At 65.7% G+C, this 55,287-nt stretch carries 54 protein-coding genes (1 of these 54 only partly in view); 29 read left to right on the forward strand and 25 right to left on the reverse strand.

Annotated features, from left to right (window positions below; genetic code table 11):
- Positions 1–195: 195 nt before the first annotated feature.
- The 7 genes from WBR68_RS27590 to WBR68_RS27620 form a co-directional block, all read right to left on the reverse strand.
- Positions 196–1,374, reverse strand: a complete 1,179-nt coding sequence (locus WBR68_RS27590) for an alpha/beta hydrolase family protein (RefSeq protein WP_230695818.1) — start codon at positions 1,372–1,374, stop codon at positions 196–198.
- A 252-nt stretch (positions 1,375–1,626) separates the two neighbouring features.
- Complete coding sequence (locus tag WBR68_RS27595) at positions 1,627–3,357, reverse strand: ABC transporter substrate-binding protein (RefSeq protein WP_230695819.1); 1,731 nt, start codon at positions 3,355–3,357, stop codon at positions 1,627–1,629.
- A 132-nt stretch (positions 3,358–3,489) separates the two neighbouring features.
- A complete protein-coding gene (locus WBR68_RS27600) occupies positions 3,490–3,798 on the reverse strand; it encodes a DUF2160 domain-containing protein (protein WP_050446973.1) in 309 nt (102 codons plus the stop codon).
- Positions 3,799–3,810: 12 nt separating this feature from the next.
- The gene (locus tag WBR68_RS27605) at positions 3,811–4,623 is read right to left on the reverse strand and encodes a carbohydrate ABC transporter permease (protein ID WP_100855963.1); all 813 of its coding nucleotides are present in this window, start codon (positions 4,621–4,623) and stop codon (positions 3,811–3,813) included.
- Entirely contained in the window at positions 4,616–5,506 is an 891-nt protein-coding gene (locus WBR68_RS27610) for a carbohydrate ABC transporter permease (RefSeq protein ID WP_050446975.1), read from the reverse strand. The genes WBR68_RS27605 and WBR68_RS27610 overlap by 8 nt, the downstream gene beginning before the upstream one ends.
- A complete protein-coding gene (locus WBR68_RS27615; RefSeq protein WP_230695820.1) occupies positions 5,503–6,591 on the reverse strand; it encodes an ABC transporter ATP-binding protein in 1,089 nt (362 codons plus the stop codon). The genes WBR68_RS27610 and WBR68_RS27615 overlap by 4 nt, the downstream gene beginning before the upstream one ends.
- Positions 6,591–7,688, reverse strand: coding sequence for an ABC transporter ATP-binding protein (locus WBR68_RS27620; protein WP_230695821.1), 1,098 nt, complete (start codon positions 7,686–7,688; stop codon positions 6,591–6,593). Before WBR68_RS27620 ends, WBR68_RS27615 begins: the two co-directional genes overlap by 1 nt.
- A gap of 210 nt (positions 7,689–7,898) precedes the next feature.
- Here WBR68_RS27620 and WBR68_RS27625 point away from each other — a divergent pair, with 210 nt between their 5' ends.
- Complete coding sequence (locus WBR68_RS27625) at positions 7,899–8,717, forward strand: DeoR/GlpR family DNA-binding transcription regulator (RefSeq protein ID WP_050446978.1); 819 nt, start codon at positions 7,899–7,901, stop codon at positions 8,715–8,717.
- Complete coding sequence (locus WBR68_RS27630) at positions 8,714–10,309, forward strand: glycerol-3-phosphate dehydrogenase/oxidase (RefSeq protein WP_050446979.1); 1,596 nt, start codon at positions 8,714–8,716, stop codon at positions 10,307–10,309. The genes WBR68_RS27625 and WBR68_RS27630 overlap by 4 nt, the downstream gene beginning before the upstream one ends.
- Positions 10,310–10,520: 211 nt before the next feature.
- Here the strand turns inward: WBR68_RS27630 and WBR68_RS27635 are convergent, their stop codons facing one another.
- The 3 genes from WBR68_RS27635 to WBR68_RS27645 form a co-directional block, all read right to left on the reverse strand.
- Complete coding sequence (locus WBR68_RS27635) at positions 10,521–11,120, reverse strand: HD-GYP domain-containing protein (RefSeq protein WP_127184709.1); 600 nt, start codon at positions 11,118–11,120, stop codon at positions 10,521–10,523.
- A 165-nt stretch (positions 11,121–11,285) separates the two neighbouring features.
- Entirely contained in the window at positions 11,286–11,966 is a 681-nt protein-coding gene (locus tag WBR68_RS27640) for a type 1 glutamine amidotransferase domain-containing protein (RefSeq protein ID WP_230695822.1), read from the reverse strand.
- 25 nt (positions 11,967–11,991) lie between these two features.
- Entirely contained in the window at positions 11,992–13,029 is a 1,038-nt protein-coding gene (locus WBR68_RS27645) for an NADP-dependent oxidoreductase (RefSeq protein WP_230695823.1), read from the reverse strand.
- A 162-nt stretch (positions 13,030–13,191) separates the two neighbouring features.
- Here WBR68_RS27645 and WBR68_RS27650 point away from each other — a divergent pair, with 162 nt between their 5' ends.
- From WBR68_RS27650 to WBR68_RS27695, 10 genes are all read left to right on the forward strand, one after another.
- Complete coding sequence (locus WBR68_RS27650; protein WP_230695824.1) at positions 13,192–13,959, forward strand: TetR/AcrR family transcriptional regulator; 768 nt, start codon at positions 13,192–13,194, stop codon at positions 13,957–13,959.
- Between the two features lie 11 nt (positions 13,960–13,970).
- Positions 13,971–14,939, forward strand: coding sequence for an HlyD family secretion protein (locus WBR68_RS27655; protein WP_230695825.1), 969 nt, complete (start codon positions 13,971–13,973; stop codon positions 14,937–14,939).
- Positions 14,936–15,913: an ABC transporter ATP-binding protein gene (locus WBR68_RS27660; protein WP_230695826.1), complete on the forward strand. Its 978-nt coding sequence runs from the start codon at positions 14,936–14,938 to the stop codon at positions 15,911–15,913. The genes WBR68_RS27655 and WBR68_RS27660 overlap by 4 nt, the downstream gene beginning before the upstream one ends.
- Positions 15,910–17,055 carry an ABC transporter permease gene (locus tag WBR68_RS27665; protein WP_127184713.1) on the forward strand — a complete coding sequence of 382 codons (1,146 nt, stop codon included), beginning with the start codon at positions 15,910–15,912 and terminating at the stop codon, positions 17,053–17,055. The genes WBR68_RS27660 and WBR68_RS27665 overlap by 4 nt, the downstream gene beginning before the upstream one ends.
- A 114-nt stretch (positions 17,056–17,169) precedes the next feature.
- A complete protein-coding gene (locus WBR68_RS27670; RefSeq protein WP_230695855.1) occupies positions 17,170–18,645 on the forward strand; it encodes an efflux transporter outer membrane subunit in 1,476 nt (491 codons plus the stop codon).
- 210 nt (positions 18,646–18,855) lie between these two features.
- Positions 18,856–19,584 carry a response regulator transcription factor gene (locus WBR68_RS27675; protein WP_050446985.1) on the forward strand — a complete coding sequence of 243 codons (729 nt, stop codon included), beginning with the start codon at positions 18,856–18,858 and terminating at the stop codon, positions 19,582–19,584.
- A gap of 106 nt (positions 19,585–19,690) precedes the next feature.
- Positions 19,691–20,173, forward strand: coding sequence for a YbaK/prolyl-tRNA synthetase associated domain-containing protein (locus WBR68_RS27680; RefSeq protein ID WP_050446986.1), 483 nt, complete (start codon positions 19,691–19,693; stop codon positions 20,171–20,173).
- Positions 20,174–20,195: 22 nt separating this feature from the next.
- Positions 20,196–22,202 carry an FUSC family protein gene (locus WBR68_RS27685; protein WP_230695827.1) on the forward strand — a complete coding sequence of 669 codons (2,007 nt, stop codon included), beginning with the start codon at positions 20,196–20,198 and terminating at the stop codon, positions 22,200–22,202.
- A 3-nt stretch (positions 22,203–22,205) separates the two neighbouring features.
- Entirely contained in the window at positions 22,206–22,976 is a 771-nt protein-coding gene (locus WBR68_RS27690; RefSeq protein WP_230695828.1) for an NRDE family protein, read from the forward strand.
- Between the two features lie 152 nt (positions 22,977–23,128).
- The gene (locus WBR68_RS27695; RefSeq protein ID WP_050446988.1) at positions 23,129–23,563 is read left to right on the forward strand and encodes a carboxypeptidase-like regulatory domain-containing protein; all 435 of its coding nucleotides are present in this window, start codon (positions 23,129–23,131) and stop codon (positions 23,561–23,563) included.
- A 4-nt stretch (positions 23,564–23,567) separates the two neighbouring features.
- Here WBR68_RS27695 and WBR68_RS27700 read toward each other — a convergent pair whose 3' ends face one another.
- Positions 23,568–23,942, reverse strand: coding sequence for an MAPEG family protein (locus tag WBR68_RS27700; RefSeq protein WP_050446989.1), 375 nt, complete (start codon positions 23,940–23,942; stop codon positions 23,568–23,570).
- Positions 23,943–24,109: 167 nt separating this feature from the next.
- Here WBR68_RS27700 and WBR68_RS27705 point away from each other — a divergent pair, with 167 nt between their 5' ends.
- Positions 24,110–24,958, forward strand: coding sequence for a CPBP family intramembrane glutamic endopeptidase (locus WBR68_RS27705; RefSeq protein ID WP_230695829.1), 849 nt, complete (start codon positions 24,110–24,112; stop codon positions 24,956–24,958).
- 49 nt (positions 24,959–25,007) lie between these two features.
- Here the strand turns inward: WBR68_RS27705 and WBR68_RS27710 are convergent, their stop codons facing one another.
- The 3 genes from WBR68_RS27710 to arfB all read right to left on the reverse strand — a co-directional run bounded on the left by WBR68_RS27710 (position 25,008) and on the right by arfB (position 27,000).
- Positions 25,008–26,060 (reverse strand): alkene reductase, encoded by a 1,053-nt coding sequence (locus WBR68_RS27710; protein ID WP_230695830.1) that lies wholly within the window; start codon positions 26,058–26,060, stop codon positions 25,008–25,010.
- 94 nt (positions 26,061–26,154) lie between these two features.
- Positions 26,155–26,502: an ArsR/SmtB family transcription factor gene (locus WBR68_RS27715; protein WP_230695831.1), complete on the reverse strand. Its 348-nt coding sequence runs from the start codon at positions 26,500–26,502 to the stop codon at positions 26,155–26,157.
- Between the two features lie 81 nt (positions 26,503–26,583).
- Entirely contained in the window at positions 26,584–27,000 is a 417-nt protein-coding gene (arfB, locus tag WBR68_RS27720; RefSeq protein WP_050446993.1) for an alternative ribosome rescue aminoacyl-tRNA hydrolase ArfB, read from the reverse strand.
- Positions 27,001–27,076: 76 nt separating this feature from the next.
- Between arfB and queE the strand changes: the two genes are divergently transcribed.
- The 11 genes from queE (at position 27,077) to WBR68_RS27775 (ending at position 38,341) form a co-directional block, all read left to right on the forward strand.
- Positions 27,077–27,709, forward strand: a complete 633-nt coding sequence (gene queE / locus WBR68_RS27725) for a 7-carboxy-7-deazaguanine synthase (protein WP_050446994.1) — start codon at positions 27,077–27,079, stop codon at positions 27,707–27,709.
- Between the two features lie 28 nt (positions 27,710–27,737).
- Complete coding sequence (gene queD, locus WBR68_RS27730; protein WP_050446995.1) at positions 27,738–28,181, forward strand: 6-carboxytetrahydropterin synthase QueD; 444 nt, start codon at positions 27,738–27,740, stop codon at positions 28,179–28,181.
- 362 nt (positions 28,182–28,543) lie between these two features.
- A complete protein-coding gene (locus WBR68_RS27735) occupies positions 28,544–29,029 on the forward strand; it encodes a MarR family winged helix-turn-helix transcriptional regulator (RefSeq protein ID WP_050446996.1) in 486 nt (161 codons plus the stop codon).
- Positions 29,026–31,089, forward strand: a complete 2,064-nt coding sequence (locus tag WBR68_RS27740) for an FUSC family protein (RefSeq protein WP_230695832.1) — start codon at positions 29,026–29,028, stop codon at positions 31,087–31,089. Before WBR68_RS27735 ends, WBR68_RS27740 begins: the two co-directional genes overlap by 4 nt.
- Complete coding sequence (locus WBR68_RS27745) at positions 31,086–31,298, forward strand: DUF1656 domain-containing protein (RefSeq protein ID WP_050446998.1); 213 nt, start codon at positions 31,086–31,088, stop codon at positions 31,296–31,298. The genes WBR68_RS27740 and WBR68_RS27745 overlap by 4 nt, the downstream gene beginning before the upstream one ends.
- Before the next feature lie 2 nt (positions 31,299–31,300).
- On the forward strand, positions 31,301–32,179 hold the full coding sequence (locus WBR68_RS27750) for an efflux RND transporter periplasmic adaptor subunit (protein ID WP_127184721.1): 879 nt from the start codon (positions 31,301–31,303) through the stop codon (positions 32,177–32,179).
- A complete protein-coding gene (locus WBR68_RS27755) occupies positions 32,176–33,603 on the forward strand; it encodes an efflux transporter outer membrane subunit (RefSeq protein WP_230695833.1) in 1,428 nt (475 codons plus the stop codon). Before WBR68_RS27750 ends, WBR68_RS27755 begins: the two co-directional genes overlap by 4 nt.
- 248 nt (positions 33,604–33,851) lie before the next feature.
- Positions 33,852–34,733 carry a hypothetical protein gene (locus WBR68_RS27760; protein WP_230695834.1) on the forward strand — a complete coding sequence of 294 codons (882 nt, stop codon included), beginning with the start codon at positions 33,852–33,854 and terminating at the stop codon, positions 34,731–34,733.
- 44 nt (positions 34,734–34,777) lie between these two features.
- A complete protein-coding gene (locus WBR68_RS27765; RefSeq protein WP_230695835.1) occupies positions 34,778–36,505 on the forward strand; it encodes a thiamine pyrophosphate-binding protein in 1,728 nt (575 codons plus the stop codon).
- A gap of 62 nt (positions 36,506–36,567) precedes the next feature.
- On the forward strand, positions 36,568–37,545 hold the full coding sequence (locus tag WBR68_RS27770) for a Bug family tripartite tricarboxylate transporter substrate binding protein (RefSeq protein WP_127184725.1): 978 nt from the start codon (positions 36,568–36,570) through the stop codon (positions 37,543–37,545).
- 1 nt (position 37,546) lies between these two features.
- A complete protein-coding gene (locus WBR68_RS27775) occupies positions 37,547–38,341 on the forward strand; it encodes an SDR family NAD(P)-dependent oxidoreductase (RefSeq protein WP_230695836.1) in 795 nt (264 codons plus the stop codon).
- Between the two features lie 16 nt (positions 38,342–38,357).
- Here the strand turns inward: WBR68_RS27775 and WBR68_RS27780 are convergent, their stop codons facing one another.
- Together WBR68_RS27780 and ypfH are read right to left on the reverse strand one after the other, a co-directional pair.
- On the reverse strand, positions 38,358–39,167 hold the full coding sequence (locus WBR68_RS27780; RefSeq protein ID WP_230695837.1) for an IclR family transcriptional regulator: 810 nt from the start codon (positions 39,165–39,167) through the stop codon (positions 38,358–38,360).
- A 77-nt stretch (positions 39,168–39,244) separates the two neighbouring features.
- The gene (ypfH, locus tag WBR68_RS27785; protein ID WP_127184727.1) at positions 39,245–39,949 is read right to left on the reverse strand and encodes an esterase; all 705 of its coding nucleotides are present in this window, start codon (positions 39,947–39,949) and stop codon (positions 39,245–39,247) included.
- A 176-nt stretch (positions 39,950–40,125) separates the two neighbouring features.
- Here ypfH and WBR68_RS27790 point away from each other — a divergent pair, with 176 nt between their 5' ends.
- From WBR68_RS27790 to WBR68_RS27810, 5 genes are all read left to right on the forward strand, one after another.
- Positions 40,126–41,616, forward strand: a complete 1,491-nt coding sequence (locus WBR68_RS27790; RefSeq protein ID WP_230695838.1) for an amino acid permease — start codon at positions 40,126–40,128, stop codon at positions 41,614–41,616.
- An 84-nt stretch (positions 41,617–41,700) separates the two neighbouring features.
- Positions 41,701–42,405, forward strand: coding sequence for a translesion DNA synthesis-associated protein ImuA (gene imuA / locus WBR68_RS27795; RefSeq protein WP_230695839.1), 705 nt, complete (start codon positions 41,701–41,703; stop codon positions 42,403–42,405).
- Complete coding sequence (locus WBR68_RS27800; RefSeq protein ID WP_230695840.1) at positions 42,335–43,804, forward strand: Y-family DNA polymerase; 1,470 nt, start codon at positions 42,335–42,337, stop codon at positions 43,802–43,804. The genes imuA and WBR68_RS27800 overlap by 71 nt, the downstream gene beginning before the upstream one ends.
- A 10-nt stretch (positions 43,805–43,814) precedes the next feature.
- The gene (locus tag WBR68_RS27805) at positions 43,815–47,057 is read left to right on the forward strand and encodes an error-prone DNA polymerase (protein ID WP_230695841.1); all 3,243 of its coding nucleotides are present in this window, start codon (positions 43,815–43,817) and stop codon (positions 47,055–47,057) included.
- A 181-nt stretch (positions 47,058–47,238) separates the two neighbouring features.
- Positions 47,239–47,628: an I78 family peptidase inhibitor gene (locus WBR68_RS27810; protein WP_050446590.1), complete on the forward strand. Its 390-nt coding sequence runs from the start codon at positions 47,239–47,241 to the stop codon at positions 47,626–47,628.
- A 69-nt stretch (positions 47,629–47,697) separates the two neighbouring features.
- On the opposite strand, the gene WBR68_RS27815 is transcribed toward WBR68_RS27810, so the two are convergent.
- The 9 genes from WBR68_RS27815 to WBR68_RS27855 all read right to left on the reverse strand — a co-directional run.
- Positions 47,698–48,672 (reverse strand): LysR family transcriptional regulator, encoded by a 975-nt coding sequence (locus WBR68_RS27815; RefSeq protein ID WP_157055395.1) that lies wholly within the window; start codon positions 48,670–48,672, stop codon positions 47,698–47,700.
- 33 nt (positions 48,673–48,705) lie between these two features.
- Positions 48,706–49,440 carry an amino acid ABC transporter ATP-binding protein gene (locus WBR68_RS27820; RefSeq protein ID WP_050446591.1) on the reverse strand — a complete coding sequence of 245 codons (735 nt, stop codon included), beginning with the start codon at positions 49,438–49,440 and terminating at the stop codon, positions 48,706–48,708.
- Positions 49,441–49,451: 11 nt separating this feature from the next.
- On the reverse strand, positions 49,452–50,141 hold the full coding sequence (locus WBR68_RS27825) for an amino acid ABC transporter permease (protein WP_050446592.1): 690 nt from the start codon (positions 50,139–50,141) through the stop codon (positions 49,452–49,454).
- Positions 50,134–50,823, reverse strand: a complete 690-nt coding sequence (locus WBR68_RS27830; RefSeq protein ID WP_050446593.1) for an amino acid ABC transporter permease — start codon at positions 50,821–50,823, stop codon at positions 50,134–50,136. The genes WBR68_RS27825 and WBR68_RS27830 overlap by 8 nt, the downstream gene beginning before the upstream one ends.
- Positions 50,824–50,854: 31 nt before the next feature.
- Positions 50,855–51,676 carry an ABC transporter substrate-binding protein gene (locus WBR68_RS27835; protein WP_127184733.1) on the reverse strand — a complete coding sequence of 274 codons (822 nt, stop codon included), beginning with the start codon at positions 51,674–51,676 and terminating at the stop codon, positions 50,855–50,857.
- 73 nt (positions 51,677–51,749) lie between these two features.
- Positions 51,750–52,952: an aminotransferase class I/II-fold pyridoxal phosphate-dependent enzyme gene (locus WBR68_RS27840; RefSeq protein ID WP_230695842.1), complete on the reverse strand. Its 1,203-nt coding sequence runs from the start codon at positions 52,950–52,952 to the stop codon at positions 51,750–51,752.
- A complete protein-coding gene (locus WBR68_RS27845) occupies positions 52,949–53,629 on the reverse strand; it encodes an RraA family protein (RefSeq protein WP_230695843.1) in 681 nt (226 codons plus the stop codon). The genes WBR68_RS27840 and WBR68_RS27845 overlap by 4 nt, the downstream gene beginning before the upstream one ends.
- Positions 53,630–53,788: 159 nt before the next feature.
- Entirely contained in the window at positions 53,789–54,676 is an 888-nt protein-coding gene (locus tag WBR68_RS27850) for a hypothetical protein (RefSeq protein WP_230695844.1), read from the reverse strand.
- Between the two features lie 33 nt (positions 54,677–54,709).
- A protein-coding gene (locus tag WBR68_RS27855; protein ID WP_050446597.1) for an LON peptidase substrate-binding domain-containing protein crosses the window boundary here: on the reverse strand, positions 54,710–55,287 show its 3' portion. It continues 34 nt past the right edge of the window; the window shows 578 of its 612 coding nt (coding positions 35–612); its start codon lies beyond the right edge, outside the window; it ends in the stop codon at positions 54,710–54,712.

Below are 55,287 nucleotides of genomic sequence, written 5' to 3' on the forward strand. Positions count from 1 at the left end.
GAGCACGCCAATAGGATAAAAACCTATGTGTTACCCATGTCCCCGAACATGTGTCACCCATGTCCCCGGTCCATACAATCGCGCGCAACCCATCGCGCGGACGTTGCCGATGGGTTGCGCGCGGCGGGCGCCAGTTTTCGCGGGCAGGCATTGCCGCGCTACACCCATCCTACGCATCTTGGATAGGAGGCCGGGTCACCGGTTGGCGGGCGTCGGTGTCGGCGGGATCACGGTATCGCTGATGCGCGCCTTGAAGAACGCCGCCATGCGGGCGTTCCAGGCTTGATGGAATTGGCGGCGGTCGAAGCCGGGCGCGTCCTGGCAGATGTCGGCTTGTGCCTGGTCGGGCGGGCAAGGTGCCAGGAACGCGAAGTGGCCCGCGCCTGCCACCACCTGATAATCCGGAGCGTGGCCCTGGCCCTGATCCTTATCCTGGCTTTGCTCCTGGGTCTGATCGTGGGTCTGCTCCCGGCTTTGCTCCCGGCTCTGCTCCCGGCTCTGCTCCCTGCTCTGATCCTGGCCCTCACCCTGCCTTCGACCCAGCGCCAGCCCCACCGCTTCCACATCGGCCAGGCTTACACCGTCTCCGCCCAGCGCCGACGCCCAAAGCTGCACGGGGATCTTCACCGCTTGCAACGCATTGCCTGGAAAAACATTCAGCGGATCTGCAATGACCACCGCCTTGATGCGCGCATCCTGCACATAGGGCTGCTGAGGAATTTTCCCGGATGCGATATCTCGGCACATGGGAAGCGGCGGCGCTTCCTGACAAACCGCCAAGCCCGCCTGAAAATCTGGCTTGGCGCCGGCCAACACCAAGGCGGTATACGCGCCGCGCGAAAAACCGAAGGCGCCGATCTTGGTGGCGTCCACGCGCGCTTGCTGTGGCCAGGCGGTCGTCATGTAGTCGATTACGCGCCGTATCTCACGCGGGCGCGTCGAGAAGATTGACAGGTATCCCTGCCGCGAGCGGTCCTGCGCGTTGTCGCCCACGTGGTTGATGGCGACCACCACGAAGCCCGCATCCGCCAGCGCCGCGGCGGTGTCGTGATGGCTCAAGAATGAACCGGCCGACCCATGCGACATCACGATCAAGGGATGCCGACCGTCGGGCACGGCGCAGTTCAAGACGCCAGGGATAGTGGCGCGACCCAGTTTGATCTCCGTGGCGGGGGCGTTGCATGGCGTCCAGACGCCACCCGTGAGCGCAGGCCCGTTCATGTCCATGGGTATCGTCAGACGCTGAAAGCCGGCAGCCTGGGCAGCGCTCGGCGTCAGGGCGCCGGCAAGACCTAGGGCAAGGACGGAAACAACAGCGGCGGCAGTGGTGGACGCGGTCGTGCAGCGCGCGCGCAAGAGGGAAAGAAAAGTCATGGTCGAACGGAACAAGGAAAAGGACGACGGGGCAAGCCGCACACCCATACCAGCGCAGCACGGTATCGACAATACCGGTCACGCACCCATACCGGTGCAGCGGGGTATCGACAATACCGGATTCGAACATGTCTTGTAGTGGCTACGGCGCGACGCAACCATGCGCTCGTGCTTCAAACAACGGGATGGATGCGAATGCCGTAGCGCCACGGCCCGCGCGGCGGCGCTACGGCTATCCATGGCATTGCCCCCTTAACGAACCTTGCCCTCCTTCCAAGCCGCCAGCAGTTGCTCATACGGAATGGTCTCGCCCTTGGGCTTCTCGTTGGCCAGCTTCTTCCACGGCGCGTGCTGGTCCGACAGCCACTTGCTGGGGTTGCTCTTCGGGTTCAGCTTGGGCGCGCATTGCGCCATGCCTGCCCGCTCCAGCCGCGCCATCACCTGATCCATTTCATTGGCCAGGCTGTCCATGGCGGCCTGCGGGGTCTTTTCACCGGTAACCGCCGTGGCCACGTTCTTCCACCACAACTGCGCCAGCTTCGGGTAATCCGGCACGTTGTTGCCGGTGGGCGTCCATGCCACGCGGGCCGGGCTGCGGTAGAACTCGATCAGCCCGCCGTAGTTGGCGGCGTTCTTGGTGAAGAACTCGCTGTTGATGTCGCTGTCGCGGATGAAGGTCAGGCCGGTGATGGATTTTTTCAGCGATACCGACTTCGACGTGACGAACTGCGCATACAGCCAGGCCGCGGCCATCTTGTCGGGGTTGGTGGATTTGAAGAACGTCCATGAACCCACGTCCTGATAGCCGTTCTGCATGCCGTCCTTCCAGTACGGGCCATAGGGCGACGGCGCCATGCGCCATTTCGGCGTGCCGTCGTCGTTCACCACCGGCAGGCCCTTCTTGGTCATGTCGGCGGTAAAGGCCGTGTACCAGAAGATCTGCTGGGCGATCTGGCCTTGGGCGGGCACCGGGCCCGATTCCGAAAACGTCATGCCCATGGCCTGCTGCGGCGCGTACTTCTTCATCCAGTCGATGTACTTCGTCAGCGCATAGACGGCGGCCGGGCTGTTGGTGGCCCCGCCGCGAGACACCGACGCACCGACCGGCGTGCACTTGTCATCCGCCACGCGAATGCCCCATTCATCCACCGGCATGCCGTTGGGCAAGCCCTTGTCGGCCGCGCCGGCCATGGACAGCCACGCATCGGTAAAGCGCCAGCCCAGCGACGGGTCTTTCTTGCCGTAGTCCATGTGGCCATAGACCTTCTTGCCGTCGATTTCCTTGACGTCGTTCGAGAAGAAGTCGGCAATGTCTTCGTAGGCGGACCAATTGGTGGGCACGCCCAGGTCGTAGCCGTACTTGGCCTTGAACTTGTCCTTCAGATCTTGCCGGGCAAACCAATCCGCGCGAAACCAATACACGTTGGCAAACTGCTGGTCGGGCAGTTGATACAGCTTGCCGTCGGGCGCGGTGGTGAATTTGGTGCCGATAAAGTCCTTGATGTCCAGGTCGGGGTTGGTCCATTCCTTGCCCGCGCCGGCCATGTAGTCCGACAGCGGCAGAATGGCGCCGTAACGGTAGTGGGTGCCGATCAGATCGGAATCTGAAATCCAGCCGTCGTAGATCGACTTGCCCGACTGCATGGACGTCTGCAGTTTCTCGACCACGTCGCCTTCCTGAATCAGGTCGTGGTTGACCTTGATGCCGGTGATTTCACTGAACGCCTTGGCCAGTGTCTTGGATTCGTACTCGTGCGTGGTGATGGTTTCCGACACGACGTTGATTTCGTTAACGCCCTTGGCCTTCAGCTTGGCCGCGGCATCCATGAACCACTTCATCTCGGCCATCTGCTGGTCCTTGGACAGCGTGGAAGGCTGGAACTCGGAATCCACCCACTTCTTCGCCTCCGGCTCGCCGGCCCAAGCCCCTGATGTGCCGATCAGGGCGATAGCGGCCGCCATGGCGTGCATGCGCAATTTCATGACCTGTCTCCTCGAATACCCTTCCCCTTCTGTTCTGCTGCGGACCTCTGGCCGGGGAAGATGCGGGCCGCAGTCCTTCAAAACCATCCATCCCAACCTGCCAGGGGTCGACGCGCCCCTTCAGCCCTTTCTTCAGCCTTTTTTCATGATGAAAGCCAGCAACAGCATGGACACCACGAAGCTGATCCACACCGACGGCGGCTCGTCCAGTGACAGCCACTCCATCACCTTTTCGCCAAACCCCAGAAACGCCAGGTTGACCCAGGCCGCGGCCATCAATCCAATAAACAGCCTGTCGCCGCGCGTGGTGCGCAGCGGCAGAAAGCCCTTGCGTTCGACCGTGGGCGATTTCAATTCCCACACGGTCATGCCGATCAGCATCAGCACGATGCAGGTGAAAAAAACCGCGACCGGCGTGGTCCATACCATCCAGCTGAACATGTCGGCCCCCTTCTACACGCGGCCCATCGCGAAGCCCTTCGCGATGTAGTGGCGCACGAACCAGATGACGATGCCGCCCGGCACGATGGTCAACACGCCGGCCGCCGCCAGCACGCCCCAATCCATGCCGGACGCCGACACGGTTCGGGTCATGGTGGCCACGATAGGTTTGGCGTTGACGGACGTCAGCGTGCGCGCCAGCAGCAGTTCCACCCAACTGAACATGAAGCAGAAAAACGCCGCCACGCCCACGCCCGACTTGATCAGCGGCAGGAAGATCGTGAGGAAAAACCGGGGAAAGGAATAGCCGTCCACATAAGCGGTTTCGTCGATTTCGCGCGGCACGCCGGACATGAAGCCTTCCAGAATCCACACGGCCAGTGGCACGTTGAACACCAGATGCGCCAACGCCACGGCCAGATGCGTATCCATCAGCCCGAACGAACTGTAGAGCTGGAAGAACGGCAACAGGAACACGGCGGGCGGCGTCATGCGGTTGGTCAGCAGCCAGAAGAACACGTGCTTGTCGCCGATGAAGCGGTAGCGCGAAAACGCATAGGCGGCGGGCAGCGCCACCGCCAGCGAGATGACGGTGTTGATGACGACGTAGATCAGCGAATTGATGTAGCCCGAATACCAAGCGGGGTCGGTGAAGATGGTGCGGTAATGCTCGAAGGTGAAGTCGCGCGGCCACAGCGTCAGCGTGCTGACGATTTCGGTATTGGTCTTGAACGACATGTTCAGCATCCAGTACAGCGGCAGCATCGCGAACACCAGGTACAGGATCAGGAAGGCGGAACGCCACCAGGTGGATTGGTCACGCATGGGGATGCTCCTCGTCGACGCCGCCGGTCGTGCCCGCGCGCTGCATCCAGTTGTAGAGGATGAAGCACAGCAGCAGGATGATCAGGAAGTAAATGATGGAGAACGCCGCGGCGGGCCCCAGGTCAAACTGGCCCACGGCCTTTTGCGTCAGGTACTGCGACAGGAACGTCGTGGCGTTGCCCGGCCCGCCGCCCGTCAGCACGAAGGGCTCGGTGTAGATCATGAAGCTGTCCATGAAGCGCAGCAGCACGGCAATCATCAACACGCCGCGCATCTTGGGCAGTTGGATGTAGCGGAACACCGCCAGCCGCGACGCACCGTCGATGCGCGCCGCCTGGTAGTAGGCGTCGGGAATGGCGCGCAGGCCCGCATAGCACAGCAGCGCGACCAGCGGCGTCCAGTGCCACACGTCCATGACCAGCACGGTCACCCAGGCGTCCACGTCGTTGCCGGTGTAGTTGTAGTCCACCCCCAGCCACGACAAGGTCGCGCCCAGCAGGCCGATGTCGGTGCGGCCGAACACCTGCCAGATGGTGCCCACCACGTTCCAGGGAATCAGCAAGGACAGCGCAATGATCACCAACACGGCCGACGCGCGCCAACCGCTGGCGGGCATGGACAAGGCAAGCAAGATGCCCAGCGGAATCTCTATGGCCAGCACCGCCAGCGAAAACCCGATCTGGCGGAACAAGGCGCCATGCAGCTCTTCGTCTTGCAGCACGGCGGCAAACCACTCCGTGCCCACGAAGACGCGGCGGTCCGGGGCAATGATGTCTTGCACGGAATAGTTGACGATGGTCATCAGCGGCAAGATGGCCGAGAACGCCACGCACAACACCACGGGTAAAACCAGGAACCAGGCCCGGTGATCAATGGGTTTCATGGGATCAGCACCTCGTCGCGGTAAAAGCAGGTGTGCGGATTCAGCACCGACAACCAGACGGTGCCGCCGACGGCTGCGGGCACGATGTTGCTGCCCAGGCGGGCGCGCACGGGCGTGCCTTCGAAGTCGGCCACCAGCAAGGTGTAGGTGCCCACGTCCTGAATGCGCTCTACCCGCATGGGCACGGCGCCCGCCGTGTTCGCGTCTGTCAGGCGCAGGTATTCGGGGCGCACGCCCAGCTTGATGGGGCCGGCGTTAGCCAGCTTTGCAGCCACTTCGGGCGTGGCGCCTTGCACGCGCGTCTGCCCCACCCACAGCGCATCGTCGCGCCATTGCGCCGGCAGGAAGTTCATGCCGGGCGACCCGATGAAATGGCCCACGAAGGTGTGCGCCGGCCGTTCGAAAAGATCGTCCGCGCTGCCCACCTGCACGGCGCGTCCGCGCGCCATCACCATGACCTGGTCGGCAAACGTCAGCGCTTCGGTCTGGTCGTGCGTCACGTAGATCAGCGTCAGCTTGAATTCGTGATGGATTTCCTTGAGCTTGCGCCGTAGCTCCCACTTCAGTTGCGGGTCGATCACGGTCAAGGGTTCGTCGAACAGAATGGCCGACACGTCATTGCGCACCAGGCCACGGCCCAGCGATATTTTTTGTTTGGCGTCGGCCGTCAGGCCGCTGGCGCGGCGGTCCAGCACATGCGACATCTCCAGCATTTCGGCAATGCGGCCCACCCGTTCGCGGATGTGTTCGGGCGCAACGCCCCGGTTGCGCAGCGGAAAGGCCAGGTTGTCGGCCACCGTCATCGTGTCGTAGACCACGGGAAACTGGAACACCTGCGCGATGTTGCGCGCCTGCGGGGATTTGGCCGTGACGTCCTGGCCGTCAAACAAAATGCGCCCGTGCGAGGGGCGCAACAAACCCGATACGCAGTTGAGCAAGGTGGTCTTGCCGCAGCCCGACGGGCCCAGCAAGGCATAGGCGCCGCCGTCGCGAAAGGTGAATTGCAGCGGTAGCAGCGCGTAGTCGTCGTCGGTCTTGGGGTCGGCCACGTAGGAATGGGAAAGGTCCAGCTCGATCTGCGCCATCAGGCCGCCTCCCCGTTCATGCCCGGATGGCGCGGTGCGGCCAGAGGGGCGGCCAACAGCGCGCCGCCGGTGTCGAAAGCATAGGTGTTGGCCGGGTCGAAATACAGTTGCACGCGCTCGTCCAAGGTATAGCGATGCACGCCCGGCAGTTGCGCCACCACGTCGCCCGCGGCCGTCTCCGCATGCACGAAGGTATCCGAGCCCGAAATTTCAGCCAGCTTCACCACGCCGGCCAGGCCCACATGACCGGGGCGCGGTTCCACGTCCAGCGCGCCCGCGCGCAGGCCCGCGGTGATGTCGGCGCCCGCCTGCGCAGGCAGGCTACGGTCAACCGCCACCTGGCCTTGCAGGACGAAACCCGTGTCCGTGCGCCGGGCCGCGAACAGGTTCATGGGCGGATCGCTGAATGCGCGCGCCACGCGTATGGAATTGGGGCGGTGAAAGACCTGGGCCGTGGGGCCGTATTGCAGCAGCTCGCCCGCATCCAGCACGGCGGTGTGGCCTCCCAGCAACAGGGCTTCGCCCGGTTCGGTCGTGGCGTAGACCACCGTGGAACGCCCTTCGGCAAACAATTCCGAAAGCTCGTCGCGCAGTTCTTCGCGCAGCTTGTAGTCCAGGTTGACCAGGGGCTCGTCCAGCAGGATCAGGGGCGCGTCCTTCACCAAGGCCCGGGCCAGCGCCACCCGCTGCTGTTGCCCGCCAGACAGTTCCGACGGGTAGCGCGCCAGCAGATGGTCGATGTGCAGCCGGGCCGCCATGGCGCGGACTTTTTCGCGGATGTCCTTTTCGCCGCGCAGCTTGAGCGGCGACGCGATGTTGTCGTAGACCGACATCGACGGGTAATTGATGAATTGCTGGTACACCATGGCGACGTTGCGCTGGCGCACGGGCACGCCCGTGACATCCACGCCGTCAACCAGCACGCGGCCTTCGGTGGGTCGGTCCAGCCCGGCCATGATGCGCATCAACGAGGTTTTGCCCGCCAGGGTCACCCCCAGCAGCACCGTCATGGCCCCCGGCACGGGAGCCAGGCTCATGGGAGTCAGGTGCGTTTGCGAGCCGGCCCGCAAACCTATCCTGTCCAAGGTCAGCTGCATCTAGTCTCCTCAACCTACTTATATGTCCCTGTTTTAAAACGGACTTCGGTATTCGGTACAGCGCCCCAGCCGCTACGCGCAATGGCGTAACAGGATGAGCATACTCTTTCAGGTATCTTTCGTTTTTTTTGCGTTTTACCCAAGAAGCGAACAAAAAACAATCTTGCAGTGCGGCATTATTTTTCGCTTTTGTTGTTTTATCATGCGAATATGACACTGAATCCACGACAGAGCGCGTTGGTCGAAATGGTGCGGGCCCAAGGCTCGGCCACGATCGAAGAGCTCGCCAAACGCTTTGACGTCACGCTGCAGACCGTGCGGCGCGACGTCAACATTCTTTCCGAAGCCGGCATGCTGTCGCGCTTTCACGGTGGCGTGCGCATTGAAGCGTCCACCATCGAGAACATTGCCTACCGCAAGCGCCAGGGGCTGCACGCCGCGGGCAAGCAACGCATTGCCGAAGCCGTGGCGCGCGCCGTGCCGGACGGCTGTTCGCTGATCCTGAACATCGGCACCACCACCGAGGCCATCGCGCGCGCCCTGCTGCGCCATCGCGGCCTGCGCGTCATTACCAACAACCTGCATGTGGCGGACATCCTGTCCGACAACCCGGATTGCGAAGTCATCGTGGCCGGCGGCGTGGTGCGTTCGCGCGACCGCGGCATCGTGGGCGAAGCCACCATGGATTTCATCCGCCAGTTCAAGGTGGATATCGGCCTGATCGGCATTTCGGGCATCGAAGCCGACGGCACGCTGCGCGATTACGACTTCCGCGAAGTGCGTGTGGCGCGAACCATCATCGAACAATCGCGCGAAGTCTGGCTAGCCGCCGACAGCAGCAAATTCAAACGTCAGGCCATGGTGGAACTGGCGCATATCTCGCAAATCGACCGATTCTTTACCGACGCGCACCCGCAGGAACCCCTGGCGCAGGTGCTGCTGGATTCCGGCGTGCGCTGCGAAGTCGCGGCCGCGCCCAACGGGGCCGGCGTAGAGATCCCCACGAATAATTCCGCATCCAACTTATGAACCAACCGCTCGCCAACGTCACCCCGCCCGATCGCAACCGCCTGCTGTCCACGCTGGACAACACGCCGTCCTGGGACGTCATCGTCATCGGTGGCGGCGCAACGGGCCTGGGCACCGCCGTGGACGCCGCCGCGCGTGGCTACCGCACCTTGCTGATCGAAGGCGCCGACTTTGCCAAGGGCACGTCCAGCAAGGCTACGAAACTGGTGCATGGCGGCGTGCGCTATCTGGCCCAAGGCAATGTCAGTCTGGTGCGCGAAGCGCTGCACGAACGTGGCCTGCTCAATCGCAACGCGCCGCACCTGGTGTGGCCGCTGGGTTTCGTGGTGCCCGCCTACAACCTGTTCGACCAGCCTTTCTATGGCATCGGCCTGAAGATGTACGACATGCTGGCCGGCAAGCTGAACCTGGCGCCCAGCCGCTGGTTGTCGCGCCGCGACACGCTGGCCAATGCGCCCACGCTGGCGGAAAACGTCAACGGGCGTGGCTTGAAGGGTGGCGTGCTGTATTACGACGGCCAATTCGACGACGCGCGCCTGGCGATGAGCCTGATGCGCACGCTGTTCGACCTGGGCGGCACGGCCGTGAACTACGTGCGCGCCACGGGCCTTAGCACCAGCAACGGCAAAATTGACGGCGTGACCGCGCAAGACGTGATCGGCGGCGCCAGCTTCTCGTTGCGCGCGCGTTGCGTGATCAACGCCACCGGTGTCTGGGTGGACGCCGTGCGCCGCATGGAAGACAAGAACGCGGCCACGATGGTGGCGCCCAGCCAGGGCGTGCACCTGACCTTGCCGCAAGAGTTCCTGCCCGGCAAACGCGCCATTCTTATCCCGAAGACCGACGACGGCCGCGTGCTGTTCGTGGTGCCATGGAACGGCCACACCATCGTGGGCACCACCGACACGCCGCGCGGCGATCTGCCGCTGGACCCGGAAGCCGGCGCGCAGGATGTGGACTTCATCCTGAGCACCGCCGCGCGCTACCTCAGCCGCAAGCCGACCCGCGACGACGTCACCAGCGTCTGGTCGGGCCTGCGTCCGCTGGTCAAGGCCACGGGCGAAGCGTCGACCAAGCAGTTGTCGCGCGAGCACACGATTTTGGTGTCCAACGCCGGGCTGGTGACGGTAACAGGCGGCAAGTGGACGACCTACCGCCGCATGGCGCAGGACGTGGTGGACACGGCGATTCAACATCACTTGCTGACGCAGGCGTCGTGCCGGACCGAATCGCTGCCGTTGCACGGCGCGGCGGGCCTGGCGCCGTCCGAAGAGCATGCGGGCACGCCGGACAGTTACTACGGCAGCGATCTTGCAGTGTTGAAGGCGTTGCCGGGCGCCGACCGCATGCTGGTCAAGGCCAGTGGTTTGTCGGAAGCGCACGTACGTTTCGCGGCACGCTTTGAGCTGGCGCGCAGCGCCGAAGACGTGTTGGCCCGCCGCAACCGCGCGCTGTTTTTGGACGCGGAAGCCGCAATGCTGGCCGCCCCCGAAGTCGCCCGCATCCTGGCCGAAGAGCTGGGCCACGATGCCGCGTGGCAGCAGCGCACACTGCAAGAGCTGGCTACGGTAGCGAAGACGTATCGGCTGTAGGATGGGTGCAGCGCGGGGACGCCTTCAAAAGAAACTAGGCGTAAAACGCGCGAAACCCATCAGCACCCGTGAAGTTCTTGCCAACGTTGGAATGCATCCACGCTTGCTTGATGGGTTGCGCGCGGCATGGGCTGGCTTTCTATTGGCTGATTTCTCGCGCTACACCCATCCTACGAGCATCGATGCACGTTGCCCGCACGCCCGCTGCGATTCACGGCACCCGCAGCGTGCTCGTTTCTATCATCGCGTCGAACACGCGCAGCAAATCCGGGTCGCATTTTGAACCGGCTTCGCGATGCAGGATCCGCATGATCTCGCTATGCCCGCGCGCAGGGTGATACGGGCGCGCGTCGCCCAGCGCATCATACGAATCGGCCAGCGAAATAATGCGCGATAGCATCGGAATATCGTGGCCGTGCAGGCCAGCCGGATAACCCGAGCCGTCGAAATGCTCGTGATGGTGGCGCACCGCTTGCGCGATCAGGTCGCGTTGCGGCATCGCGCTATGCATGATGATGTCGGCGCCAACCGCCGCGTGGGACTTCATGATTTCCCAGTCTTCGCCTTCCAGGCGATGCGGTGAAAACAGCACGCGGTCCGGCGTGCCGACCTTGCCCACGTCGTGCAGCCGCGCGGCCACGGCGGCGGCCTGTTGTTCGTTTTCGGACAGGCCACAGGCCTGTGCCAGCGCCACGCTTAGCGCGACCACACGGCCGCAATGTCGGCCGGTGGCGGGGTCACGCGCCTGCATGGCGGCGAACAGCGCGGCCTCGCAGGAACTTGCTGGATACTCGGGTACGTCGGGAGGCATCAGGAAACGCGCGGCGCCTCGCTTGAGCGGCGCGCTTATGTCGGAAAGTCGCAATTCTGACACAATGCGCACCAATCTTTACGACACCAACGACCCGCTGGCCAGCGGCACCGGGGTTGGCTCAGCTTTCCCTGCCCCCCGCGCCGCGCGGCTATCCGAACAATTTCATTGCTTCAAGCGCGCCAACAGCGCTTCTGCCACGCCCACCGACGACGCCGGGTTCTGCCCCGTTACCAACAAGCCGTCGCAAAGCACATGGGGCTGCCAGTCCGGCCCACGGCTATACAAACCGCCCAACTGCGTCAGTTCGTCTTCCACCAAAAACGGCACCACATCGGTCAACTGCACCGCTGCCTCTTCGCTGTTGGAAAAGCCCGTTACCTGCCGCCCTTGCACCAGCGGCTTGCCATCGGCCGTCTTGGCATGGCGGAGTACGCCGGGCGCATGGCAGACGGCGGACACCGGCTTGCCGGCGGCCAGCATGGTTTCGATCAGCGCAACCGACTTGGCGTCTTCCGCCAGATCCCACAGCGGGCCATGGCCGCCGGGATAGAACACCGCGTCGAAGTCCGCCGCCTGCATGTCGGCCAGCGGCTGCGTATTGGCCAAAACGCGCTGGGCGTCGGCATCCTGGCGAAAACGGCGCGTGGCGTCGGTCTGTGCGTCGGGATCATCACTCTTGGGGTCCAACGGCGGCTGGCCCCCCTTGGGCGAGGCCAGCGTAACCGCCGCTCCCGCGTCGATAAAGGCGTAGTAAGGCGCTGCGAACTCTTCCAGCCAGAAGCCCGTCTTGCGGCCGGTGTCGCCCAGCGTGTCATGGGAAGTCAGCACGATCAGGATTTTCATGTTTCGCTCCGATTGCGGTACGCGCTTATTCATCCGAGCCGACGCGCACGATGCGCTTGCCGGCGTTTTCGCCCTTGAGCAGGCCGATCAGGCCGCGCGGCGCATTCTCCAGCCCCTCGACCACGTCTTCGCGATACTTGATGCGGCCCTGCGCAATCAGCCCTTCCATGGCTTCGCGGAATTCACCATAGCGGTGGGCGTATTCGTTGAAGATGATGAAGCCCTGCACCTTCAGCCGCTTGGTCAGGATGTTGCGCATCAACAGCGCCAGACGGTCAGGGCCATCGGGCAGGCTGATCGCGTTGTAGGCCGAGATCAAGCCGCAGACCGGCACGCGGGCGCGTGGGTTCAGCAGCGGCAGCACGGCATCAAACACCGCGCCACCCACGTTTTCGAAATAAACATCAATGCCTTGCGGCACGGCGCGCGCCAGACGGCCAGGCAAGTCGGGCGACTTGTGGTCCAGGCAGTCGTCAAAGCCCAGTTCGTCGACCACGTAGCGGCATTTGTCCGCGCCGCCCGCAATGCCAACCACCTTGCAGCCATGGATCTTGGCGATCTGCCCCACCACCGCGCCCACCGCGCCGCTGGCCGCGGCCACCACCACGGTTTCACCGGCCTTGGGCTGGCCGATGTCCAGCAGCCCCATGTAGCCCGTGAAGCCGGGCATGCCCAGCACGCCCAGCGAATACGACGGATGCTGCGGATTGGGACCCAGGCGCAACAGGCCGGCGCCGTCGGACAAGGCGTAGTCCTGCCAGCCGGACTGGGCCAATACCCATTCGCCTGGCTTGTAATCGGGGTGATTGGACGCTTGCACGCGGGTCACCGTGCCGCCCACCATGGTCTGGCCGATCTGCACGGGTTCGGCGTAGGACGGCGCGTCGCTCATGCGGCCGCGCATATAGGGGTCGAGCGACAGGTACACGGTGCGCAGTAATACCTGGCCGGGACCGGGCTGCGGGACCTCGCCCGTTTCCAGGCGGAAATCGCTATCAGTGGGCTCGCCATGCGGGCGAGCGGCAAGCACGATGCGGCGGTTGATCGACGGGGATTGCGTCATGAAGTCCAGCCTCCTGGGGAAGCCGCCCAGGCCTTGCAGGCAAGGCCCGGGCGGCGGATTGGGAAACCGATCCATTACACCATCGATGCCCTCTGCCCCGCGTTGCAACATTTAACGCCGACCCTGTTTTAATTAATTAAATACTTAATTAAACTGCGCGCCATGTGCCCGATTCCTACCGCCCCCACCCGCCGGCCCGGCCGCCCCGCGCGTGCTTCGGGCCCCGACAACGCCGCCATGCGCGCCCAATTGCTGGACATCGCCACCGGCCTGTTCGCTGCGCAGGGTGTGGCGGCCACCACCATTGCGCAGATCGCCCAGCGTGCCAACGTCACGCCGGCGATGCTGCACTACTACTTCAGAAGCCGCGACCAACTGATCGATGCCGTGGTGCTGGAACGGGTGGTGCCGGTCATCGCCTATGTCTGGGCGCCGGTGCGACTGGCCTCGGAGTCGGACCCTGCTACCGCCATTGACCCCGACGCCGCGCCCGACACGGACCCCGCCACGGCGGCGCGCACCTACCTGACGGAAATCGTGAATCGCATCGTGCAAAGCGCCACGCAACGGCCGTGGCTGCCGGCGTTGTGGATGCATGAAGTGGTGAATGAAGGCGGGCAACTGCGTGAACGGGTGCTGCCCCACCTGCCGACCGACCGGCTGGCCGCCTTTGCCGGGATGATCGGCCAGGCCCAGCATCAGGGCGCCATCACGTCCGGCGTTGAACCCCGCTTGGTGTTTCTTTCCATTCTTGGCCTGACCCTGCTGCCGCTTGCCACGTCCAACCTGTGGCGCCGCATCTGGCAAGGAGACGCGCAGGCGCAAGCCATCGATACCCAAGCGATCGCGGCGCACGCCATTGCCATGCTGACCGGCGGCCTGTTCTCGCCGGCCGCCCCGCTTTCCCCGCCCCATTCCGCTGCCCGATAAGGATGCCGACCATGCGCACCCGCCCTGCTCTGCTTCGATTCCTGCCCGGCCTGCCGGTGCTGACGCTGCTATTGGCTGGCTGCGGCCCGGACAGCACGCCGTTCTACCAGGGCTACGTGGAAGGCGACTACGTCTACGTGGCCTCCTCCGAAGCCGGCCGCCTGGATGCGCTGGCCGTCAAGCGAGGGCAGCAGGTCAGCGCCGACGCGCCACTGTTTACGCTGGAGGCCACGCGCGAACGCGCCGCCCGTGATGAGGCCAGCGCGCAGTTGGCGACGGCCACCGCGCAATTGGAAGACATCGCCACGGGCAAGCGGCCGGCGGAAATCGACGTCAACCGCGCGCAACTGGCGCAAGCCGAAGCCGCCAGCCGCCGCTCGGCCGCGCAACTGCAACGCGATACGGCGCAGTTCCGCATCGGCGGCATAGCGCGCGCGCAGTTGGACGACAGCCGCGAACAGGCGCAGTCAGACGCCGCCCGCGTGCGCGAACTGCGCGCCCAACTGGAAGTGGCCAACCTGCCTGGCCGCGACGACCAGCGCCGGGCGCAGGCCGCTCAGGTTGCGGCCGCGCGCGCCGCGCTGGCGCAGGCGGAATGGACCTTGGCGCAAAAGCAGTTGGGCGCGCCGGCCGCGGGCCAAGTGTTCGACACGATGTACCGCGTGGGCGAATGGGTGCCCGCGGGCAGCCCCGTTGTCAGCCTGTTGCCGCCCGGCAATGTGAAGGTGCGCTTCTTCGTGCCCGAAACCGTGGTGGGCACGCTGAAAGCCGGCCAGACGGCCACGCTGCGCTGCGACGGCTGCGGCGACCCGATACCCGTACATATCGACTACGTGTCTGACCAGGCCGAATACACGCCGCCCGTCATCTACAGCCGCGAAAGCCGCAGCAAGCTGGTTTACATGGTGGAAGCGCGCCCCGCGCCGGACGCCGCCGCGCGGCTGCATCCTGGGCAACCGGTCGAGGCAACGCTGCAATGAACGCGCCCGCCTCGTCCGACACGCAAAACGCCGCGCCCGCCCCCGGCAAGGCCGTCATTGACGTGCGCGGCCTGAACAAGCGCTTTGGCGACAAGCATGTGGTGAACGACGTATCGCTGCGTGTTCAAGAAGGCGAGATCTTCGGCTTTCTAGGCCCCAACGGCAGCGGCAAGACCACCTGCATCCGCCTGATGTGCGGGTTGCTGACGCCGGACTCCGGCAGCGGCACCTGCCTGGGCTACGACATTGTTCAAGACAGTGCCCAGATCAAGCGCCACGTGGGCTACATGACGCAGAAGTTTTCGTACTGGGATGACCTGACCATCCGCGAAAACCTGGACTTTGTGGCGCGCATGTACGGCATGCCGCAACGCAGGCAGGCGGTGGACCGCGCGCTGGAAGACCTGGGCCTGCACACCCGCGCCAACCAGCTGACGGGGTCTCTATCGGGCGGCTGGAAGCAGCGCATGGCGCTGGCCGCCTGCCTGCTGCACGAGCCGCGCCTGCTGCTGCTGGACGAACCCACCGCGGGCGTGGACCCGACCGCGCGGCGCGACTTCTGGGAGCAACTGCACGAGCTGGCCGCGCGCGGCATCTCGGTGCTGGTCAGCACGCACTACATGGACGAAGCCGAACGCTGCCACAAGCTGGCTTATATCTCGTACGGCAAGCTGCTGACGCAAGGCACGGCCGAACAGGTGATTGCCGAACAGCGCCTGTCCACCTGGGCGATCCACGGCCACAACCTGGTGCCGCTGGGCCAGCGCCTGCGCAGCGCGCCGGGCGTGGACCAGACCGTGGCGTTCGGGTCGGCGCTGCACATCAGCGGCCAGGACGCCGATCTGCTGGAACGCACGCTGCGCGACGCCATCCGTAGCCAAGACCTGCGCCTGGAACGCATCGACACCAGCCTGGAAGACGTGTTCATCTACCTAATGAACCGGTCCACCGACAACTTCGCGAGCCCCCCATGATGCGCGCCATGCAAGGCTTTTCCTGGGCACGCTGGTGGAGCATGGTGCTGAAGGAATTTCTGCAACTGCGCCGCGACCGCATCACGTTCGGCATGATCGTGGGCCTGCCCATCATGCAGTTGGCGCTGTTCGGCTACGCCATCAACACCGACCCCAAGCAGATGCCCACGGCGGTCATCACGGCCGATCACAGCCCGTTCACGCGCAGCTTCATCGCGGCGATGAAGTCGTCCGACTACTTCCATATCACCGAAGAACTGGACTCCGAGGAAGCCGGCCGCGCCGCGCTGGCGCAAGGCCGTGTGCTGTTCGTGGTGACCATTCCGCCGGACTTTTCGCGACGGCTGTTGCGCGGGGAGCGCCCAGCGCTGCTGATCGAGGCCGACGCCACCGACCCCATGGCCACCGGCATGGCGATTGGCGCGGCCACACAACTGACGCAAGCCGTGGCGCAAAAAGACCTGACCGGGCCGCTAGCCGGCTTGGCGGGTGGGCAGCCGGCTTTCGACGTGCGCGTGCACCAGCTCTACAACGAAGAGCAGATCTCGCAATACAACACGGTGCCCGGCCTGATGGGCGTGATATTGACGATGACCTTGGTGATGATGACGGGCCTGGCCATGACGCGCGAACGCGAGCGCGGCACGATGGAAAACCTGCTGTCGATGCCGGTGCGCCCGCTTGAAGTCATGACGGGCAAGATCGTGCCTTACATCGCCATCGGGTTGATTCAGGCCACCATCATCCTGCTGGCCGCGCATTTCGTTTTTCATGTGCCGATCCTGGGCAGCCTGCTGTCTGTGTATCTGGCGGCGCTGCTGTTCGTGGCGGCGAACCTGACGGTGGGCATCACGCTGTCGTCGCTGGCGCAGAACCAGTTGCAGGCCATGCAACTGACCATGTTCTATTTTCTGCCCAACTTGCTGCTGTCCGGGTTCATGTTCCCGTTTCAGGGCATGCCGATGTGGGCGCAGTACCTGGGCAACCTGCTGCCGTTGACGCACTTCAACCGGCTGATTCGCGGCATCCTGCTCAAGGGCAACGGCTGGTGGGACTTGTGGCCCAGCATCTGGCCGCTGATGCTGTTCACCGCGGTTGTCATGACCGCCGCCGTGAAGTTCTACCGCCGAACTTTGGATTGATGCGCCATGCCACGCCTAGCCCTGAACCCTGTTTCATCTTTGCCCGTGACTGTCCGCCAGGCCTTGAGCCGGTGTGCCGCGCCGCACCGCCGCATCAAGCGCCTTCACATTGCCATGCTGGCCATCGGCCTGCCCGCCCTGATCGCAGGCTGCGCCGTCGGGCCAGACTTCAAGCTCCCCCCGGCGCCCGACGCCACGTCCTACACTGCCCACGACGCCGATCCCTCCCCCCCCGGCGCGCAACGCTTGCAGGCTGGCGTCGACATTCCCGCGCAATGGTGGCGGCTGTTCCAGTCCGACGTACTGGACCAACTGGTGCGCCAGGCGCTAGAAGCCAGCCCCACGCTGGCCCAGGCGCGCGCCAGGCTGCGCCAGGCCAGCGAAGACCTGGATGCCGAAACCGGCGGCCGGCTGTTGCCGTCAGTGGATGCGGACCTTTCCGTCAAACGGCAAAAGGTGGACCCATCGGCCTACGGTGTGCCGGTGGCGGAATTGCCGCCGCCCTTCACGCTCTACAACGCTTCGATCAATGTGTCCTACACGCTGGACGTGTTCGGCGGCAACCGACGGGCACTGGAAGGCATGGCGGCGCAGGTGGACTACCAGGCGCACGAATTGCAGGCCGCGCGCATGTCGCTGGCCGCCAATGTCGTCACCGCCGCCATCCGCCAGGCCGACCTGTCCGAACGTCTGGCCGCCACCCGCGACCTGCTGGCCGCGCAGGTGCGCCAGCAAGACATCATGCGGCAGCGCGTGGCAGCGGGCGGCGCCGCCCAGGCCGACCTGAGCAACCAGGAACTGCTGGTGGCCCAGACCCGCGCCACGCTGCCGCCTCTGGAAAAGCAGTTGTCGCAAACCACGCATCAGTTGGCGGTGTACCTGGGCCTGCCTCCCGCCGCGCTGCGCACGCCGCACTTGCGGCTGGCCGACCTGAGCTTGCCCGCCGATATTCCCACCGGCGTGCCGTCCGCGCTGACGCGCCAGCGCCCGGACATCCTGGCCGCCGAGGCGCTGTGGCACCAGGCGTCGGCCGATGTGGGCGTGGCCACCGCCAACCAGTACCCGCAGTTCACGCTGACGGCCAGCTTTGGCTCACAGCGCACACGCGCGGGCGATTTGTCCGACGGCGTGAATGTGTGGAGCTTGGGGCTGGGGCTGGCGCAACCGCTGTTTCGCGGCGGTGAGCTACGGGCGCGCAAGCGTTCCGCCGAAGCGGCCTACGAGGCCGCGGCGGCCGCCTACCAGCAAACGGTGCTGGACGGATTCCGCCAGGTGGCCGACGCCCTGCGCGCGGTGCAGACCGATGCCGACAGTTACGCCGCCTATGACGACGCCTGGCGCCGCGCCACCGACGCCGAACGCATCGCGCAAGGCCGCTACCAGGCAGGCGGCATCAGCCACCTAAGCCTGCTGGACAGCCAGCGCCAGCTGCTGCAAACGCAGATTTCCCGCACCGAGGCGGACGCGGCCCGCTACGCCGACACCGCGGCGCTGTTGCAAGCCTTGGGCGGCGGCTGGTGGAACGAGCCCGCCGCCGGACCGAGGGCAGCGCAATCCAGCGTGTCGCCCCCCCTGACCGCGAGCCCCTGACGAGCCCCGACGTTCAATTGAGGGTCAGGGTTGTAGCAGCAACCGCCGAATTCAAACATTGTTCGGTAACCACCCGACAATTGACCGCGATAGGCCGCCTGTAATCATGTCTGAGAATTCGGGTACGAAAGTGTCGTTGAGCGGGGTTAGGGAAACCGCCAATTCGTAGCATCATGCAAGCGCTCAAGCTGCACAGATCACTACGATTTCATGAATGACCTACTAGACCTGATCGTCTTCTCTCCCGATCCCGACCAACGCGTGCGCCGCAGCGACGCACTGGCCGAGATGGGATTCTCGCCACGCCGGTGCGAGGACTCCAATGGCCTGTTCCGCCTGTTTCAGGCGCGCCGCACGCCATTGCTAGTGATGGAGGCCGACCTTACCGATCTCTGCATGGCCGTCGCTGGTCTGCGCGCCATGGACACGACGGCGGGCATCATCGCCGTGTCCAACTTTGATACGCCTGAAAACCGCATTCTAGGCCTGCATTGCGGCGCCGACGCCTGCTTTCAGCACGACGTGGCCACCGCGGAAATCGCCGCCGCCTTGCAGGCGCTGGTACGCCGCGTGCCCGCCACCGGACGCCGCCCCCTGCTGACCGAGGCCGAGCCACGCGCCATTGCCACGCCACCGGCAGGCGACGTCGCGGGCAAGTGGCAGTTCCACGACGCCGCCTGGACGCTGGTCAGCCCGCAAGGCACGCGCGTGTCGCTTACCCTGGCGGAACGCGAATTCCTGCTGAAGCTGACCACATCGGCCGACAAGCGCCTGCCGCGCGGCGATGCGTCCGGCTCCGACGCGCAGGTCGGCCGTGAATCCGTCCGACGCACCGATGTGGTGGTCAGCCGGCTGCGGCGCAAGGCGCAGGACCTGAACGTGGAACTGCCGATCCGCACCGTTTGGGGTTGGGGCTACGCCTTCACGGGCGAGATCTGACGGCGGCTGGCGGGCGTATCATGCGTAGCGGGGCCGATGCCAGACATCTTGCGTCTGGCGCCCGTTGTTTGCATTCCCCCTTGTTCCCTACGCCGCCGCCACCGATATGGAAGTTTTCGAACGCCTGCAAGCGCTGCTTGCCCAGCACCACGCGCGCCACCGCCTGATCAACCATCCCGCCGCTGGCCGCTCGGTGGAAGTGGCCGCCATCCGTGGCACCGACGTCAGCCAGGGCGCCAAGGCGCTGGTCTGCCGAGTGAAAATTTCGTCGAACGTGCGCAAGAACGTGCTGGCCGTTTTCCCCGCCGACAAGCAGGCCGACCTGGACGCTATCGCGCGCGCCGCGGGCGGCAAAAAGGCGTCGCTGGCCTCGCAGGACCTGGCCCGCGAACTGACCGGCTGCGAAATTGGCGCCATCCCGCCGTTTTCCTTCAACCCTGACTTGCACCTGCTGGTGGACCCCAGCCTGCGCACGCGCCACGATGAAATCGTGTTCAACGCGGGGCGGCTGGATGCGTCCATTCTGCTGAACACGGAAGACTACTTCCGGCTGGCGGCGCCCCAGGAAGCGCCGTTGATCAAGGCCTGACTCCCGCCGCCACCACCCCACCATGACGCCCGCCGTGTTCCGCTCCAAGATTGCACGCGGCGCCAACATGCGCTGGCTGATGAGCCTGGCGCACATGGAGCCGTCGCCCGTCAGCCCGTGGGTGGCGCTGCGGGCGGCGCTGGCCATCGGCCTGCCCACGGCCGTGGGCCTGGCGCTGGACCAGATCGGGCCCGCCGCCTTGGTCGCCTTGGGCGCGCTGCCCGCCATCACCGGCGACAACGGCGGCCCTTACCGCAACCGGGCGCTGTCCATCGGCTGCACGGTGTTCGGCGGCGCCTTGGGTTACCTGCTGGGCAACCTGGTGGCCGGACACGGGCTGTGGACGTCCGCCGCCATGACCCTGCTGGTGCTCATCGCCAGCCTGGTGGGCACCTTCAACAACATCGCGGCGGTCGCCACGCTGCAATTCGCGGTGTACGTCATCGTGGGTTCCAGCCTGACGTCCACCCTGCCCGCCTGGCTGCCTTCGGTGCTGGTGGGCATGGGCGGGCTGTTTGGCCTGGCGCTGACGCTCGCGGGCTGGGTGGTGCACCCGATTGCGCCCGAACGCGCCGCCGTGGCGCAGGCGTATCGCAAGCTGGCCGCCTTGTTCGCCGCCATCGGCACATCGCGCACCATGGTTGCCCGGCGCGACATGGAAGCGGCCATGGCCACCGCCTACGACACGGTCTTGGCGGCCCGTGGCCGCGCCGCCGGGCCGTCGCCGCGCCTGGCCCGCCTGGCGGCCCAACTCCAGGCCTGCACACCGCTGACCAATACGGCGCTGGCGCTGGCCCGCGCCGGCCGCGTCCTGCCGCCGGCCTGCGCGCGCGTCATGAACCATCTGGCGGACCGGGTCGAGCATGATCAGCCCCCCGCCCCCGGCGACGACATCACGGCCTTGCGCCAAGCCGGCATGCTGGAACTGGCGGATGCGCTGGCGCAGGCCGAACCCTTGCTGACGGGCGCCAAGACGCCCGACGCCGACCCCACGGCCCAGCTTGCGCCGGCGCCTCCGCGCACACCGTGGCGGGTGCTTGCACGCACCTACCGCCCCGGTCCGACCACCGTGCGATATCTGATCCGGCTGGGCCTGTGCCTGATCGCCGCAGAGGCCGTGGCGCTGGCCGCGTCGCTGCCGCGTTCGTATTGGGTGCCCTTGATTGTGGTGGTGATCTTCAAGCCGAACTTCGGTTCGGTATTCGCGCGGGCGCTGCAAAGCTGCGGCGGCAGCGTGGTGGGCGTGGCCATCAGCGCCACCGTGCTGGCGGTGGACCAGAACGGCATCGCCAGCGTGTTGACGGTGGCGGCGCTGGCGGCCTTGCTGCCCTGGTCCATCCGCCGCAATTACGGGCTGTTTTCCGCCATTCTGGTGCCTATCCTGATGCTGCTGATCGGGGCCTTGCAGCCCGGCACCTGGGCTATCGCGCTGGCGCGCCTGCTTGATGTGGGCGTGGCGGCCGGCATCGTGCTGCTGGTGGGCTACCTGCCGTGGATCCGCATCGAACGCAATAACCTGGACCAGGCCGTGGCCACGGCGATGTCCACGCTGGCTGCTTACGTCAATACGGTGTTCCAGGCGGACCCCGCCAAGCGCCACGCCCTGCGCGCCCGCGCCTATGCGAGCTTGTCGGACCTGCGCATCGCGTTGCAGCGCGGCCTGTCCGAACCGCGTTTGGTCAGCCGCCGCGCGCTGGCCTGGTGGCCGGTGGAGGTGGCGCTGGAGCGCGTGGCCAACGCCGTGTCGGACACGGCCTGGTCGCTGCCTGCCGACCAGCCCACCCCCAGCGCCGCCGAAGTCGGGCAACTGGCGCACGCCTTGCACGCCATGAGCGTCGCGGTGGTGGGAGGCACGGCTGTACCGACCGCGGCCATCTCCGCCCCCATCCCGGCGCTGGCCGACGTGGCCGCCGAAATCGAAAGCTTGCGCGCCGCGCTGGCTGGGCCGGATTTTGCCGCCGCGCCCCTCGCCGCTTTGCCCAAGCGTCGCTCCACCCATCCCCTTACCCCTCCATCCAACCAGGTCTGAACCATGTGTCTTGCCGTATTGGCCCTGCACGCCTTGCCGGGCATTCCCGTCCTGATCGCCGCCAACCGCGACGAATTCCACGCACGCCCCACGCTCCCAGCCGCGCAATGGGCGGATGCGCCCGGCCTTTACGCAGGCCGCGACGGCCTGGCCGGCGGCACCTGGATGGGCGTGACGGCGCAAGGCCGCTTTGCGCTGGTCACCAATTTCCGCGAACCCGGCAGGCACCTGGACCCTGCCCCGTCACGCGGCGCGCTGGTTGAAGATTATTTGCGCGGCAGCGACTCGCCGCAGGCATACCTGGCGCGCACGCACGAATCGGATCAGGCTTACAACGGCTTCAACCTGATCGTGGGCGACACCCGTCAGGCCTGGTATCTGAGCAACCGCGATGGCGCGCCGCGCCCGCTTGCACCCGGCATCTATGCCCTGTCCAACCATTTGCTGGACACGCCCTGGCCCAAGCTGGCCCGCACCAAGACGGCGTTTACCGAGGTACTGGGGCGTACGCCGCAACCTGACCTGCCCGCCTTGTTCGACGCGCTGGCGGATAGGCAGACGGCCACCGATGAGGAGATGCCCGCAACCGGCCTGCCCCAAGACCGCGAACGACTGTTGAGCAGCCCGTTCATCGTCAGCCCCGACTACGGCACCCGCGCCTCCAGCGTGCTGGTGCTGCGCGAGGGCGGCGCGGGCCAATTGGATGAAAGGCGCTTTGCGCCCGACGGCACGGTCAGCGGGGAAAGCCGGCTGGCTTTTTCCTGGCAAGGCTGAACGCGCGGGAATATGCTGTTTTGCGAGGCGGCGAGAAAACCAGCGGCAGAATCACGGCCACGGAAACAATCGGTTGATCTCCGAGACGCGCTGCCGCGAACTCCGTGCCGTCGCCCAGGTCGAAGCTCAATCATTCACGTCTGGAGAATCAGATGAAAAAACGCATTGAACGCTGCACCCTGTCCGCCATGATGGCCTTGGGCAGCATGGCCATTGCCGGCGTGCTGTCCACCGCGCAGGCGGCATTACCACCGGTCAAGCACCAGGGCTCGGTGCAATACGTCAGCGGCGGTATCGGCATCGATGAATCCGAAGCCATGAAAGCCGCCGCAAAAGATTATCCGCTGGCGCTGACTTTCGCGGCCCAGCGTGATGGCAAGGCCGATTATGTGGCCAGCGTCGGCGTCACCATCCTCGACGCGCAAGGCAAGGAAGTCTTGAAGGCCACGTCCGAAGGTCCCTACATGCTGGTCAAGCTGCCCGCGGGCAGCTACAAGATTTCAGCGACGTTTGAGGGCAAGAAGCAGGAACGCGCAGTGACTGTGCAAGGCACCGGCACCGCGCGCGCCGTTTTTGAATGGAAGTAAGCGCCTAGACCCCTGAAAACAGGATGGCGATGATGAAGCCCACGCTGATCGCCCAAGCCAGGGACCGCAGCGCTCCCCAGCCTGCCAGATACATCGCCAGATAGCCCAGGCGCACGCCCAACCAGCACGCCATCAGGGTGGCCACATGCGCGGGCGACGCCTGCGTATACAGCGCGAACAGCACCGCCGCAAAGAAGAACGGCAGCGCTTCAAAGGCATTGATCTGCGCCGCGTTGGCGCGCGCCCGCCAGCCTTCCTGGCGAGCAAGCCACGCGCGAGGGTCATTGTTGTCGAACTTCTTTCCCCCCGCCTTGGCGATGATTGTCGACACCAGCGGCAGCAGTGCCGCTGCCAACATCAACCACGCGATCATTTTCATACTGACTCCAGGTGCGCCGCCCCAAGGTGGGGCCGGACAGGGTGACGGGCATTTAGCCGCCCCTGCGGCATGGTCGCCTGAAAGCAAAAAAATGAAAAGCCGCGCGCTGAGATGAACCGCCATGCGCGCTTACACTTTGCGCTCCAAGTTTTGCGCCCGCTTGCCTGATGACCTTGCTGAGCCCCTGGCCCCCGTTATTTCTTGCCGCCGCCCTGCTCTGGCCCCCCGCAACGCGGCGCTGGGCGCTGGCGCCGTTGATGCTTGCCTGGGCGTGGGGCTGGGCCGATGGCGTGATAGACCCCGTGGCGTTCGTCGCGCCGGCGCTGCTGGTGTTGGCGGCGGCCTGGGTGCGGCCGGGGTCTGGTGATGCGGTGCGGATCGCCGGCCACGGCTTGTTCCTGCTTCTAGCCGCAGCGCTCTTCCTGCATCTGCTGCCGGGCTTTCACAACCCGCTGGTGATTGCGCCCGCCCCGCTGAGCGCGGACGCCGTGGCGTTTGGCATGTATCTGAACCTGGACAAGCCGCTGGTTGCCTTCTGGGTGATCCTGGCCCTGGCCCCGCCCATGTCGGGCGTCGACCTGCGGCGCACGGTGCTGGCGGCCAGCCTGGCCTGCGGCGCGGCGGTGCTGGCCTGCCTGGGCATTGCGCTGGCGTTGGGCGTGGTGGGCTGGGCGCCCAAGTGGCCGGACTCGGGCTGGATCTGGCTCATCAACAATGCGCTGCTGGTCACGCTGGCTGAAGAGGCGCTGTTTCGCGGCTATGTGCAGCAGCAGTTGGCCACGCGCTGGCGGCATCATCCCTGGGGCGCCTGGGCCGCGCTGGGCGTGGCTGCGGTGCTGTTCGGGCTGGCGCATTTTGCGGGCGGCTGGCAATGGATGTTGCTGGCCGCCATCGCCGGCGCCGCCTATGGCGTGGCTTACCGCTACGGCGGACTGGCGGCGGCGGTGCTGGCGCATCTGGGCTTGAACGCCGCGCACTTCGGTTTATTTACCTACCCGATGCGCGCGGTGTTCTAGCGTGACGTTCTGGTGCGCAGCCGCACCGTATTCCCGCACGGCAGGTGGCTTACGCCAGCGCCGGATAGTCGGTGTACCCCGTCGGACCCTGCGCGTAGAACGTGGACGGTTCGGGCTTGTTCAGCTCGGCGTTCAATTCAAACCGGCGCGCCAGATCGGGGTTGGCAATGTAGGGCACGCCAAACGCCACGGCGTCGGCGCGGCCGGCCTTGATGGCGGCTTCGGCCGATTCCCGCGTGTAGCCTTCGTTGCCGATGTAGACGCCGCCAAAAGCCGCCTTCAAACGCGGGCCCAGGCTGTCTTCCGCTTCACGCTCGCGCACGCAAAGAAAGGCGATGCCGCGCTTGCCCAGTTCGGTGGCCACATACAGGAAGGTGGTGGCCAGATCGGAATCGCCCATGGTGTGAATATCGCCGCGCGGCGACAGGTGCACGCCCACGCGGTCGGCGCCCCAGACGCCCACGCACGCATCCACCACTTCCAGCAGCAGGCGAGCGCGGTTTTCCAGCGATCCGCCGTATTGGTCGGTGCGCTGGTTGGTGCTGTCTTGCAAGAACTGATCCAGCAGGTAGCCGTTGGCGGCGTGCACTTCCACGCCGTCGAAACCCGCTTCCATGGCCATTTGCGCGCCATGGCGGTAGGCCTCGACCACGCCGGGCAACTCGGCCGTTTCCAGCGCGCGCGGGGTGACGTAGGCACGCTTGGGGCGTACATGGCTGACATGGCCGCCGGCCGCGATGGCGCTGGGCGCAACGGGCAGTTCGCCGTTCAGGAAGATGGGGTCAGAAATGCGGCCCACGTGCCAAAGCTGGGCCGCGATCAGGCCGCCTTTTTCGTGCACGGCCGCGGTCACTTTGCGCCAGCCCTTCACTTGTTCGGTGGACCACAGGCCGGGAGTGTCGGCGTAGCCCACGCCTTGCGGGGTCACGGCGGTGGCCTCGGTCAGGATCAGGCCCGCGCCGGCGCGCTGGGTGTAGTACTCGACCATCAAATCATTGGGAACGCGGCCTTCGCTGGCGCGTTGGCGCGTCAAGGGGGCCATGACAATGCGGTTGCGCAGCGTCAGCGCGCCAACGCGCAGGGGTTCAAACAGGGTGCTCATGCAAAGTCCTTCCGCCCCGGGGCGATGGGGCGCGATGTGCAGCGGCATACAAGGTGGCGTAGTGCGGTGTGGGGGGCACACGCCTGCCGGCTGACTACATATCCTGGTTCAACTGCCGCAGGAACGCGGCAATCGTGGCTTCATTGCGACGGAAAAAGACCCACTGCCCCACTTTGGTCGACGTAATCAGGCCCGCGCGTTGCAAGACGGCCAGGTGCGAAGACACGGTCGACTGCGACAGCCCGCAGCGGTCATCGATGTGGCCCGCGCACACCCCATGTTCAAAGGAGTGGCCCGGACGTTCCTCGAAATACGCATGCGGCGTCTTCAGCCATGCAAGGATGTCACGCCGCACCGGATTGGCCAGCGCCTTGATGATGGCGTCGGTATCAATTCCGGGTTCTGCGCCGGTCTGATCGGAGGACGAAGCGGAGCGAGTCATATTTGTATATCGCAATTTATCGAATCTTAAATCGAAAGTATTCGATATATAGTCATGCCCCTGCGGGCAACGCGGTTTTGCCTAGTCGCCTTGCACCTTGCCACGCAGACGCTTGACCTCGCCGTGCAGGACTTTGCGTTGCACGCGGCGGCGTTGGGAAGATCGCGTGGGCTTGGTGGCGCGGCGCGGCTTGTCGACCTGGATGGCGTTGCGAACCATGGTCACCAGCCGTTCGATGGCTTCGGCCCGGTTTTTCTCCTGGCTGCGAAACGACTGCGACTTGATGACGATAACGCCCTCTTTCGAGATGCGGTGATCGCTCAGCGCGCACACGGCGTCCTGCACCTCGGGCGGCAGGCGTGAAGCCCGCACGTCAAAGCGCAGGTGGACGGCGCTGGACACCTTGTTGACGTTCTGGCCGCCCGCTCCCTGGGCGCGGATCATGCTGAACGTCAGGTCGCGTTCGTCGATATACAGGGAATCTTGGACATGAAACATAGGGCGGGAGTCTATACCAAGTAAAATAATCCGCTTTTGCCCGATTTTCGCGGCGCCTCCGGCCGCCAGCAACCTTATGACCTACTCCGCCAAAGAAATTTTCAAGACCCTGCAAGGCGAAGGCGCCCACGCAGGCCGCGCGGCGGTATTTTGCCGGTTTGCGGGCTGTAACCTCTGGACCGGCCGCGAAAGCGACCGCGCCAGCGCCGCCTGCACCTTCTGCGACACCGACTTCATCGGCACCGATGGCGAAGGCGGCGGCAAATTCGCCACGGCGGACCTCTTGGCCGACACCATCGCCACCACCTGGGGCCCGGGCACGCAAGACCGCTACGTGGTCTTCACGGGCGGCGAACCCCTGCTGCAACTGGACGCGGCGCTGCTCACCGCCATCCATGCGCGCGGCTTCACCGTTGCCATTGAAACCAATGGCACCGTCAAGCCGCCCGCCGGCATCGACTGGATCTGCGTCAGCCCCAAGGGCACGGCGCCTCTCGTCATCGAACGCGGCGACGAGTTGAAGCTGGTCTACCCCCAGTTGAACGCCTTGCCCGAGACCTTCGCCCACCTGGATTTCGAGCATTTTTTCCTGCAACCCATGGACGGCCCCGCGCGCGTGGCCAACACCGAGCGTGCCGTTCAGTACTGTATGCAGCATCCGCAATGGCGGCTGAGTTTGCAGACCCATAAATACATAGGCATTCCATGATGACCCCCCACGCGCGGCGGATCGCGCGATGATTTCCGTTACCCGCAGGCTGGAATTCGATGCCGGCCACCGTATCCCCGATCACCGCAGCCAATGCCGCAACCTGCATGGCCATCGCTATGTGCTTGAAATCACCCTGACGGGCGACGTGGTGCAAGCCCCCGGCGAATCCGACAACGGCATGTTGATGGATTTTTCCGAGATCAAGCACATCGCCAAGACCCACATCGTGGACGTCTGGGACCACGCATTCCTGGTGTACGAAGGCGACGCCGCCGTGCGCGGCTTTTTGGACACCCTGCCCGACCACAAGACCGTGGTGCTGGACCGCATTCCCACGGCGGAAAACCTGGCCAAGATCGTGTTCGACACGCTGGCGCCGCACTACCACGGCCACTACGGCGCCGACCTGCGCCTGTCCCGCGTACGCTTGTACGAAACCCCGAATTGCTGGGCAGACTGCAACGGTTGAGGGTTGGCGGCGAGATGGGTCGCGGATAGATCGCTGATGGATCCCCCCCATCGTAGGATGGGTGCAGCGCGCAAGAAAAGGCACAAGAACCCAACTGCCGTTCGCGCGTAACCCATCAATCAACCCCGGAACCCGAAATAATCCGGCCACATCCTGGCGGTGGTTCGATGGGTTACGCGCGATCAACGGAGGCGTCCTTGCCACGGGTCATTTCGCGCTGCACCCATCCTACGTGCCTTGCCGCGTGATCAGTACAGCGCGCGCAAGAAAAGACACAAGAACCCACCGATTAAAAATTCCTATCGACCCATTCGGCACATTCAATCATTAGCAAGCTAATAGATAGGATACAATCGATTTCCATGAACCCTCCTTCAGACTCCCAACTCATGGCCACCACCGCTCACTTGATGGTGCTGTCGCGTGCCTATCGCGGGGCGGCTGACAAAGCCCTGGCCGACTACGGTTTATCGCAAGCCACCGCCTGGCCCGTCATCCTGGCCGGACGCCTGGGCGACGGCGTGCGCCAAGGCGCGTTGGCCGAGGCGCTGGGCGTCGAAGGCCCCTCCCTGGTTCGCGTCCTTGATCAACTCGTCGCCGCCGGCCTGATGGAACGCCGCGAAGACGCCCATGACCGCCGCGCCAAGACCCTGCACCTGACCGACGCCGGCCATGCCTTGCGCGCACAGGTCGAAGACGTGCTGGTGGAACTGCGCCGCCGCTTGTTCAACGGCGTCAGCGAAACCGATCTGCAAGCCTGCCTGCGCGTGTTCGACGCCTTGAATGTGTCCTTGGGACGCGGCGCGGCCAGCGCGCAGCCACAGCAGCAACAGGACAACGCATCGTGAAGCTGCCCAACGTCCGCGAAACCCTTTTTTCGCTCAAGAGCTACCTAAGCGCCATCATGGCGCTTTATCTGGCCTACAGCATGGGTTTGCCGCGTCCGTTCTGGGCGATGACCACCGCCTACGTCGTGGCGCAACCTTGGTCTGGCGCCGTGCGTTCCAAAGCGCTGTACCGGCTGGTGGGCACCTTTGCCGGGTCGGCCGCCACCGTCTACCTGGTGCCGCGCCTGTCGAATTCACCCGTCATCATGACCGCTGCCATGGTGCTGTGGGTGGGCGTCTGCCTGTATATGTCGGTGCTGGACCGCACGCCGCGTTCGTACCTCTTCATGCTGGCGGGCTACACCGCCGCCATGATCGGCTTTCCCAGCGTGACCGACCCGTCACTGGTCTTCGACACCGCGCTTGCCCGCGTCGAGGAAATCACCCTGGGCATCGTCTGCGCCACGCTGGTCCACAGCATTGTGCTGCCGCGTGGACTGGCGCCTGCCTTGACGCTGCAACTGGACAAGGCCGTGCGCGACGCCCGCAACTGGATGCACGACACGCTTAGCGGCAAGACCGCCGAACAGCGCGACCGCGACCGCCGCGTGCTGGCCAACGACATCACCCAATTGCGGCTCTTGTCCACCCATGTGCCGTTCGACACCAGCAACCTGCGCTGGACGTCCGGCGCCGTGCGCGCCATGCAGGACCAGATATCGGCGTTGACGCCGGCGGTGTCGGCCGTGGAAGACCGCCTGCGGGCGCTTCAGGCCAATGACCAGCCACTGCCCGAACCCGTGTCCGCGCTGCTGAACGATATATCGGAATGGATCAATGCTGGCGCCCAGGCTTCGCACGACACCGCCGTAGCATTGCGTGCCGCCGTATCGCGGCTGACCCCCGCCATCGACAGCCATTCCCCCTGGCGCGACGCGCTGCTGGCCAGCCTGATGACGCGGCTGCGCGAGCTGATCGACACCTATGACGAATGCCTGGCCCTGCGCCGCGAAATCCACGCCGGCTTGGCAGGCGCACCACAACGGGCTTCGGCACATAAAGCCCACGCTGCCCGCGACCCCAACGCCGCGTTGCACCGCGACCATGGCATGGCGCTGCTGTCCGCGCTGGCCGCGGGTGTGGCCATTTCGGTGTGCTGCGCGTTCTGGATCGGCACGGCCTGGAGCAACGGCGCCACCGCCGCGTTGATGGCCGCCATCTTCAGCTGCTTCTTTGCGTCGCAAGACAATCCCGTGCCGGGCATCATGCAGTTCCTGACCTACACGGTGTATTCGATTCCGCTGTCGGCGCTGTATCTGCTGGGCATCATGCCCGCCATCCATTCCTTTGAAATGCTGGCCCTGGCGATGCTGCCCACCGCCTTCGTGCTGGGCATTTTCATTGCGCGGCCCGCGAGCACCGGCAAGGGCATGGCGATGCTGTTCGGTTTTCTGGGCACCATGGCGCTGCAAGACACCCACACCGCCAACGTGGTGTCGTTCATCGACACGCAGGTGGCGCAGTGCATGGGCGTGGCCACCGCCGCCATCATCGCCGCCGTGTTCCGCACCGTCAGTGTGGACTGGAGCGCGCGCCGCATCCAGGCCGCCAACTGGAAGGAACTGGCGACGCTGGCCGCCTCCCCGCGCGCGCCGTCGCGCCACACCTACACCGCCCGCATGCTGGACCGCATCGGCCTGTTGCAGCCACGCCTGGCGCTGGCCCAGCGGCCCGATGACCTGGTGGCCGCCGATGCATTGAAAGACCTGCGCGTGGGCCGCGACATTACCGAATTGCAGCGCGCCCGCCGTCATCTGCCGATGGCCGATGCCACCATCCAACCCGTGCTGAACAGCCTGGCGCAGTTCTTCCGCGCCCGCTCGGCGTGGCGCGTCGGCGAAAAGACGCCCGAGTTCCTGGCGCAGATCGACCGCGCACTGAGCAGCGTGGCCGCCACGCCGCAAGACCTGGCCGCCCGCGACCGCGCGGTGGTGGCGCTGGTAGGCATCCGCCGCGCCTTCTTTCCCGACGCCCCCGACTACCAACCCGCCCATCCCGCCATGGAGGGCCAAGCATCATGATCGGTGAATTCAATTTCTACGGCATTTACTTCCCCTGGCTGCTGGTGCTGGGCGTCGTCACGCTCGGCGTGGCCTGGGCGGTGCGCCGCGTGCTGGCCCGCGCCGGCCTGTACCGCCTGGTATGGCACCCCGCGCTGTTTGACCTGGCGCTGTTCGTGGTGCTGCTGTATGGCGTGTCCCTGCTTTCCCCATATTTTTTACAGAGATAGGTATGAAACTCCCCAACGCCCTTCGCCCTGCTGCTATCGGCAAGTTCGCGGTGACGGCCATCGTCGTCGCCGCCGCCGCTTACGCCGGCTGGCAGCTTTGGGTGCACTATGAAGTTGAACCCTGGACGCGCGATGGCCGCGTCAAGGCCTATGTGGTGCAGGTGGCGCCCGACGTCTCGGGCCTGGTGACGAGCGTGCCCGTGCACGACAACCAGGACGTGAAGGCCGGCGACCTGCTGTTTGAAATCGACCGCGCCCGCTTCCAGTTAGCGTTCGACCAAGCGCAGGCAGCTGTGCGATCGCAGCAAGTGGCGCACGACCAGGCGCTGCGCGACGCCAAGCGCAACCGTTCGCTGGGCCAACTGGTGGCTGCCGAAGCGGTCGAGCAAAGCCAGACCAAGGTGCAGCAGACCGAAGCCGCGCTGGCCCAGGCGCAAGTGCAACTGAACACGGCGCGCCTGAACCTGGAACGCAGCCGCGTGCTGGCCGTAAGCGACGGCCGCATTACCAACCTGGACTTGCGCGCGGGTTCCTACGCCACCGCCGGGCGCGGTGTAATGGCTTTGGTCGACGCCGGCAGCTTCTACGTGGAAGGCTATTTTGAAGAAACCAAGCTGCCTGGCATCCACGAAGGCGCCCCCGTCACGGTGACGCTGATGGGCGATACGCACCACATCCGTGGCCATGTGGAAAGCATCGCCATGGGCATTGCCGATCGCGACCGCAGCACGGGCGCCAATCTGCTGCCCAACGTGAACCCCACCTTCAACTGGGTGCGCCTGGCCCAACGCATTCCGGTGCGCGTGAAGATCGACGCCGTGCCCGACGGTGTGCGCCTGGTCGCTGGCCAAACGGCCACCGTGTCGGTGGACCCGGCATGAACGCCCGGCACTTTCTACCCCCGCTGTTGGCTGTGGCGATAGCGCTGGCCGGCTGCACCACCGTGGGCCCGGACTATCAAGCGCCCGCCGGGTCCGCCGTGCAACGGCCCAGCGCGCAAGGCGCCTTCATCGAAGCGCAGCCCGGCGTGTATCAGCAAGAGCCGGTAGCCGGGCACTGGTGGCGCCTGTACCACGACCCGGTGCTGGGCGGCCTGATCGACAAGGCCCTGTCGGCCAACACCGACCTGCGCGTGGCCAGCGCCAACCTGGAACGCGCGCAGGCCGCCGTGCAGGAGTCCCAGGCGCAGCAGCAGCCCAGCATCGGCGTGAACGCATCACCCACCTTCGGCCACGTATCGGGCTTGCAGGAACTGCAACCGGGCGTCAACCCGCCCAGCCGCTGGTCGTATTCCACCGGCGCCAGCGTGTCGTACCAACTGGACCTGTTCGGCCAGATTCGCCGCGCCATCGAAGCCGCCAGCGGCGACGCTCAGGCCGCGCAAGCCGCCTACGACGCCACCCGCGTGACCGTCGCCGCCGAAACCGCGCGCGCCTACGCCACGATGTGCGCGGCGGGCATGCAGTTGGCCTCGGCCCAGCATTCGGTGCGGGTGCAAAAGGAATCGCTGGATGCCGTCAGCCGCTTGCAACGCGCCGGCCGTGGCACCACGCTGGACGTCACGCGCGCGCGCAGCCAGCTTGAACAGTTGCAGGCCAACCTGCCGCCGTTCCAGGCGCAGCAGCGCACGGCGCTGTACCGTCTGGCCACGCTGACGGGGCAGACGCCGAACGACATACCCGCGTCGCTGCTGCAATGCGCCGCCGCGCCGCGCCTGACCCGCACCATTCCCGTGGGCGACGGCGCCGCGCTGTTGCGCCGCCGGCCCGACATCCGCCAGGCCGAGCGCACCTTGGCCGCGTCCACCGCCCGCATCGGCGTGGCCACCGCCGACCTGTACCCCAAGGTCACGCTGGGTTTGTCCGCCGCGTCGGGCGGCCCCGCCGCCATGTTGGGCGATCGGGGCACCTTCAGTTGGAGCGTGGGTCCGCTGATCTCGTGGACGATCCCGAACACGGGCGCGGTGCAGGCCCTCATTGCCCAGGCCGAAGCCAACACCAAGGCCGCCGTGGCGCGCTTTGATGCCACCGTCTTGAACGCGCTGCGCGAAACCGAAAGCGCGCTGGTGGTCTACGCGCGGCAACTGGATCGCGACACCGCCTTGCGCGCCGCCCGCGACCAAAGCGCCGAAGCCGCCTCGCAAGCGCGGCGGTTGTTCCAGTACGGCAAGACCGACTACCTGACCGTGCTGGACGCCGAGCGCACGCTGGCCAGCAATGAGAGTGCACTGGCGGCCTCGCAAGCCGAACTGAGCAACGACCAGATCGCGGTGTTTCTGGCGCTGGGCGGTGGCTGGGAAGACTAGCCAGCGGATGCCCCGCATCGGCGCCCCTACGCGGGGCGCTTTTTTTTTGCTTGGCGTTTGACGCGCGGGCTTCGTCCCGCCATCGCCGTCAAATCTATTTCCACAATATGGATAGCGCATTGCCGCGCAGGTTTTCTGGACCTTAGAATAATTCCGAGACAAATCAGTTGAAACTAGTTGAGCGCAAATGCTCAATGCTGGCCACAAGCACACTTGGCCGGCAAACACATAAAACAAAAATCCATAATATGGAATACACAAACCGCCTCGACGCACGAGTGCTCGACAGCATTACCAAGCTTGGCGACGCGGATGTCGGCAGGGTCGTGATCGCGGGATCCCATGGCGGCCGCTATGCGGCTTATTGCGCCGCCCGGGGTCGGGTTCACGCCGTGGTGCTCAACGATGCGGGCGTGGGCTGGCAAGAGGCCGGCATCGCGGGCCTGCAAGACCTGGAACTCTGGGGCGTGCCCGCCGCCACGGCGGATTACCGCAGTTGCCGCATCGGCGACGGCGCCGACATGCTGCGCCGTGGCGTCATCAGCCATGCCAACCCACTGGCTCAAGCCTTGGGTTGCCAGGCCGGCATGCGCGTTGCCGAATGCGCCGCGCTTTTGGGTCAGTCTTTGGGTCAGTCTTTGGGTCACCCTTTGCACCGATCCTCTTCACTGCATTCCCCAGCACGGCCCGCACCGCCCGCCGAGCGCGAAGAATCCCGCATGGTGCTGCGCACCGCCGCCGACGGCACGCCGTGCGTCATCGGCGTGGACTCGGTGTCGCTGCTGGACGAACGCGACAACGGCCTGATCGCCGTCACGGCATCGCATGGCGAGCGCCTGGCCGGGCTGCCGACCGATGGCGTCAAGGCCACGCCCCGGCTGGTGACGTTCAACGACGCCGGCATGGGCCAGGACGGCGCGGGCGTCGGCCGCCTGCCGCTGCTGCAACAGCGCGGCATTGCGGCATTGACGGTGTCGGCCCATAGCGCCTGCATCGGCGACGCCAGATCCTGCTACGACGAGGGCGTGATTTCCTGCGCGAACGCGCGCGCCCGCGAACTCGGCTGCCGGGTCGGCACGCCATTGAAGACCTTTATCGACGCCCTCTTGAACGGGCGCGTCAATCAATAGAACCGATCACTAAAACAAACACGAGAAACGAGGAGCACATCCGCATGTCGGAAAAACTGGAAATCACAGGCGGCGAAGCCATCGCCCGCATGTTCGCCGCGCATGACGTCGGCCTGATGTTCGGCATGGGCGGCTTTCAACTGCTGCCCTTCTACGACGCCGTACGGCGCCTGAAGCTGAATCACAACCTGATCAACGACGAACGCTGCGCCGTGTTCGCCGCCGACGCCTACACCAAAGTCAGCGGGCGCCCCGGCGTGTGCGACGCCACCTTGGGGCCGGGCGCCACCAATCTGGTCACCGGCCTGGCCGAAGCCTTCAACGCCGGCACGCCGCTGGTGGCGCTGGTGGGCGATTCGCACCGCCTGCATTCGTGGAAGAACATGACGCAGGAAGCGCGCCAGCTTGAAGTGCTGCGCCCCGTGGTCAAGGACGTGCTGCGCGTGGAAATGATCGAGCGCATTCCCGAGCTGGTGCGCCGCGCGTTCGCGGTGGCCACCAGCGGCCGCCCCGGCCCCGTGGTGCTGGATGTGCCCGAAGACATCGCGCACGCCATCCACGCCTTTGACGCCGACGAGTTCTATTCCAGCGCCAACGCCCGCCGCGCCCCCGCGTTGCGCTGCCGCCCCGCCGCCGATGACCTGGCCCAGGCGGCCAGTATGTTGGCCGGCGCCGCGCGCCCCCTGATGCTGTGCGGCGGCGGCGTGCACATCAGCGAGGCCGCCTTGGCCGTCGAAGCCTTTGCACGCCGCTTCAACATCCCCGTGGCGCACACCATGAGCGGCAAGGGCGCCATTGCCTGCAGCGACCCGCTTAACGCCGGCCTCTTCGGCCGCTATAGCCGCATCGCCAACGACCTGATCGCCAAGGCCGACTGCCTGTTCGTCGTCGGCTGCAAGCTGGGCGAAGTGGCCACCCGGCGCTATGACCTGCTGAACGCGGGCGTGCCGGTCATTCATCTGGACATCGTGGCCGAAGAGTTCGACCGCACCACCACCCCTGCACTGCGGCTATGGGGCGACGCGCGCGCCACGCTTGAAGAATTGGGCGAACGCATGGCGGCGCAGGCGGCGCAAGCCGACCGCCAGGCATACGCGGATGAAGTCGGGCAAGCCATGCACGCCTGGCGCGAATCCGTGCAGGGCAAGCTGACGTCTTCCGACAGCCCCATCGGCATGGCGCGCCTGATGCATGAGATCAACGCCACGCTGCCCGAAGACGGCATCCTGGTGGCCGACGGCGGCTTTGCGGCGCATTGGGGCGGCCTGCTGTTCGACACCAAGCGCGCGGGCCGGGGCTTTGTGCCCGACCGCGGCTTTGCCTCCATCGGCTACGGCATTCCGGGTGCAATCGGCGCCGCCGCCGCCGCGCCCGGGCGGCAAGTCGTCAGCCTGACGGGTGACGGTGGCTGCAATATGTCGCTGGGTGAATTGGAAACGGCGGTGCGCATGGGCCTGGCCTTCACGCTGGTGGTGGTGAACAACGCGGCGTCGGGCTATATCAAGGCGTTGCAGCACCTGATGTACGGTGGCGGCAACTATCAATCATCCGATCTGGTGGAAACCAACTACGCCAACGTGGCGCGCGCGCTGGGCTGCAACGGCATCCGCGTTGAAGACCCCGCCGACATCAAGGCGGCCCTGGCAAGCGCCTACGCCTGCAAGGACCGCCCCACCATCCTGGACGTCGTCGTCACGCGCGACCCGGCGCACATGTTGCCGGGCGTGGACAGCCGCGCCGCCAAGATCAAGCCGGGCGACCGCATCGCCTGATATCAGTCAGCAACTACAACAACGACAACACGCACAACAAACCAAAGCGAGGAGACAACACCATGAAGAGAAGAACCTGGATGAACTTGGCGGCCGCAACGCTGGCCCTATCGCTGACGGGCGCCGCCACGGCGCAAGGCAGCTACCCCGACCGCCCCATTCGCCTGATCGTGCCCTTTCCGCCGGGCGGCACGTCCGACGTGGTGGGCCGCATCTTTGCCGAGGCGCTGGGCAAGCAGTTGGGCCAGACGGTGGTCGTGGAAAACCGGGGCGGCGCGGGCGGCACCGTCGGCACGCGCGCGGTGGCGTCCGCCGCGCCCGACGGCTACACGCTGCTGCTGGGCACGTCCAGCACCAACGGCACCAATTCGGCGGTGTACAAGAACCTGTCTTACGACGCCGTGAAAGACTTCACGCCGGTCACGCAGATCATCCGCGTGCCGGGCGTGATTGTGGTCAACAAGGATTTCCCGGCCAAGGACTACGCGCAATTCTTCGCGCTGGTGAAAGGCGCGCCGGGCAAGTATTCGTATGCGTCCTCGGGCAATGGCGGCGCCACGCACATGGCCATGGAGTACTACAAGTCGCTGTCGGGGCTGGACATGATGCACGTGCCGTATCGCGGCACCGGCCCGGCATTGAACGACGTCATCGCCGGCCAGGTGCCCATCTTGTGGGACACGGCGGCGTCGTCCATGGCGCACATCCAGTCGGGCAATTTGCGGGCGATCGTGGTGGCGGCCAAGACGCGCTTGCCGCAACTGCCCGACGTGCCCACCTTCGCGGAAATGGGCCTGCCTGACTACGACGCCGAAATGTGGAACGGCCTGCTGGCCCCAGCCGGCCTGCCCAAGGACGTGCTGGCCAAGCTGAGCGACGCATCGCGCAAGGCCCTGGCGGACCCGGACGTGCAGGCCAAGTATGCGGGCGTGGGCGCCTATGTGGTGGCCGACACGCCCGAGGAGTTTGGCGCGATGATCAAAGCCGACGTGGCCAAGTGGAAGAAGGTGGCCGACTTCGCCAACATCTCGGTGCAATAGCATGGGCCAGCGCGTAAAAGACAAGGTCGCGCTGGTGTTCGGCGCGGGGTCGTCGGGGCCGGGCTGGGGCAACGGCAAGGCGGCCGCCGCGCTGTATGCGCGCGAGGGCGCGCGGGTCTACGCCGTGGATGTGCGCGCGGAAGCGGCCGAGGAAACCCGGCACGTCATCGAAGCCGAGGGCGGGCAATGCGCCGCGCTGGTGGCCGACGTGACGCAGTCCGCGCAGATCCAGGCGGTGGTGGCGCGCGTGCTGGACGAAGCCGGCCGCATCGACATCCTGCACAACAATGTGGGCATCACCGAAATGGGCGGCCCCATCGAGGCCAGCGAGGAAAGCTGGCACCGCGTGCTGGACACCAACCTGACCGGCGTGTTCCTGACCTGCAAGCACGTGCTGCCGGCCATGCTGGCGCAAGGCGGCGGCAGCATCATCAATATCTCGTCGCTGGCGTCCATACAGGTCAACACCTACCCGTACACGTCCTATTACGCGGCCAAGGCGGGGTTGAACCATCTGACCCGGTCTCTGGCCGTGCGCTATGCGCCGGACAACATCCGGGTCAATGCGGTGCTGCCCGGCGTGATCGATACGCCCTTGATCTACCAGCAAATTGCCGGCCAGTTCCAGGACGTGGAAGCCATGCGCCAGCGCCGCAACGCCGCCAGCCCGATGGGCCGCATGGGCGATGCCTGGGACGTGGCGCACGCCGCGCTGTTCCTGGCCAGCGACGAAGCCAAGTACATCACCGGTGTATGCCTGCCGGTGGATGGCGGCAAGGCCTGCGCGGGGCGCTAGTCCCTCCGGCGCACACTCAAGGACGTGGCAGCAAATCCGCCGACAGCTCGGCCGCCGCGCGTTGCAAGGCCGCCACCACGTCATGCAGGCGCGCGCCGGACAGGCGTGAGCGGATGGCCGCCACGCTCAAGGCGGCCACCACGTTCTGCTCGCGGTCCAGCACCGGCACGCCCACACCCAGCATGTCGGGAATGATGCGACCCGGGTTCAGCGCATAGCCCTGTTTGCGGGCGGCGGCAATGTCGTCGCGCAGCATGTCGGTGGACGGCAGGTCGGGCGCGGTGGTGGCGTCATAGCGGGCCAGCACCCGCTCGATATCGTCATTGGGCAGAAACGCCAGCAGCGCCAGGCTGCCCGCCCCCACGCCCAAGGGCCGCCTGTGCCCCACTTCCAAGGTCAGGATCTTGATGGGAAAGTCGCCCGTCTTGCGGTCCACGCACACGGCTTCGTGGCCGGAACGCACCGACAGGAAACTGGTGTCGCCGGTGGATTGGGCCAGCCGCAGCACGGCGGATTCGGCAATCGCCTTGATGCCGTGGCGGCTTTCGGCGGCCAGGCCCAGGATGTAGGACTCACGCCCCAGGCTGTACGTTTTCAGCTTGGCGTTCAGCGACAGAAAGCCTTCCTGCAGCAAGGCCGCCAACATGCGATGCGCCGTGGGCGCGGTCAGGCCCAGGTCGCGCACGACGTCGCTTAAAGCCACGCCACGCGCGGGCGCGGCTCCCACGTATTTCAGCAGGCGCAGCACGCGGAAGATGCTTTGCGCGCCACCGACCGCATCGGCGGCGCGCGGCGGAGCCGGCACGGAAGAACGGGCGGTGCTCATTGGATGCGGATCATCGGGCTGTGTTCATTGGGCTGCGGGGCATCGGGCTGCATTCACGGGCTGTGTTCATCCCGCAATCAATGCACCGTGGTGCCATCGGGCGGTGTCTGGTTCAGCCCCAGGGCCGCTTCCCAGCTTCGCAGCGGCACGCAGGTCTGCAAGCGGACAATGGCGCGTTCGATCAGGGCGGGATGCAGTTCGTGGCCGACGTGGCTGGCGATGTCGATGGTGGAATCTCCGTGCAGCGCTTCCAGCCGGGCTTGCGCGGCCTGGATGTGGGACACGTTCATGACAGGGTCGTCGGCGCCGTGCAGCAGGTGCAAGGTGGTGAATTGCGGCGCAGCCTTTGGCAATTGCGCGTAGCGGCCCGAAAACGCGATGACGCGCCCGGCCATGCCGTCGTGGGCCTGCACCAGTTCCAGCGCCATGATGGCGCCCTGCGAAAAGCCCGCCACCGCGGTGTCCGATTGCAGCAGATTGAAGCGCGCTTGCGCCTCGCGCACATAGGCCTCCAGGGGCGGCATGGCCGCCGCCACGCGCTCGGCGCGGTTGTCTTCGCTGATGCCGCGTACCGAAAACCACTGGCGCCCCGCGCCGCCGCCATCAAAGGGTTCGAAGCCTTCGGGCGCCAGCACCGCCGCCATCGGGAAGGCCGCGCGCACGGCGTTGGCCAATGGCCGCAGGTTATCGGGTGACCCGCCCACGCCGTGCAGCAGGATGAACAACTGGCGCACGTCGACGCCCGCCTCGGGTAGGAATTCAAGTGAACCGGTAGATGCCATGAAACTGCTCCGTGCTGGCTGGGGCTGCGGGACTGTGCCGCTGTCACAGCATTGTAAAATGCGCGGCGTTGGCCCTGGCCCCCTTTTGTTCCCGGGGGATGCCCTTGCCCCTCTTGGCAGCCCCCATAGCGGACCCTGCCTGAATGCCGCCGCGGCGGCCACTTTTCCCCCTTGCAATGCAAACACCGATTTCCGATTCTGGCGCCACCCCCGCCAGCCAGAATCAGCTGCACCGCGTGCTCAAGGCGCGCCACCTGACGATGATAGCGCTGGGCGGGGCCATCGGCACCGGCCTGTTCGTGGCCTCCGGCGCGGCCATTGCCGAAGCGGGTCCGGGCGGCGCCCTGCTCGTCTACCTGGTGATTGGCCTGATGGTCTACTTCATCATGACGAGCCTGGGCGAACTGGCCACCTTCATGCCGGTGTCGGGCTCGTTCTGCACCTATGCATCACGCTACGTGGACCCCGGCTTCGGCTTCGCGCTGGGGTGGAATTTCTGGGTCAGTTGGGCCACGGTCGTTGCCGTGGACGTGGTGGCCGCCCAATTGGTCATGGCCTACTGGTTGCCGGACACGCCGGGCTGGATCTGGAGCGTGGCGTTTTTAGCGCTGACCTTCGGGTTGAACGCCTTTTCGGCGCGCAGCTTCGGCGAAGCCGAATACTGGTTCGCCCTGATCAAAGTGGTGGCCGTGCTGTGCTTCATTGCCGTTGGCCTGGGCATGCTGGTGGGCATCATCCACGGCGGCGACCAGGTCGGGCTGGCGAACTGGACCATCGGCGACGCGCCTTTCGTGGGCAACGCGGCCACCTGGGTGGGCGTGGCGATGGTGGTGGCCTATTCCTTCCAGGGCACCGAATTGGTGGGCGTGGCAGCAGGCGAATCCGAAAACCCGCGCCGCAACGTGCCACGCGCCATCAATAGCGTGTTCTGGCGCATCCTGCTGTTCTACGTGCTGGCCATTCTGATCATCGGCCTGCTGCTGCCCTATACCGACCCGCAATTGCTGCGCAACGACGTCGAAGACATCGCTGTCAGCCCGTTCACGCTGGTGTTCCAGCATGCGGGGCTGCTGTCGGCCGCCACCGTGATGAACGCGGTGATCCTGACGTCGGTGCTGTCGGCCGGCAATTCGGGCATGTACGCCGCCACCCGCATGCTGTTCAACATGGCGGCCGAAGGCCAGGCCCCGGCAGTGTTCAAGCGGCTGACGTCCAGGGGCGTGCCGCTGTACGCGCTGCTGGCCACCACGGCGCTGGCCTGCCTGTGCCTGTTCAGCGTGGTGTACAGCCCGAAGGCCGTCTATATCTGGCTGCTGAATTTTGCGGGCATGACGGAATTCATCGTGTGGCTGAGCATCGCGATGAGCCATTACCGGTTTCGCCAGGGCTATGTCAGGCACGGCTACGACACGGCCGACCTGCCCTACAAGGCCGGCCTGTTTCCCTTCGGCCCGGTGCTGGCCTTTGTGCTGTGCCTGGTGGTGACGCTGGGGCAGAACTACCAGGCGTTCCTGCAAGATCGCATCGACTGGATCGGGGTGGTGTCCACGTATCTGGCCATTCCGCTGTTCCTGGCGCTGTGGATCGGGCACCGCGTGGTGAAGAAGTCGCGCTGGGTGCGCTACGAGGACATGCGCTTTTATGGGCTGGATCGGGGCCACGGCTAGGCGCTGCTCCGCCCTTTCTGGTCACAAAGTCGCTACAAAAGCCGCCCACAAAACGGGGCTACAATACTGTATATTCATACAGTAATGATGACCCCTGAACGCATTCATCCCGCGTTGTGGCGCGCCACCCAGTTGGCCAAAGGCGCCGCGCGCACCCTGCCCACCGGGCACGCTTCGCTTTCCGCCGAGCTGCCGGACGGCGGCTGGCCGCTGGGATCCCTGATCGAACTGCTGACCCCGCACCCCGGCGTGGGCGAAATCCGCCTGTTGCGCCCAGCGTTGGCCCAATTGGAAACGCGCCGCCCCATTGCGCTGGTGCAACCGCCGCACGTGCCCCACATCGCCAGTTGGATGAGCTGGCGGCTGGATCCCCGGCAATTGCTGTGGGTAGCCCCGCAAAAACCCGTCGATACCCTCTGGGCCACGGAACAAATCCTGAAAAACGGCAGTTGCGGCGCCCTGATCTGCTGGCTACCGCATGTGCGCCCTGAATCCCTGCGCCGCCTGCATCTGGCGGCCCAGGCCAGCGACCTGCTCTTTATCGCCATCCGCCCGGCCAAGGCCGCGCAGAATGCCACCGCCGCCCCGTTGCGGCTGGCGCTTGCGCCCGCCCCGGGCGGCTTGTCCGTCCATATTCTGAAGCGCCGGGGGCCTGTCTGCGACACCCCGCTGTACGTGGGCCTGGAGCCCGGCGCGCCGACACCGTCTTCCCCCCGCCATGCGCCTCTGGATCGCCGCCTTCCTGCGCTGCCTGCCGCTGGACGTACTACGCCCGCACTGGCCGCATGAGGAACACGCCTTCGCCGTCCTGGACCAGGAACGCGTTGCCGCCCTCACCCCCGCCGCCCGCCAGGCCGGCGTCAAGCCGGGCATGCGCCGCGCCGGCGCCGCGGCCATCGCCCCGCAGGTGGAACTCTTGCCGCGCCAGCCGCAGGCCGAAGCCGACACCCTGCACGGCGCGGCGCTGGCGCTGCTGCAATACACCCCCGAAATTGCCTTGGGCGATGCCGACACCGTGCTCTTGAACGTGGGCGCCAGCCTGATGTTCTTTGGCGGCCCGCGCGCGCTGGCCCGGCGCATACGCGCCACCTTGGGCGCGCTGGATGTGCGGGTGTCCCTGGGCATGGCGTCCACCGCCCGGGGCGCCTGGCTGCTGGCGCACCGCCCGGGCCGGCGCATGCCCCGGCGCACCCTCACCCTGCGTACGCTGACCCGCCGGCTGGACGCGCTGCCGCTGGCGCTGCTGCCCCAGGCCCAGGCGCGGCTGGACTGGCTGGGCGACATCGGCTGCCACACGCTGGCCGACCTGCGCGCCCTGCCGCGCGCCGGCCTGCAACGCCGCAGCACGCCGGATCTACTCCCCGCCCTGGACGCCGCCTATGGCCAGGCGCCGGAACTGTATCGCTGGATTGAACCGCCCAACCAGTTCTCCCGGCGCATTGAACTCATGGACTACGTCGAGCACACCGACGCCGTGCTGGCCGTGGCGCGCCGCCTGGCCGAACAACTGGGCGGCTGGCTCACCGCGCGGCAACTGGCGGTGCGGCGCGTGGTGCTCAGCATGGAACACGAACGCGGCCGCCATGCCCGCCCGCCCACCGAACTGGAACTGGCGCTGGCGCAACCGGTCTGGCAGGCGCCGCAAATCCTGCACCTGCTGCGCGAAAAACTGAACCACGTCACGCTGGAAGCGCCCGTCATCGCCGTCTCCCTATTGGCGCCCGACACCGTTGAGCAACCCGCCGTCAGCACCACGCTGTTTCCCGAACCCGGCGGCACCGCGGCCGACCACGCCCGGCTGCTGGACCTGCTGGTGGCCCGGCTGGGCCGCGATCAGGTGCGCCACGCCCATCCCACGCCCGACCACCGCCCCGAAGCCGCGAATTCCTGGGGCGACGCGTTGACTGCCCCGCGCCCGCCCCAGCCCCTGCCCCCCTTGCTGGACCGCCCCTTCTGGCTGCTGGAAACGCCGCTGGCCCTGAAGCTGTCGGGCCATCGCCCCCAATACGGCGGCCAGCCGCTGCGGTTGGTGCGCGGGCCGGAACGCATCGAAAGCGGTTGGTGGGACCCAGCCCTGACCGTGCGCGACTACTTCGTTGCCGAAGACGCGGCGGCCGCGCGCTACTGGATCTACCGCGAACGCGACGCGGAACACGCGCGCTGGTTCCTGCACGGGCTCTACGCCTGAGGCTGGCCACATGCAAGACGATCCCTACGGCGCCCCCGATCCGTCCGAACCATCCAGCCCCTTGGCAACGCTACCCGGCTACGCCGAGCTGCAATGCCAGTCGAACTTTTCCTTCCTGCAAGGCGCCTCGCACCCGGAAGAGCTGGTCGCGCACGCCGCCGAACTGGGTTACGCCGCGCTGGCGCTGACCGACGAATGCTCGCTGGCCGGCGTAGTGCGCGCCCACATGGAAGCCAAGACCCAGAAGCTGCCGCTGATCATCGGCGCCACGTTCCAGTTGCGCGCCGCGCCCGACGCCGCCCCGCTGGGCCTGACCCTGCTGGCGCAAACCCGCGAAGGCTACGGCAACCTGTCCGAACTCATCACGCTGGCCCGCACCCGCGCCCCCAAGGGCGAATACCGCTTGGCCCCCGACGACCTGACCCATCCGCCCCAGGGCTCCGAGCACCTGCGCCAAGTACCGGAATGCCTGGCCATCCTGACCCCCGCCTATGGCACCGACGCCGACCGCCTGGCCGAGCAGGCACGCTGGTTGGCGCGTGTATTTCCCAACCGCGCCTGGGTCGGGCTGAACCTGCTGTACCGGTCACGCGACGACCAGCACCGCGCCGCCGTCGAACACGCCGCGCGCCAGGCCGATCTGCCCATCGTGGCGGTGGGCCAGGTGCAGATGCATGTGCGATCGCGCAAGCCCCTGCACGACACGCTGGCCGGCATCCGCACGCGCCAGCCCGTGGCCCAATGCGGCTACGAATTGTCTGAAAACGCCGAACAGCATCTGCGCACCCGCATGCGCCTGGCCAACCTGTATCCGCCCGACGCGCTGGCGCAAACGCTGGTGGTGGCCCGCCGCTGCGCGTTTTCACTGGACGAACTGCGCTACGAATATCCCGACGAGGTCGTGCCGCCCGGCCACACGCCCGCTTCCTATCTGCGTCAGGAAACCCTGGCCGGCGCCGCCCGTCGCTTTCCCGCCGGCGTCCCGGAAAACGTGGCCGGCCAGATCGAAAGAGAGCTCGACCTGATCGGCGAACTGCACTACGAAGCCTATTTTCTGACCGTCTACGACATCGTCCAATACGCGCGCCGCCAGGGCATCCTGTGCCAAGGCCGGGGGTCGGCCGCCAACTCCGCCGTCTGTTATTGCCTGGGCATCACTGCCGTCGATCCGGTCCGAGGCAACAACCTGTTTGAACGTTTCATCAGCAAAGAGCGCAACGAACCACCCGACATAGACGTAGATTTTGAGCACCAGCGCCGCGAAGAAGTCATCCAGTACATCTATGACAAATACGGACGCGACCGCGCCGCCCTGACCGCCGTGGTCATTTCGTACCGGCCACGCAGCGTGCTGCGCGACACCGGCAGCGCGCTGGGCGTGGACCTGGGCGTGATCGACGCCGTGGCGCGCGCGCACCAGTGGTGGGACGGCAAAAAGGAAATGTTGCGCACGCTGGGCGCCTGCGGGCTGGACCCGGAATCCCGCGTGGCGCGGCAATGGGCGTCGCTGGCGCAAACCATGATGGGCTTTCCGCGCCACCTGTCGCAGCACCCGGGCGGCTTCGTGATTTCACGCGGCAAGCTGTCGCGCCTGGTGCCCATTGAAAACGCCGCCATGCAGGACCGCAGCGTCGTGCAATGGGACAAAGACGATCTGGACGCGCTGAAACTACTGAAAGTGGACGTGCTGGCGCTGGGCATGCTGTCAGCCCTGCGCCGCACGCTGGAGCTGGCCGGCCTGCGTCGTGGCAAACCGCTGGCCTTGCAAGACATACCCGAAGGCGACGAAGCCACCTACGACATGATCTGCGACGCCGACACAGTGGGTGTGTTCCAGATCGAATCGCGCGCGCAGATGACCATGCTGCCCCGCCTGCGGCCGCGCAAATATTACGACCTGGTCGTGCAGGTGGCCATCGTGCGCCCCGGCCCGATCCAGGGCGGCATGGTCCACCCCTACCTGCGCCGGCGCCAGGGCAAGGAAGACGAAACCTATCCCAGCGAAAAAGTGCGTGGCGTGCTCAGCCGCACCATGGGCGTCCCCATCTTCCAGGAACAGGTGATGCAGATCGCGGTGGTGGCCGCGGGGTTTACGCCGGGCGAGGCCGACCAGTTGCGCCGGTCCATGGCTGCCTGGAAACGCAAGGGCGGCGTGGACAAATTCCGCGTCAAGCTGGTGGGCGGCCTGCTGGCGCACGGCTACACGCTGGAATTCGCCGAAGCCCTGTTCCGGCAGGTAGAGGGGTTTGGCGAATACGGTTTTCCGGAAAGCCATGCCGCCAGCTTCGCCCTGCTGGCGTACTTCAGTTCCTGGCTCAAGCGCCACGAACCCGAGGCCTTTCTGGCCGCCCTGCTCAATTCCCAGCCCATGGGCTTCTACGCGCCCGCGCAACTGGTGCAGGACGCCCGCCGCCACGGCGTCTGCGTGCTGCCCGCCGACGTTACCGTCAGCGGCTGGGATTCGGCGCTGGAAACCTTGCCCGACGATCACCCCGGCGCCCAGCGACGCCCGCGCCCGCACTCACCACCCGCCGAAGACACCCGCCCCGCCGTCCGGCTGGGCCTGGGCTTGATCCAGGGCATGCGGGAAGACGCCGCGCGCCGCATCGAAGAGGCTCGCGCAAAGGCGCCTTTCACCGACACCGGCGACCTGGCCCGCCGCGCCACGCTGAACCGCCACGACCTGAACGCCCTGGCCGCCGGCGACGCGCTGCGCACCCTTGCCGGCCACCGCCGCCAGGCCAGTTGGCAAGCCGCCGCCAGCGTCCAAAGCCGCGACCTGCTGCGCGACGCCGCCATCGTGGAAACCCAGGCCCCCCAGCTGTCGGCCCCTTCGGAAAACCAGACCGTGGCCGCCGACTACCGCAGCCTGGGGCTGACGCTGCACAGCCACCCGGTCGCCCTGTTGCGCGCGCAACTTGCCGCCCGCAATTTCCAGCCGGCCGAGGTCCTGAACAGCTACCCCGACAAGCGCGTGGCCCGCGCCTGCGGCATCGTCACCGTGCGCCAACGGCCCCAAACCTCCAAGGGCGTGATCTTCGTCACGCTGGAAGACGAAACCGGCCCCGTCAACGTGGTCGTGCGCCCGGAACTCATCGAACGCCAACGCCGCGAACTGCTGGGCGCCAAGCTGCTGGGCGTCTACGGCGCCTGGCAAAACGTGGACGGCGTACGCCACCTGATCGCGCAACGCCTGGTGGACCTGTCCGACCTGCTGGGCGGGCTGGCGACGCATAGCCGGAATTTTCATTGAGGCGCCAACTGGCGGAAGCTAGTACTTTCCTCAGTAACCAAACCCCGCCATTGCAGCCCGCCTTGATCTCATTTCAACGCGGGCTTTTCACTTTTTGGCGCGCCGCCGCAACGCCAGATTACAGCGCGCCTAGGCTGGTCTATCATGGCTTTTTTCGTCGTGAAGTTGTAAGGAGCGATACATGATCCGCAAGCTGATCCCTTTCATTCTGGTTGCCAGCCTGACCGCATGCGCCAACACTGGAACGTCGTCGTCCAGCGCACCGGCAGCCTCCAGCTCCTCCAGCTCTTCATCCTCGTCCGGCGCCAGCTCGTCGGGCGGTGCTTCCTATGGTGGGTCGGGCTCGGCCATGCCGGGCTACGGTAGCAAAACCTGCGATGCCGCCGCGCTGCAATCGCAAATTGGCCAAAAAGCCACCACGTCCTCGATGGAAGACCTGCGTACGCGCAGCGGCAGTACCACCGCCCGCATTCTGCGCCCCGGCCAACTCGTCACCATGGAATACAACGCCACCCGTTTGAACCTGATCGTGGATGACAAAGACGTCATGACCGCCATTCGCTGCGGTTGATCTCCCCCCAAGCCCTGCGAGGACCCGACCCCGCCCCGGACTGGCCGACGCCTGACATCGCCGGCCGCCTCAGGCTTCGTCCGGCAAAGCGGCGGGCGGCGTGGGTGGCACGTGGGGCAGAAAGGCCCCCGCCACTTCAAACGCGCATTCCTCGCGCGCAATCTCGATCACCCGCGACACAATCGGGTTGACGATGTTCTTCTTGTGCACCGCGTAGTAATTGATCGTGGGCAGGTCGGGTTCCACATTCAATTGACACAGCGCGCCGCGTTCGACCAGTGGCGCGAAGTAGGCGCCAGGCAGATAACTGATGCCCAGCCCCAGCATCGTCAGTTGCGCCATCATCCCCAGGCTGTTGCAGGTCAACACCCGCTTGACCGACAAGCCCTGTTCGGCGAACCAGGCGTCGTACAGGTGCGACAAGGCGGAATTGGTCGGCTGCGAAATCACCGGATACGGCGCCAAGTCCTGCGGCGACAAACGCGCCTGCAAATCGATATCCAGCGCCGGGCTGGCCATCCAGACGTTGGTGACGGCGCCCAGATGGGTGCCCTCGTATTGATAGCTCCAGAACGGGCCAGGCATGATGGCCAGGTCCAATTGGTCTTGGTCCAACCTTTCGTACAACGTAATGCCGCCGTCGATCTCGGGCATCAGTTGTACGCGCGGGTAGCGCAAGCTGATCTGGTTGATCAGCCGCGCCAGCCACGTCATGCCGACCAGCTCGGTCACCCCCAGCCGTATCACGCCCTCGAAACTGGCCGGGTCGGCCATGTTTTGCACGATGCGGCTGTTCAAATCCAGCATTTCACGCGCCAGTTCAAACAGCTTGCGCCCTTGCGGCGTCATGACCAGTTTCTTGGCCCGGCGCTCGAACAAGGGCGACCCGGCAAAGGCTTCCAATTCCCCTACCCGCTTGGCCACCGCCGATTGCGTGGTGTGCAGTTTCCGGGAAGATGCGCTGAAGCTGCCTAGCTCGGCGCTCCAGTAAAAAGCCTCTAGCTGTTTAAGGGTGTACATCGCGGCGGTGGATGCGAAACGCATGAAAGCCCTCACGTTACCATCGCCGCCACGGCCCTAGCCGCGTGGGTGCAGGATGTCGGCCAGAAAGCGCTGTGCGCGCGGATGCGAGGGCGCGCTGAAAAAGCGCTCGGGCGTGTCCACCTCAAGAATCTCGCCACCATCCATGAAGACGACCCGGTCGCAGACGTCGCGCGCAAAGCCCATTTCGTGGGTCACGCACACCATCGTCATGCCGTCCTTGGCCAGGCCCTTCATCACCTGCAGCACCTCGCCCACCATTTCCGGGTCCAGCGCGCTAGTCGGCTCATCGAACAACATCACCGGCGGCTGCAACGCCAAGGCGCGCGCAATCGCCACGCGCTGCTGCTGGCCGCCCGACAGCGCACCAGGGTAGGCGTCGATCTTGTTCAGCAGTCCCACCCGATCAAGCAGCGCACGCGCCAATTCCACCGACTGCTTGCGCGGCTGCTTGCGGATATTGACCGGTGCGAAGATCACGTTTTCCAGCACGCTCATGTGCGGAAACAGGTTGAACTGCTGGAACACAAAGCCGATCTTCTGACGCAGCGCATTCAGGTTGGCGCCCTTCTGGTAGATGTCGGCTCCGTCGATCAGGATGCGACCTTTCTCAATAGGCTCCAGCCGGTTGATCGTGCGGATCATGGTTGACTTGCCCGAGCCCGACGGCCCGCACACCACCAGCACTTCGCCACGCGCCACGGACAGGTCCACGTCTTTCAGCACGTGATGGTCGCCATACCACTTGTTCACTTTTTCAAGCTTGATCATGATTCTTTCCGTTAAGCCATGGCGCGCGAGCGGCGGATACGCAGGTCCAGCCAGCTCAAGCCGCGGCTCAGGCTGAAGCACACCAGGAAATAGATAATGGCCAGAATGCCGAACACCTGCAGCGGCTGCGTCAGCACCAGGTTATTGATTTGATTGGCCGCAAAGGTCAGCTCGTTGACACTGATGACGTAGCCCAAGGACGTTTCCTTGATCGTGGATACGAACTGGCTCGTCATGCTGGGCAGCACGTTGAACAGCGCCTGCGGCAGCACCACCTTGCGCATCGTCGTCCAGTAGCCCACGCCCAACGAACGCGATGCCTCGATCTGGCCGCGCGGCACCGCCTCGATGCCCGAGCGGATCACCTCGGACAAGTAGGCGCTTTCATAGACCACCAGCGCGAAGATCAGCGTCCAGAAACCGCTGACCACCTGCCCCGTCAACTTGGGCACCACGAAGTACGCCCAGAAGATCAGCATCAGCAGCGGCATGCCGCGCACCACGTTGACCAGCGCCTTGCTGGCGGCCCGCAATGCGCCGAACGGGCTGACTCGGGCCAGCGCAATCAACAGCGCCAACGGTAAGGACATCAACAAGCCCAGCGCCGCCAGGATCAGCGTCAGCGCCAGTCCGCCCAAGGGCCCGTTGGGGTATTGGCCGACCAGCAGCGTCGGCCAGTATTGCATCAGCAGGTCAAGCACCGTGGCCTCCGCGATTCAAGCGATAACGGGCGTAGACGCGCGACCCCACCGCCATGATCAGGAACGATCCCAGCAGGTACATGATCGTGGCCGCGCCGAAGGTGGCGAAGGTGCGATAGGTTTCGTTTTCAATTTCGCGTGCCTGATAGGTCAGCTCCATCACGCCAATCGCCATCGCCACGCTGGTGTTCTTGAACAGCAGCAACGCGCGGCCGACCAGCGGCGGAATGGATATGCGCAGCGCCTGCGGCACGATCACGTAACGCATGCATTGCAGGTAGCTTGCGCCCAGCGCGCGCGCCGCCTCGAACTGCGTCCACGGTATGGCGCGCAGGCCGCTGCGGATGTCCTCGGCAATGTACGCGGCCGACCCCAACGCCAGCGCAATCGCGGCCAGCGACATCTCGGCGTTGTGATCGTAGAGCCACAGCCGCAGCCCTTCGGGCAGCAGCTCCGGCATGCCGAAATACCAGAACAACACCTGCACCAACAGCGGCACGTTGCGGTGGTATTCAACATAAGCGTCCACCACCCAGCGGCATGGCGCCAGGTTGGTGGCGCGCACCACCACCAGCGTCACCGCAATGGCGAAGGCCATGACCCAGGCAACGAAGAACAGTTGCACGGTAACCACCATGCCGCTGAGCAGCAGCTGGTATTGGGATGCATCTAGCAAGCTCATAAAGCGTCGGCCCTTGGCGGTTGCGCGGCCATCAGCCGGCGATGGGGCCGATCTTGAACCCGCGCTCCAGCTTGTAGGGCGTGGTGGGGCCGAACCACTTGTCGAACAGCTTGGCCGCCGCGCCCGAGCTCTCGGCTTCGTCCAGCGCCTGGTTCACGGTTTGCAGCATGCGCGTCTCGGACTTGCGCACACCCAGGCCCCAGGGTTCGTCAAACACCGACTTGCCGATCACGCTGACGGGCGCCGTGGGCGGGCTTTGCAGCACCAGCCGCACCAGCACCAGTTCCGACGCAAATTGCGCATCCACCTTCTTTTGCTGCAAGGCCAGGTAAGTGGCCGAACTGTCGCCATAACCAATCACCTTGGACTTGTCCAGGATGCGCTTGATCTCGCGTTCCGAGCTGGAGCCCTTGGTGGCGCCAATGCGGTGGCCGTTCAGCGCTTCGATGCTGTCCAGGCCCGAGTCCTTGCGCACCAACAGCTTTTGCGGGCTGACGTAGTAAGCATGGCTGAAGGAAATCTGTTCAGCGCGATCCGGCGAATAGCCCAGGTTGGCGGCCAGGATGTCCACGCGCCCTTCATTCAATTCCGGCACGCGCGCCGCCACCGACAGCAGCTTGTAGCTGATCTTCACGCCCAGCTTGTCGGCGACGAGCTTGCACACGTCCACGTCATAGCCCACCAACTGGCGGGTAGCGCCGTCCTGGAAGCTGAACGGCTGCGACGTGCCCAACGTGCCGCAGACGAGTTCGCCGCGCGCCTTGATGTCGTCGACTTGATCCGCTTGCGCGGTGGCGCCCAGCGCCAGCGTGGTCAGGCCCAGGCAGGCCGCGAAGATGGAGTGGCGTTTCATGGTTGATTCCCCTTGTGTGTTGTGTGGTGGTCAAACGGTCTTGCGTAGCGTGGTGTGGTGTGCCGCCTGGCGTTCAGGCCAGCTTGGCGCAGGCCTCGCGAATGGCGGAACATCCTTGCTTGATATCTTCCAGCGACGCGGCGAACGACAGCCGGAACGTGCCGGGCGCGCCGTAGGCGTTGCCGTCGATCACGGCCACGCCCGCCTCGCGCAGCAGGTAATGCGTCAGGTCGGTGTCGGTGGCAATGACGTCGCCAGCGGGCGTTTTTTTGCCCAGCAGGCCCGAGCAGTCCGGAAACACGTAGAACGCGCCTTGCGGCACGACGATGCTCAGGCCCGGCGTACCGGACAGCTCGGCAACCGCCAGGTCACGGCGCGTTTTGAAAACCTTGGCGAATTCGGTCACGCAATCCTGTGGGCCGGACAGGGCCTCAAGCGCCGCCGCCTGGCTGACCGACGACGCGCCCGACGTGCTTTGTGATTGCAGAATCGCCATCGCCTTGATCAATTCGTCGGGCCCCGCGCCATAGCCGATGCGCCAGCCCGTCATGGCGTAGGCCTTGGACACGCCGTTGACCACCAGCGTGCGGTCGGCCAGCTCGGGCGCCACCTGCAGCGGATGCACCGTCGGCTCGTCCGTGAAATTGAGGCGGGCGTAGATGTCGTCCGTCATCAGCCAGACGTGCGGATGGCGCTTGAGCACGTCGGTCAGCCCGCGCAATTCGTCGGCGGTATAGACCGAGCCAGTGGGGTTGCTGGGCGCGTTCATCATCAACCACTTGGTGCGCGGCGTGATGGCTTGTTCTAGCGCCTGGGGCGTGAGCTTGTAGTCCGTGGCCGGCAAGGTCTGCACCACGACCGGCACCCCGTCGTTGACCAGCACCATGTCGGGGTACGACACCCAGAACGGCGCGGGGATCAGCACCTCGTCGCCGTCATTCAACGTGGCGGCCAGGCCGTTGAAAATCACCTGCTTGGCGCCGGTGCTCACAATGATCCGCGCCACGGGATAGTCCACGCCCGTGGCCGCTTGCACATGGCCGCGCGCGGCACGGCGCAACGCCGCCGTGCCCTGGGCAGGCGGGTATTTGGTTTCGCCACGGTTCATCGCGGCGGTGGCGGCCTGGCGGATATGTTCCGGCGTTGAAAAGTCGGGTTCGCCAATCGTCAGGTCGATGATCCGGCGGCCTTGTTCGCGCAGTTCGGCAATGATGGCGCGCGCGGCAACGCTGGGCGACAGCTTGATGCGCTTGATGCGGTCGGCAATGATGCTCATTTGGCGCCGCCCGTCTTCTCGGCAATGGTCTTTTCCAACCACGGCTTGGTGTAGGTGCCGGCACGCAGCTTTTCCTTGGCCACGGCTTCGTCGGCTTCCTTCTTTTGCGCCAGGGCCAGTACGGCGGCCGCGTGTTCGGCGGGAATCACCACCACGCCGTCGGCATCGCCCACGACCACATCGCCCGGATTGACCACCTGCCCGCCCACGGACACCGGCACGTTGATTTCGCCCGGGCCGTCCTTATACGGACCCTTGTGCGACACGGCACGCGCGAAGCAGCCGAATTCGCCTTGACCAAAGACGTCCACGTCGCGCACCGCGCCGTCAATGACAAAGCCCGCGATGCCGCGCGACTGCGCATCCATCATCATCAGCTCGCCCACCAGCGCGTTACTGGCATCGCCCGCGCCATCGACAACGATGACGTCGCCCGCCGCGCCCATCGAAATCGCCTGATGGATCAACAGGTTGTCACCGGGACGGGTCTTGACGGTCAGCGCCAGGCCGACCATGCGGCGCGTGCCGCCATGCATCGGGCGCAGGCCCGACACGCCGTACAGGCGATTCATGCAGTCGCTGATCTGGGCGGAGCCGATATCGGCAAAGCTGGCCAGCACGTCGGCGGCCACGGCCGGCGCCGACCGAGAAAGAATGCGAAATCCGATGGGAGTCATAAGAAAGTCGAGGGGGTGAATGCGTCAAGCGATTAAGCGAATACGCATTACAAAGCCCCGCGCACCTTTCCTCAAAACGATATAAATTCCCAGCTAATCAGGAATTTTTTTCGTGCATACGCTCGTTAAGGGTTATCCCTTATTCGTAATCGGGGGAGCTTAATCGTCCCCGCCGCCGTTGGCGGCCCGCGCTTCCGACAGTGCGATCGTCAGGTTGACGACCTTCTTCTTCAACTGGTCGCGCTCTTCCGTCACGCGCGCCAACACCCCACGCAAGCGCGCCACTTCGGCTGGCAGGTCGGCGATGTGTTCGATCGGCACCTCAGGCGGGGCTTCGCGGGGCGGCGGCGCCTTGGCCAGGCGCACTTCGCGCGCGGCCTGTTGCAGTTCTTTCTTGCCGCCCGCCACCGCCGCCGCCTGGCGCTCGGGCGGCAAGGAAGCGACTGCCGCCGCGGCATTGATGGAAATCGCGCCCTCTTTCACGGCGCGCACCAGTTCCGGCGCGGCGGCTTTCTGAATCTTTTCGATCTGCCCCAAGGTGTTGCTGCTGATGCGCGCGGCCCGCGCCAGCGCCTGGCGGCTGGGCACGGGCGGCGTCCATGACATGTTGGGCGGCAGGCGCGGGGCGCCATCGGCGGCGGGCGCGCCGTCGTCCTCATCCCAGGGCGGCGATCCATCCGCCTGCTGCGCGTCGGGCGCGGTCTCGGGCGCCTCGGGCGGTGTGCGCGCCAGCAAAATTTCTTTCTTGCGCAACGCCAGCACGCCGCGCTGGAAGTCCGACACGCTGCGGCGTCCCAGGTGGTTTTCAATCATCCACAGATGCACGTCTTCCATCGACTTGAACGTGGTGTTCTGGCGCGTCTGGAATTCAATGCCGTGTTTCTTGCACAGGGCGTAACGGTTGTGCCCGTCCACCAGCAGGTCGCCCCACAGCACCAGCGCATCGCGGCAGCCTTCGGCCAGCAGGCTGCGTTCCAGCGCCTCGTGCTCGTCTTCGGTCAAGGGGTCTATGTAGGCGCGCAGGCCCTCGTCTATCCTGATTTCCATGGTGTCCAATTCGTTGATCGTGTCGGGCTGACGCTACGTCAGCCCCTGGCCGCGCAGAAAATCCTGTATTGCTTCCAGCCGTGCCACCGGGTCTGTCAGGCCCAGCAGACGGGTCTTGTCATCCGGCGGCAGGGGCAGCAATTCGCACCAGCGATCCGCTACCCAGCCGCTGTCGTCCAGCCGGAATGGCGGCGCAATCGGCATCTTGTCGGCAGGCACGCCCTCTTGCTGCCATTGCGCAACCAGCCGCCCCAACGCATCGGCGCTGGGCTGCATGGAGGCCGGCACGGGCGTGGGCGGATCGTCGGCAATGGGCTCGGCCTGCCCCATCCAAAGGCCGTATTTTGCCACTTCGCTGGAAAGCAGCCGAAACCGACTGCCGCCAATACAGCGCACTTGCAGCAAGGCGGGCATGGGCGCGTCCCAAGAGGCGATGCGCGCCATGGTGCCCACCGACGCAAGCGTCTCCACGCCCTCGGGCGACCGCACTTCGCTGCCCGCCAGCAGGCCCACCACGCCGAACTCGCTGCCATCCGCGATGCAGCGGCGGATCATATCCAGATAGCGCACCTCAAAAATGCGCAGATGCAGCACGCCGGCGGGAAACAGTG

Source organism: Achromobacter sp. JD-1, from assembly GCF_038594925.1.
GTDB lineage: Bacteria > Pseudomonadota > Gammaproteobacteria > Burkholderiales > Burkholderiaceae_B > Achromobacter > Achromobacter spanius_C.

What these genes read in the sequence shown, in the direction of transcription:
- WBR68_RS27845 (WP_230695843.1), bottom strand. Translation starts at nt 53,629, where the DNA reads ATGACTCCCATCGGATTTCGCATTCTTTCTCGGTCGGCGCCGGCCGTG.
- WBR68_RS27775 (WP_230695836.1), top strand. Translation starts at nt 37,547, where the DNA reads ATGGGCCAGCGCGTAAAAGACAAGGTCGCGCTGGTGTTCGGCGCGGGG.
- WBR68_RS27780 (WP_230695837.1), bottom strand. Translation starts at nt 39,167, where the DNA reads ATGAGCACCGCCCGTTCTTCCGTGCCGGCTCCGCCGCGCGCCGCCGAT.
- WBR68_RS27705 (WP_230695829.1), top strand. Translation starts at nt 24,110, where the DNA reads ATGACCTTGCTGAGCCCCTGGCCCCCGTTATTTCTTGCCGCCGCCCTG.
- WBR68_RS27680 (WP_050446986.1), top strand. Translation starts at nt 19,691, where the DNA reads ATGGAAGTTTTCGAACGCCTGCAAGCGCTGCTTGCCCAGCACCACGCG.
- WBR68_RS27830 (WP_050446593.1), bottom strand. Translation starts at nt 50,823, where the DNA reads ATGAGCTTGCTAGATGCATCCCAATACCAGCTGCTGCTCAGCGGCATG.
- WBR68_RS27690 (WP_230695828.1), top strand. Translation starts at nt 22,206, where the DNA reads ATGTGTCTTGCCGTATTGGCCCTGCACGCCTTGCCGGGCATTCCCGTC.
- WBR68_RS27660 (WP_230695826.1), top strand. Translation starts at nt 14,936, where the DNA reads ATGAACGCGCCCGCCTCGTCCGACACGCAAAACGCCGCGCCCGCCCCC.
- WBR68_RS27640 (WP_230695822.1), bottom strand. Translation starts at nt 11,966, where the DNA reads ATGAAAATCCTGATCGTGCTGACTTCCCATGACACGCTGGGCGACACC.
- WBR68_RS27765 (WP_230695835.1), top strand. Translation starts at nt 34,778, where the DNA reads ATGTCGGAAAAACTGGAAATCACAGGCGGCGAAGCCATCGCCCGCATG.
- WBR68_RS27850 (WP_230695844.1), bottom strand. Translation starts at nt 54,676, where the DNA reads ATGGAAATCAGGATAGACGAGGGCCTGCGCGCCTACATAGACCCCTTG.
- WBR68_RS27760 (WP_230695834.1), top strand. Translation starts at nt 33,852, where the DNA reads ATGGAATACACAAACCGCCTCGACGCACGAGTGCTCGACAGCATTACC.
- WBR68_RS27600 (WP_050446973.1), bottom strand. Translation starts at nt 3,798, where the DNA reads ATGTTCAGCTGGATGGTATGGACCACGCCGGTCGCGGTTTTTTTCACC.
- WBR68_RS27695 (WP_050446988.1), top strand. Translation starts at nt 23,129, where the DNA reads ATGAAAAAACGCATTGAACGCTGCACCCTGTCCGCCATGATGGCCTTG.
- WBR68_RS27770 (WP_127184725.1), top strand. Translation starts at nt 36,568, where the DNA reads ATGAAGAGAAGAACCTGGATGAACTTGGCGGCCGCAACGCTGGCCCTA.
- WBR68_RS27750 (WP_127184721.1), top strand. Translation starts at nt 31,301, where the DNA reads ATGAAACTCCCCAACGCCCTTCGCCCTGCTGCTATCGGCAAGTTCGCG.
- WBR68_RS27790 (WP_230695838.1), top strand. Translation starts at nt 40,126, where the DNA reads ATGCAAACACCGATTTCCGATTCTGGCGCCACCCCCGCCAGCCAGAAT.
- WBR68_RS27835 (WP_127184733.1), bottom strand. Translation starts at nt 51,676, where the DNA reads ATGAAACGCCACTCCATCTTCGCGGCCTGCCTGGGCCTGACCACGCTG.
- imuA (WP_230695839.1), top strand. Translation starts at nt 41,701, where the DNA reads ATGATGACCCCTGAACGCATTCATCCCGCGTTGTGGCGCGCCACCCAG.
- WBR68_RS27590 (WP_230695818.1), bottom strand. Translation starts at nt 1,374, where the DNA reads ATGACTTTTCTTTCCCTCTTGCGCGCGCGCTGCACGACCGCGTCCACC.
- WBR68_RS27685 (WP_230695827.1), top strand. Translation starts at nt 20,196, where the DNA reads ATGACGCCCGCCGTGTTCCGCTCCAAGATTGCACGCGGCGCCAACATG.
- WBR68_RS27840 (WP_230695842.1), bottom strand. Translation starts at nt 52,952, where the DNA reads ATGAGCATCATTGCCGACCGCATCAAGCGCATCAAGCTGTCGCCCAGC.
- queE (WP_050446994.1), top strand. Translation starts at nt 27,077, where the DNA reads ATGACCTACTCCGCCAAAGAAATTTTCAAGACCCTGCAAGGCGAAGGC.
- WBR68_RS27800 (WP_230695840.1), top strand. Translation starts at nt 42,335, where the DNA reads ATGCGCCTCTGGATCGCCGCCTTCCTGCGCTGCCTGCCGCTGGACGTA.
- WBR68_RS27595 (WP_230695819.1), bottom strand. Translation starts at nt 3,357, where the DNA reads ATGAAATTGCGCATGCACGCCATGGCGGCCGCTATCGCCCTGATCGGC.
- WBR68_RS27745 (WP_050446998.1), top strand. Translation starts at nt 31,086, where the DNA reads ATGATCGGTGAATTCAATTTCTACGGCATTTACTTCCCCTGGCTGCTG.
- WBR68_RS27700 (WP_050446989.1), bottom strand. Translation starts at nt 23,942, where the DNA reads ATGAAAATGATCGCGTGGTTGATGTTGGCAGCGGCACTGCTGCCGCTG.
- WBR68_RS27610 (WP_050446975.1), bottom strand. Translation starts at nt 5,506, where the DNA reads ATGAAACCCATTGATCACCGGGCCTGGTTCCTGGTTTTACCCGTGGTG.
- WBR68_RS27735 (WP_050446996.1), top strand. Translation starts at nt 28,544, where the DNA reads ATGAACCCTCCTTCAGACTCCCAACTCATGGCCACCACCGCTCACTTG.
- WBR68_RS27655 (WP_230695825.1), top strand. Translation starts at nt 13,971, where the DNA reads ATGCGCACCCGCCCTGCTCTGCTTCGATTCCTGCCCGGCCTGCCGGTG.
- arfB (WP_050446993.1), bottom strand. Translation starts at nt 27,000, where the DNA reads ATGTTTCATGTCCAAGATTCCCTGTATATCGACGAACGCGACCTGACG.
- WBR68_RS27820 (WP_050446591.1), bottom strand. Translation starts at nt 49,440, where the DNA reads ATGATCAAGCTTGAAAAAGTGAACAAGTGGTATGGCGACCATCACGTG.
- WBR68_RS27650 (WP_230695824.1), top strand. Translation starts at nt 13,192, where the DNA reads ATGTGCCCGATTCCTACCGCCCCCACCCGCCGGCCCGGCCGCCCCGCG.
- WBR68_RS27815 (WP_157055395.1), bottom strand. Translation starts at nt 48,672, where the DNA reads ATGCGTTTCGCATCCACCGCCGCGATGTACACCCTTAAACAGCTAGAG.
- WBR68_RS27665 (WP_127184713.1), top strand. Translation starts at nt 15,910, where the DNA reads ATGATGCGCGCCATGCAAGGCTTTTCCTGGGCACGCTGGTGGAGCATG.
- WBR68_RS27645 (WP_230695823.1), bottom strand. Translation starts at nt 13,029, where the DNA reads ATGACGCAATCCCCGTCGATCAACCGCCGCATCGTGCTTGCCGCTCGC.
- WBR68_RS27710 (WP_230695830.1), bottom strand. Translation starts at nt 26,060, where the DNA reads ATGAGCACCCTGTTTGAACCCCTGCGCGTTGGCGCGCTGACGCTGCGC.
- WBR68_RS27715 (WP_230695831.1), bottom strand. Translation starts at nt 26,502, where the DNA reads ATGACTCGCTCCGCTTCGTCCTCCGATCAGACCGGCGCAGAACCCGGA.
- WBR68_RS27630 (WP_050446979.1), top strand. Translation starts at nt 8,714, where the DNA reads ATGAACCAACCGCTCGCCAACGTCACCCCGCCCGATCGCAACCGCCTG.
- WBR68_RS27755 (WP_230695833.1), top strand. Translation starts at nt 32,176, where the DNA reads ATGAACGCCCGGCACTTTCTACCCCCGCTGTTGGCTGTGGCGATAGCG.
- WBR68_RS27670 (WP_230695855.1), top strand. Translation starts at nt 17,170, where the DNA reads ATGCTGGCCATCGGCCTGCCCGCCCTGATCGCAGGCTGCGCCGTCGGG.
- WBR68_RS27615 (WP_230695820.1), bottom strand. Translation starts at nt 6,591, where the DNA reads ATGGCGCAGATCGAGCTGGACCTTTCCCATTCCTACGTGGCCGACCCC.
- WBR68_RS27625 (WP_050446978.1), top strand. Translation starts at nt 7,899, where the DNA reads ATGACACTGAATCCACGACAGAGCGCGTTGGTCGAAATGGTGCGGGCC.
- ypfH (WP_127184727.1), bottom strand. Translation starts at nt 39,949, where the DNA reads ATGGCATCTACCGGTTCACTTGAATTCCTACCCGAGGCGGGCGTCGAC.
- WBR68_RS27635 (WP_127184709.1), bottom strand. Translation starts at nt 11,120, where the DNA reads ATGCCTCCCGACGTACCCGAGTATCCAGCAAGTTCCTGCGAGGCCGCG.
- WBR68_RS27620 (WP_230695821.1), bottom strand. Translation starts at nt 7,688, where the DNA reads ATGCAGCTGACCTTGGACAGGATAGGTTTGCGGGCCGGCTCGCAAACG.
- WBR68_RS27805 (WP_230695841.1), top strand. Translation starts at nt 43,815, where the DNA reads ATGCAAGACGATCCCTACGGCGCCCCCGATCCGTCCGAACCATCCAGC.
- WBR68_RS27810 (WP_050446590.1), top strand. Translation starts at nt 47,239, where the DNA reads ATGATCCGCAAGCTGATCCCTTTCATTCTGGTTGCCAGCCTGACCGCA.
- WBR68_RS27675 (WP_050446985.1), top strand. Translation starts at nt 18,856, where the DNA reads ATGAATGACCTACTAGACCTGATCGTCTTCTCTCCCGATCCCGACCAA.
- WBR68_RS27605 (WP_100855963.1), bottom strand. Translation starts at nt 4,623, where the DNA reads ATGCGTGACCAATCCACCTGGTGGCGTTCCGCCTTCCTGATCCTGTAC.
- queD (WP_050446995.1), top strand. Translation starts at nt 27,738, where the DNA reads ATGATTTCCGTTACCCGCAGGCTGGAATTCGATGCCGGCCACCGTATC.